The sequence below is a fragment of the Snodgrassella alvi genome (assembly GCF_002777745.1).
GTDB classification, from domain to species: Bacteria; Pseudomonadota; Gammaproteobacteria; order Burkholderiales; family Neisseriaceae; genus Snodgrassella; species Snodgrassella alvi_D.
This window is the reverse complement of sequence record NZ_MEIO01000051.1, coordinates 1-57,671: the sequence shown is the minus strand read 5'-3', so window position 1 is coordinate 57,671 and position 57,671 is coordinate 1. Positions and strand designations below refer to the sequence as shown.

Annotated in this window: 39 protein-coding genes and 2 tRNA genes; 22 read left to right on the top strand and 19 right to left on the bottom strand. The window is 44.6% G+C overall.

Going from position 1 to position 57,671, the window contains the following annotated elements:
* Positions 1–418: 418 nt before the first annotated feature.
* On the top strand, positions 419–664 hold the full coding sequence (locus BHC51_RS06900) for a hypothetical protein (protein ID WP_100153632.1): 246 nt from the start codon (positions 419–421) through the stop codon (positions 662–664).
* A gap of 120 nt (positions 665–784) precedes the next feature.
* Here BHC51_RS06900 and yidC read toward each other — a convergent pair whose 3' ends face one another.
* From yidC to rpmH, 4 genes are read right to left on the bottom strand one after another with little or no spacing between them, the layout of a single operon-like run.
* Positions 785–2,437 carry a membrane protein insertase YidC gene (gene yidC, locus BHC51_RS06895; RefSeq protein WP_100153631.1) on the bottom strand — a complete coding sequence of 551 codons (1,653 nt, stop codon included), beginning with the start codon at positions 2,435–2,437 and terminating at the stop codon, positions 785–787.
* A 21-nt stretch (positions 2,438–2,458) separates the two neighbouring features.
* Positions 2,459–2,668: a membrane protein insertion efficiency factor YidD gene (gene yidD, locus BHC51_RS06890; RefSeq protein ID WP_100099098.1), complete on the bottom strand. Its 210-nt coding sequence runs from the start codon at positions 2,666–2,668 to the stop codon at positions 2,459–2,461.
* Positions 2,665–3,024 carry a ribonuclease P protein component gene (rnpA, locus tag BHC51_RS06885; protein ID WP_100099099.1) on the bottom strand — a complete coding sequence of 120 codons (360 nt, stop codon included), beginning with the start codon at positions 3,022–3,024 and terminating at the stop codon, positions 2,665–2,667. The genes yidD and rnpA overlap by 4 nt, the downstream gene beginning before the upstream one ends.
* Positions 3,025–3,032: 8 nt before the next feature.
* Positions 3,033–3,167: a 50S ribosomal protein L34 gene (rpmH, locus tag BHC51_RS06880; RefSeq protein WP_004283944.1), complete on the bottom strand. Its 135-nt coding sequence runs from the start codon at positions 3,165–3,167 to the stop codon at positions 3,033–3,035.
* Between the two features lie 222 nt (positions 3,168–3,389).
* On the opposite strand from rpmH, the gene dnaA reads away from it, so the two are divergent.
* The 3 genes from dnaA (at position 3,390) to gyrB (ending at position 8,834) form a co-directional block, all read left to right on the top strand.
* Positions 3,390–5,009, top strand: coding sequence for a chromosomal replication initiator protein DnaA (gene dnaA / locus BHC51_RS06875; RefSeq protein WP_100153630.1), 1,620 nt, complete (start codon positions 3,390–3,392; stop codon positions 5,007–5,009).
* A gap of 15 nt (positions 5,010–5,024) precedes the next feature.
* Positions 5,025–6,128, top strand: a complete 1,104-nt coding sequence (gene dnaN / locus BHC51_RS06870) for a DNA polymerase III subunit beta (RefSeq protein ID WP_100099101.1) — start codon at positions 5,025–5,027, stop codon at positions 6,126–6,128.
* A 315-nt stretch (positions 6,129–6,443) separates the two neighbouring features.
* Positions 6,444–8,834, top strand: a complete 2,391-nt coding sequence (gyrB, locus tag BHC51_RS06865; protein ID WP_100153629.1) for a DNA topoisomerase (ATP-hydrolyzing) subunit B — start codon at positions 6,444–6,446, stop codon at positions 8,832–8,834.
* A gap of 787 nt (positions 8,835–9,621) precedes the next feature.
* Here gyrB and BHC51_RS06860 read toward each other — a convergent pair.
* The 8 genes from BHC51_RS06860 to BHC51_RS06825 form a co-directional block, all read right to left on the bottom strand.
* Positions 9,622–12,723, bottom strand: coding sequence for a type I restriction endonuclease subunit R (locus BHC51_RS06860; RefSeq protein ID WP_100153628.1), 3,102 nt, complete (start codon positions 12,721–12,723; stop codon positions 9,622–9,624).
* A gap of 3 nt (positions 12,724–12,726) precedes the next feature.
* Positions 12,727–13,869: an AAA family ATPase gene (locus tag BHC51_RS06855; RefSeq protein WP_100153627.1), complete on the bottom strand. Its 1,143-nt coding sequence runs from the start codon at positions 13,867–13,869 to the stop codon at positions 12,727–12,729.
* 17 nt (positions 13,870–13,886) lie between these two features.
* A complete protein-coding gene (locus BHC51_RS06850; RefSeq protein WP_218966391.1) occupies positions 13,887–15,095 on the bottom strand; it encodes a restriction endonuclease subunit S in 1,209 nt (402 codons plus the stop codon).
* On the bottom strand, positions 15,092–15,295 hold the full coding sequence (locus tag BHC51_RS06845) for a hypothetical protein (RefSeq protein ID WP_100153626.1): 204 nt from the start codon (positions 15,293–15,295) through the stop codon (positions 15,092–15,094). The genes BHC51_RS06850 and BHC51_RS06845 overlap by 4 nt, the downstream gene beginning before the upstream one ends.
* Positions 15,292–16,836, bottom strand: a complete 1,545-nt coding sequence (locus BHC51_RS06840; RefSeq protein WP_100153625.1) for a type I restriction-modification system subunit M — start codon at positions 16,834–16,836, stop codon at positions 15,292–15,294. The genes BHC51_RS06845 and BHC51_RS06840 overlap by 4 nt, the downstream gene beginning before the upstream one ends.
* Positions 16,837–17,504: 668 nt before the next feature.
* Positions 17,505–18,731, bottom strand: a complete 1,227-nt coding sequence (locus BHC51_RS06835) for an RtcB family protein (protein WP_100124115.1) — start codon at positions 18,729–18,731, stop codon at positions 17,505–17,507.
* A gap of 50 nt (positions 18,732–18,781) precedes the next feature.
* Positions 18,782–20,356 (bottom strand): slipin family protein, encoded by a 1,575-nt coding sequence (locus BHC51_RS13070; RefSeq protein WP_257384785.1) that lies wholly within the window; start codon positions 20,354–20,356, stop codon positions 18,782–18,784.
* 278 nt (positions 20,357–20,634) lie between these two features.
* Positions 20,635–20,707: transfer RNA gene (locus tag BHC51_RS06825), tRNA-Trp, on the bottom strand.
* A gap of 321 nt (positions 20,708–21,028) precedes the next feature.
* On the opposite strand from BHC51_RS06825, the gene rtcR reads away from it, so the two are divergent.
* Positions 21,029–22,657, top strand: a complete 1,629-nt coding sequence (gene rtcR / locus BHC51_RS06820; protein WP_100153624.1) for an RNA repair transcriptional activator RtcR — start codon at positions 21,029–21,031, stop codon at positions 22,655–22,657.
* Positions 22,658–22,975: 318 nt separating this feature from the next.
* Here rtcR and galU read toward each other — a convergent pair whose 3' ends face one another.
* The 4 genes from galU to ampD all read right to left on the bottom strand — a co-directional run bounded on the left by galU (position 22,976) and on the right by ampD (position 28,321).
* The gene (gene galU, locus BHC51_RS06815) at positions 22,976–23,848 is read right to left on the bottom strand and encodes a UTP--glucose-1-phosphate uridylyltransferase GalU (protein ID WP_100153623.1); all 873 of its coding nucleotides are present in this window, start codon (positions 23,846–23,848) and stop codon (positions 22,976–22,978) included.
* A gap of 5 nt (positions 23,849–23,853) precedes the next feature.
* Complete coding sequence (ligA, locus tag BHC51_RS06810) at positions 23,854–26,277, bottom strand: NAD-dependent DNA ligase LigA (protein WP_100153622.1); 2,424 nt, start codon at positions 26,275–26,277, stop codon at positions 23,854–23,856.
* A gap of 93 nt (positions 26,278–26,370) precedes the next feature.
* On the bottom strand, positions 26,371–27,630 hold the full coding sequence (locus BHC51_RS06805) for a cell division protein ZipA C-terminal FtsZ-binding domain-containing protein (protein WP_180296456.1): 1,260 nt from the start codon (positions 27,628–27,630) through the stop codon (positions 26,371–26,373).
* Between the two features lie 106 nt (positions 27,631–27,736).
* Positions 27,737–28,321 carry a 1,6-anhydro-N-acetylmuramyl-L-alanine amidase AmpD gene (gene ampD / locus BHC51_RS06800; RefSeq protein WP_100153620.1) on the bottom strand — a complete coding sequence of 195 codons (585 nt, stop codon included), beginning with the start codon at positions 28,319–28,321 and terminating at the stop codon, positions 27,737–27,739.
* A gap of 256 nt (positions 28,322–28,577) precedes the next feature.
* On the opposite strand from ampD, the gene BHC51_RS06795 reads away from it, so the two are divergent.
* The 4 genes from BHC51_RS06795 (at position 28,578) to BHC51_RS06780 (ending at position 32,761) form a co-directional block, all read left to right on the top strand.
* Positions 28,578–28,653 (top strand) — tRNA-Phe (locus tag BHC51_RS06795).
* A gap of 250 nt (positions 28,654–28,903) precedes the next feature.
* Positions 28,904–29,725 (top strand): hypothetical protein, encoded by an 822-nt coding sequence (locus BHC51_RS06790; protein ID WP_100153619.1) that lies wholly within the window; start codon positions 28,904–28,906, stop codon positions 29,723–29,725.
* Positions 29,726–29,973: 248 nt separating this feature from the next.
* Entirely contained in the window at positions 29,974–30,279 is a 306-nt protein-coding gene (locus BHC51_RS06785; RefSeq protein WP_100099113.1) for a helix-turn-helix domain-containing protein, read from the top strand.
* Between the two features lie 601 nt (positions 30,280–30,880).
* Positions 30,881–32,761 (top strand): AMP-binding protein, encoded by a 1,881-nt coding sequence (locus BHC51_RS06780; protein WP_100153618.1) that lies wholly within the window; start codon positions 30,881–30,883, stop codon positions 32,759–32,761.
* A 74-nt stretch (positions 32,762–32,835) separates the two neighbouring features.
* On the opposite strand, the gene BHC51_RS06775 is transcribed toward BHC51_RS06780, so the two are convergent.
* Entirely contained in the window at positions 32,836–34,953 is a 2,118-nt protein-coding gene (locus BHC51_RS06775) for a condensation domain-containing protein (RefSeq protein ID WP_218966390.1), read from the bottom strand.
* Between the two features lie 438 nt (positions 34,954–35,391).
* On the opposite strand from BHC51_RS06775, the gene BHC51_RS06770 reads away from it, so the two are divergent.
* The 5 genes from BHC51_RS06770 (at position 35,392) to BHC51_RS06750 (ending at position 41,402) form a co-directional block, all read left to right on the top strand.
* Positions 35,392–36,333, top strand: coding sequence for an ABC transporter permease (locus tag BHC51_RS06770; RefSeq protein ID WP_100153617.1), 942 nt, complete (start codon positions 35,392–35,394; stop codon positions 36,331–36,333).
* Complete coding sequence (locus BHC51_RS06765; RefSeq protein ID WP_100124124.1) at positions 36,333–37,277, top strand: iron chelate uptake ABC transporter family permease subunit; 945 nt, start codon at positions 36,333–36,335, stop codon at positions 37,275–37,277. The genes BHC51_RS06770 and BHC51_RS06765 overlap by 1 nt, the downstream gene beginning before the upstream one ends.
* Entirely contained in the window at positions 37,274–38,050 is a 777-nt protein-coding gene (locus tag BHC51_RS06760) for an iron ABC transporter ATP-binding protein (RefSeq protein ID WP_100124125.1), read from the top strand. Before BHC51_RS06765 ends, BHC51_RS06760 begins: the two co-directional genes overlap by 4 nt.
* Positions 38,047–39,033: a siderophore ABC transporter substrate-binding protein gene (locus BHC51_RS06755; protein WP_100153616.1), complete on the top strand. Its 987-nt coding sequence runs from the start codon at positions 38,047–38,049 to the stop codon at positions 39,031–39,033. The genes BHC51_RS06760 and BHC51_RS06755 overlap by 4 nt, the downstream gene beginning before the upstream one ends.
* 104 nt (positions 39,034–39,137) lie before the next feature.
* Positions 39,138–41,402 carry a TonB-dependent receptor gene (locus BHC51_RS06750; protein ID WP_180296453.1) on the top strand — a complete coding sequence of 755 codons (2,265 nt, stop codon included), beginning with the start codon at positions 39,138–39,140 and terminating at the stop codon, positions 41,400–41,402.
* 52 nt (positions 41,403–41,454) lie between these two features.
* Here the strand turns inward: BHC51_RS06750 and basC are convergent, their stop codons facing one another.
* Both basC and BHC51_RS06740 read right to left on the bottom strand, forming a co-directional pair.
* On the bottom strand, positions 41,455–42,771 hold the full coding sequence (gene basC, locus BHC51_RS06745) for a putative histamine N-monooxygenase (protein WP_218966389.1): 1,317 nt from the start codon (positions 42,769–42,771) through the stop codon (positions 41,455–41,457).
* 61 nt (positions 42,772–42,832) lie between these two features.
* Positions 42,833–45,703 (bottom strand): condensation domain-containing protein, encoded by a 2,871-nt coding sequence (locus tag BHC51_RS06740; protein WP_218966388.1) that lies wholly within the window; start codon positions 45,701–45,703, stop codon positions 42,833–42,835.
* A gap of 175 nt (positions 45,704–45,878) precedes the next feature.
* On the opposite strand from BHC51_RS06740, the gene BHC51_RS06735 reads away from it, so the two are divergent.
* The 8 genes from BHC51_RS06735 to BHC51_RS06700 form a co-directional block, all read left to right on the top strand.
* Positions 45,879–47,531 carry a (2,3-dihydroxybenzoyl)adenylate synthase gene (locus BHC51_RS06735; protein WP_306807460.1) on the top strand — a complete coding sequence of 551 codons (1,653 nt, stop codon included), beginning with the start codon at positions 45,879–45,881 and terminating at the stop codon, positions 47,529–47,531.
* A gap of 33 nt (positions 47,532–47,564) precedes the next feature.
* Positions 47,565–48,440, top strand: coding sequence for an isochorismatase family protein (locus BHC51_RS06730; protein WP_100153615.1), 876 nt, complete (start codon positions 47,565–47,567; stop codon positions 48,438–48,440).
* Between the two features lie 55 nt (positions 48,441–48,495).
* Complete coding sequence (locus BHC51_RS06725; protein ID WP_100153614.1) at positions 48,496–50,097, top strand: ATP-binding cassette domain-containing protein; 1,602 nt, start codon at positions 48,496–48,498, stop codon at positions 50,095–50,097.
* Positions 50,094–51,677 carry an ATP-binding cassette domain-containing protein gene (locus BHC51_RS06720; RefSeq protein ID WP_100153613.1) on the top strand — a complete coding sequence of 528 codons (1,584 nt, stop codon included), beginning with the start codon at positions 50,094–50,096 and terminating at the stop codon, positions 51,675–51,677. Before BHC51_RS06725 ends, BHC51_RS06720 begins: the two co-directional genes overlap by 4 nt.
* Positions 51,678–51,702: 25 nt before the next feature.
* Positions 51,703–52,491 (top strand): 4'-phosphopantetheinyl transferase family protein, encoded by a 789-nt coding sequence (locus tag BHC51_RS06715; RefSeq protein WP_100153612.1) that lies wholly within the window; start codon positions 51,703–51,705, stop codon positions 52,489–52,491.
* 156 nt (positions 52,492–52,647) lie between these two features.
* Entirely contained in the window at positions 52,648–53,814 is a 1,167-nt protein-coding gene (locus BHC51_RS06710; RefSeq protein WP_100099124.1) for an isochorismate synthase, read from the top strand.
* A gap of 22 nt (positions 53,815–53,836) precedes the next feature.
* A complete protein-coding gene (locus BHC51_RS06705) occupies positions 53,837–54,604 on the top strand; it encodes an SDR family NAD(P)-dependent oxidoreductase (protein WP_100153611.1) in 768 nt (255 codons plus the stop codon).
* Between the two features lie 1,110 nt (positions 54,605–55,714).
* A partial coding sequence (locus BHC51_RS06700) for an ESPR-type extended signal peptide-containing protein (protein WP_257384784.1) occupies positions 55,715–57,671 on the top strand: 1,957 nt, incomplete at its 3' end.

Below are 57,671 nucleotides of genomic sequence, written 5' to 3'. Positions count from 1 at the left end.
AATCATTAGTCACGCAATAACATTAATTTAATTAATGATTTAGTATAGCACTCAGCAATATTTACATTTAATACCAAATTATTTTTAAATGGCTATTACCTTGAATGTTGATAAAGTTACCAATAAGGACTGATTAGGCAGAGACTTCTCCTCATAAACTGGCCGAGAACTGGTCGAGTTTCAAAATTTGCAGATGTCTTACTACGGATGCAGTATAAAAATCTGAGTCCCCCAATGCAATCAAATGGCCACATATCAATATTCCAAACCACTCCTGTTTCAGCCATCGCAGAAATCGGCATCATTAATTACCAAAGCATCTTCAATTAAACCGTCCGTTTTTGTTATTTATAATATAAATACCTGCATTTATATTATAATTTCATGAAACTTCAAAAATATAATCAAGGTTAATAATATGGCTACAAATTCATACAAATACGATAGAGAGTCTTCAGCACAAATAGCTCCGGTTATGTCAACAGTCGACTGGCTAATCAGCCTGGTTATCCTGTCTATTCCTATAATCAATCTAATTATGATGCTAATATGGGCGTTTGGTGAAAATGATAATCCTAACCGCTCCAATTTTTGTAAAGCTTCTCTGGTAATCATCACTGTTTGCATGGGACTAGGTGTGTTGTGTGTCATTGCCTATGACTAGCAAACCATAATGATATCCAAATCTGTATGCTGGTGTGAGTCAATAATCTGCAAAGCACTAATCAGGCTTATCTACAAAAAAAAGCACTTCAAAATGAAGTGCTTTTTACTATCAGCTAATTTATACATCCAGTGAGCGATGTAACTTAGCCCGCTGTTCAATGCGTTTATTGACAAACCATTGTTGTGCCAGAGTCAGAATATTATTCGTCAACCAATACAGCACCAGACCGGCAGGGAAGAAGAAGAACATCACTGAAAACGCTACCGGCATAATTTTCATCATTTTTGCCTGAACGGGGTCTGTTGGTGGCGGATTCATGAATGTTTGCAGATACATGGTTAGCGCCATCAGTACAGGCAGGATGAAATAAGGGTCTTGACGTCCCAGATCGGTAATCCAGCCAATCCATGGTGCACCGCGCAATTCTACTGAGGCAAACAGTGCCCAATATAAACCGATAAATACCGGAATCTGCAACAACATTGGTAAACAACCGCCAACCGGATTAATTTTTTCCTTTTTGTACAACGACATCATTTCCTGCTGCATGCGCATGCGATCGTCACCGTACTGGTCTTTCAGTGCCTGAAGGCGTGGCGCCACGGCACGCATTTTAGCCATGGATTTATACGATGCATGGGTAAGTGGAAATAGAATCGCTTTTACAGTGAGCGTCAGCAGAATAATTGCCCAGCCCCAGTTATGTACCAAACCATACCACCAGTTCAGCAACCAGAATAAAGGCGAAGAGAACAACGATACTTTGCCGTAGTCTTTAATCATCTGCAGATGATCAGCAACTTTGGTAATCATTGAATAAATCTGCGGACCGGCATACAGAGAGATACCAAAGCTGCCGGTAGAATCAGCACCAATATCTTTTAAAGGCACACGCACACCAGCCGAATACAGACCATCACTGCGTTTCCGGATATCAATCTGACAGTCACTGCTGCCACAAACACTGCTGCCATCTTTCGGTTGCAGAATCCATGTAGCCATGAAGTAATGCTGGGTCATGCCAATCCAGCCAGTGTTAGTTTTACGCTGATAATCTGCCTGATCTCGGCCGGAAGCATAATCACTGTCCAGATCTTTAAAGGCTACTTTTTCAAATTTGCCATTTGGCGTATACAACACAGGACCAGTATAGGTATGGTCAAAATAACCGCTGCCTTCCGGTTCCTTATCATCACGCAATACACGATATGCCACATCCATTTGCAGAGGCTGGGCATTGTGATTGGTAATCTCATAACGCAGCCCAATCAAGTAGCTGCCTTTAGTGAAAGTGTAGATTTTGCTAACCTGCACACCATTTTGTTCGGCAGCAGTTAAGCGCACATCCAGCTTTTCACCGTTAAGCGTGTACTGTTTTTGTGCAGCAGTAAACGTCAGGTTTTTAAACTGATAGTCACCCTGACGGTTTAATAACACCGACTGAGCAACATATTGATGGCCATTAGCTCCATTATCCAGCAACACAAAAGGCTTACTGGCATCGCTGGTGGCTTTATATTTATTGAGTGTAAGCTGGCGTAAATCTCCGCTTTTTTCATCAATAATCGCCTTAACGGTATCCGTGGTAACCGTTACCGGCTCAATTTTACTCAATGTACCTTCAGCAACCGCCCCCGAAGAAGTGGCATTGCTAGTGGATGATGTTTGTTGTGTTGCAGGCTGATTTTCAGGTTGAGGGTATAATTTTTCCCAACCCAGCAAAATCGCCATAGTCAGCACAAAAAATATCAGTAATCTTTTGAAATCCATAGTGTATTCCGTGTGTGTTCGCTAAGGAAGTGGGTCATGACCGCAACCACCCCATGGATGACAGCGGCAAATGCGCTTAATCGCCAGCCAGCTACCCCTGAATACCCCGTATTTTTGCAGCGCCAGTACTGCATATTGCGAACAGGTCGGGCTATAACGGCAACGTGGTGGCAGCAGCGGGCTGATGGCATACTGGTAAAACCGAATCAGACCTAGCAACAAATATCTCATTGCGATGTTGCTTTACACCCATCAGCTGCCACAAGCAACTGCTGTAAAGTTCTGACTACGCCAGCATACTCCTGATGCCTGAAGGGCTGGCGTATACGAATGATTATATCTACCGGTGGCAATTCATGCCGGTGCAGGCGGAACCATTCCCGTAACACCCGTTTCATGTAATTGCGCCGGTTGGCACGTCTGGCCACTTTTTTGGCAACTATCAGTCCCAGACGTGGAAAACCCAAGGCATTGCGTGCCTGAAATACCTGAATCCAGGCACGGCTTTTTTGGCAACGTAACGCAAAAACGGATGAAAAATCATCCGTTTTTAATAGGCGATATTTTTTGCCAAAATGATAATCCATTCTTGTTCTTACACAGCCAAACGTTTACGACCCTTGGCACGACGAGCAGCCAATACAGCGCGTCCGCCACGGGTTTTGCTACGAACCAGAAAGCCATGAGTGCGTTTGCGACGGGTAACGGATGGTTGATAAGTACGTTTCATAATTTATTCCCGAATTAACTTTAAATAAAACGTGGCATTACACAACAAGAACAGCACTTTGTCAATCAATATAATCTATAGCAAAGCTTCATGGCAACTGCTTTAACATAAAGTACAAATCATGGTCATGAATCCGTTTATTGCGTATAATTAGCATAATAGGTACTTTTTGTTTTCAGCCTTTAGCCAGTCCCGATTGACAGATAATTTTAAGCTTCACGCATGACCCTGACAGAATTTTGGCCACAGTGCCTATTGCAATTAAAACAGAGCCTACCCTCCCAGCAATACCAGATGTGGATTGCACCGTTAACCGTAGGTGAGGAAAATGGCAATTGGGTAATTTTTGCGCGTAATACATTTACATTTAACCATATCCGCGAACGCTTCTGGCCAGCTGTCGAAAGCGCCAGACAGGCTATATTGCCAGATGGCAGTACACCATTAATTTTAAAAATCGGTCAAGGCCAATCCTTGCCGGCGGCCACACAAGCAGTGCTGCCAATCACTGCTGCTGTGGCCACCACCACGGCACCGGCTGCTGCTGAAACTGCAAATCAGCCTGAAACCAAACCAGAAACCGATGCAGCACTTCCAGAGGCGGCACCCAAAACACGGGCAACACCCAAACGAACTGAGTCTGCTCAAGACATCATCGCCAAACGGCTGCGGCACAGTCAGTCTAAAAGCGACACTAACCCTGCTGACAATGGCGAAAGCAGCAGTATTAAACCGGCTAAAGCAGAAAAAAGCGAAGCGAGTGTGCCAGCTGCCGCGTCAGACTCAGCACATGAAAAAAGTAAAAAATCCCGCTATACCGAAACCAACCTGAATCCCGAGCACACTTTTGCCGCTCTGGTACAAGGTAAAGGTAACCGTCTGGCTCATGCTGCCGCCCTGTCTATTGCAGAAAATCCCGGCAACAGCATGTACAACCCGTTTTTCGTCTACGGCAGCACAGGTCTGGGTAAAACCCATCTGGTACAGGCCATTGGCAATCAACTCTTTGCAGCCGATGCTAAAGTAAAAATACGTTATATTCATGCCGATGAATTTATCCGTGGCATTATGAACGCATTCCATGCCAAATCTTTTGATGCCATGCGCCAGCAGTATCAGCAGGTAGATTTACTGATAATGGACGATGTGCAGTTTATTGCCGGCAAAGACCGCACCATGGAAGAGTTCTTTTACGTCTATAATCATTTAATTGACGAAAAAAAACAGGTTATCCTTACCTGTGATACCCTGCCTACCCATATTGATGGGATGGATGACCGCCTGAAATCACGTTTTTCCTGGGGGCTGAGTCTGGAACTGGAACCGCCAGAGTTGGAAATGCGTGTAGCTATCCTACAGAAAAAAGCTGAGCTGGCGCAGGTAAAACTGGAAGATGAAGCCGCATTTTTTATTGCCAAGCATATCCGTAGCAATGTGCGCGAGCTGGAAGGTGCATTCAAGCGAGTAGTCGCACAGAGCCGTTTTGCCAGCCGCCCGATTGATGTGGGCCTGGCTACAGAAGCATTACAGGATATTCTGGCAGTAAATCACAAGCCCATGACGCTGGAACACATCCAGAACACAGTAGCCAAGTTTTATGGCATTACCATCAGTGACATGGTGGGCAAAAAACGCACCCGTAATCTGGCTCGTCCGCGCCAGATGGCCATGACATTAGCTAAAGAACTTACTCCACTTAGTTTACCCGCTATTGGTAGCGGATTTGGTGGCCGCGACCATACAACGGTCATGCATGCGGTAAAGAGCATCTCCAAACTCCGTAAAGATGATGCCGAAACAACCAAAGCGTATGAAACCTTAATGATGATTTTGCGAGATTAAACCAAGGAACAGAATATGCTGATTTTACAAGCAGAACGCGACAGTTTGCTCAAACCGCTGCAAGCCGTTACCGGCATTGTTGAGCGTCGCCACACCTTACCGATACTGTCTAATGTATTACTGGAAAACCATCAGGGGCAAATCAAAATACTGGCCACCGATCTGGAAATTCAGATTGATACCGTAGGGCCGAAAAGTGAAGCAGAAGATTTTCGCATCACTACCAATGCCAAAAAACTGCAAGACATCCTGCGTGCCCTGCCCGCCGGTGCCATGGTATCACTAGACTGGAATAATAACCGTCTGGTTCTGAAAGCCGGTAAAAGCCGGTTTAATCTGCAAACCCTGCCGGCCGAAGACTTTCCGCTGATGAGTGTTGGCGAAAATGTCGATGCTACCTTTACCCTGCCACAGGAAATGTTCCGCGAAATGCTGTCACAGGTACAGTACAGCATGGCTATTCAGGATATCCGTTACTATCTGAACGGTCTGCTGATGCAAACCGAAGGCAATCAGCTACGCCTGGTGGCCACAGACGGACATCGTCTGGCCTATGCAGCCTGCAATATCGAAGCAGATTTACCCAAAGCTGAAGTGATTCTGCCACGCAAAACCGTACTGGAATTATTCAAGCTGCTTACATTCCCCGAACAGCCAATTACCATTGAGCTGCTGACTAATCAGGTACGTTTCCGCTGTAACGACACCATTATCGTTTCCAAAGTAGTAGATGGTAAATTTCCAGACTACAACAGAGTCATTCCACTGGATAATGACAAAATCTTTTTGGCCAACCGCACCGAGCTGCTGGGAGCACTGGAACGGGCAGCTATTCTGGCCAATGAAAAATTCCGCGGCGCACGTCTGCAAATCCAGCCGGGGCTGCTGAGCGTGACCTGTAATAATAATGAACAGGAAGAAGCACGCGAAGAACTGGAAATAACCTATCAGGGTGATACACTGGAAGTAGGTTTTAACATCAACTATCTGATGGATGTGTTGCGCAATGTGCATGCAGAAGACCTGCAACTGGCATTTGGCGATGCAAACCGTTCTACCCTGTTTACCATCCCCAATAACCCTAATTTCAAATACATTGTCATGCCAATGCGCATTTAAGCATTATTCATACAATAACTTAGCTATTGCCGTAAATCAGCCTGCTGTTTTCATAACAGCACAGTCTGGTTTGCGGCAGTTTACTATTTACATTCAATATAATTATCTCTTAAGAAAAATTAGACAAAACATCATGTTAAATATATCAACCGGCTGAAAAAAAACTGATTTTCTGTTATAATATTTTTTTGGTCAATTGCCCTGAAACAGGCCTGTTATTACTGGCAAACCGGAAGTATGCCTATCATCATATCCCGGCTTCAGGTACTTCATTTAACAGCATGACCACTGCCCCAGATTTAGTAAAGAATTCTTATGACAGATCACAGCTCTGAAGATTACGGTGCCGACAGCATCAAAGTACTAAAAGGCTTAGATGCCGTGCGCAAGCGCCCCGGCATGTATATTGGCGACACCCAAGACGGTACCGGCCTGCATCATATGGTATTTGAAGTTCTGGATAATTCCATTGATGAGGCACTGGGTGGTTATTGTGATCACATCACCGTAGCCGTGAATGCCGACAACTCCATCACCATTGAAGACAATGGCCGCGGTATCCCAACCGACATGCATCCGGAAGAACATCGCTCTGCCGCCGAAGTAATTATGACTATTCTGCATGCCGGCGGTAAGTTTGATAACAACAGTTATAAAATCTCCGGCGGTTTACATGGTGTGGGCGTATCTGTAGTCAATGCCTTGTCCGATTGGCTGCGCCTGACAATTTACCGCAACAACAAAGAACATTTTGTTGAATTCCGCCGTGGTGATGTCGTAGCACCGCTAACAGTAGTAGGCGACACCGACAAACAGGGCACACGGGTACAATTTTTAGCCAGCACCGAAACTTTCGGCGACATCGACTACCATTTCGATATTCTGGCCAAACGTATCCGTGAACTGTCATTCCTGAATAATGGCGTTAGCATTGAGCTTTTCGACAAGCGCGATGGTAAGCATGAAAACTTTGCTTTCAGTGGCGGTATTGCCGGCTTCGTACAATACATGAGCCGCAATAAAACAGCTTTGCATGAGAAGATTTTCTATGCCTCTGGTGAAAAAGATGGCATGAGCGTTGAATGTGCCATGCAATGGAACGACAGCTATCAAGAAAATGTGCAGTGTTTCACTAACAATATTCCCCAGCGTGATGGCGGCTCCCATCTCACAGCCTTGCGTCAGGTAATGACCCGTACCATCAACAACTATATTGAAGCTAACGAAGTAGCCAAAAAAGCCAAAGTAGATACCACTGGCGATGATATGCGTGAAGGACTAACCTGCGTATTATCCGTTAAACTGCCCGATCCCAAATTCTCATCCCAAACCAAAGACAAATTGGTTTCCGGTGAAATCGGTCCAGTGGTTAACGAAGTATTAAGCAAAGCCTTGTCAGAATTTCTGGAAGAAAATCCAACAGAAGCCAAAATCATCACAGGCAAAATCGTTGATGCAGCACGGGCACGTGAAGCAGCACGCAAAGCACGCGAAATTACCCGGCGCAAAGGTGTAATGGATGGCTTGGGACTGCCGGGCAAACTGGCAGATTGTCAGGAAAAAGATCCGGCTTTATCAGAATTATATCTGGTCGAAGGTGATTCAGCCGGTGGTTCCGCCAAACAGGGGCGTGACCGTAAATTTCAGGCCATTCTACCGCTGAAAGGTAAAATCCTGAATGTGGAAAAAGCCCGCTTTGAAAAAATGCTGGCCAGTCAGGAAGTGGCTACCCTGATTACCGCACTTGGTGCAGGCATTGGCAAGGAAGAATTTAATCCTGAAAAACTGCGCTACCATCGTATCATCATCATGACCGATGCCGACGTAGACGGTGCGCACATTCGTACCTTACTGCTTACATTCTTTTACCGGCAAATGCCTGAGCTGGTAGAACGCGGTTATGTTTATATTGCCCAGCCACCGCTTTACAAAGCCAAACATGGCAAGCAAGAACGCTACTTGAAAGACGAGTTTGAAAAAGACCAGTTCCTGCTCAGTCTGGCGCTGGACAAAATACGGCTAATTATTGGTGACAACACCCTTGAGGGTAATGCCTTGGCCGAAATTGCCAAACAATATATTCTGACACAAAGCTTGATTATGCGTGAAAGTCGCATCATTGACAGCGCCGTACTCAATGCCCTGCTCTACTGGAATGAAAATCTGGATTTAAGTACTGTGGCCAGTGCCGAAAAAGCCGTGCAAACATTAACTAAACTTATTAATGACAGCAAACTCAAACTGGAACGCATCGGCGCAGATGATGAAGTGCAAATGATTAAAATTACCCGTCAGTTGCATGGTAATCGAATAGTTAGCTATCTGGAGCAAAAATTTGCCGAAAGCCGCGTTTACCAGATTATGCGCCAGACAGCCGCAACATTAAGCGGTATGATGGATGCACCGATTGAAGTTGTTAAAGGTGACAATACAAACAAAGTTACCGGCTTTGCTCAGGCACTAGACTTACTGATGACTACTGCCCAAAAAGGACTGAGTATTCAGCGCTATAAAGGTCTGGGGGAAATGAATCCAGAACAGTTATGGGAAACCACCATGGATCCCACAGTACGCCGGCTGCTGAAAGTAAGAATTGAAGATGCAATGGCTGCGGACGATGTCTTTGTTACTCTGATGGGTGATGAAGTTGAACCACGACGTGCATTTATCGAAAACAATGCCTTAAATGCGCAGGTAGATATCTAAATCACCTGATCACACCAGAAAGGATGGCACAGCCATCCTTTTTTATTGCTGGTACAAGCAATCAACTGCACAATTATTGCTACATTAAAAAGCGTCACCAATGCTTATATTAAAATATTAATACTGATGTTCATAAAGTGATTATGAAAAATTATCGACACTTATTAAGTAAAGTCGCTGTTAGCTAATCTCATCAAGCATGACAATAGTTAAAATCCACATCGCTTAGAAACATTGAATGCAATAAATGAGTTTAATCGTAACACATTAGGCATTGGAATTACGGTCAGAATGTCCTATAAACAGAATAACGTCATTATCAGGACTGGCTGGCTGAATATGCTGGCTACCAGTCAACAGACAGATAAATAATGAATCAAAACCTACCGGAATAACGGTCATCAACTGGAAAAATTATATGGATATCCACAAACCATATTCAATCCAATGGCATATCCAAACCGGTATATTGCATAATCGTCTCTATCCAACAAAACTACTGAATTGATATCTTTTTAATAATCTGGTACCGGCAAGAAAAATAAGCGAAGAATGACTAATGCTTTATAACACTGTCCGCCCATCATACATTAAATAATATTAATCCAATCAAATATAAGACATTGAAACAGATAGCGTAATTTTCTGCGGGCGTTTTAACTGAGGATGGAATACTGACCATTCAATTGCCGATTGCATGCAAGCATATTAAGCACGCCTGAATTAATCAGTTTTAATCAGGAAGCGGAAACGTTAATTCCCATTTCCTCTTCCTGATAGTTCGCAATTAAATTTCGCCACCTATGCCTTTAAACTTCTCCACTAGCTCAACAATTTTCTGGTATACCTTTTGTTTTTTGGGTAAATATTGCGGATTAAGCGGGCTCATTTTGGGCAAGATTTCGTTCAGCTCCGTGCCGTTGTCAGTAGCATATTCACGCCTTAATGAGGATGCAATATAACGTTTAGCAGCAGCTTCATTTAAATTTTCATCACCAATTAATGTCTTAACCTCAGCCTGTTGCTGCTGTTGGGCATACTGGTAAAAGGCATCAATCATACTGGCTTTATCAGCAATAGCATTTAAATCGGTATGTTGAATAAATTCAATAACCAATTCCTCTTTGGCACGATAGCCTAAACTGGAGCGGATTAAGCGCTGTGCATCTTCAACAATGACTTGTTTATTCTTATCTTGCTTGTTCTGCTCAAAAATTAATTCCAGAATATAATCCAAATTGATTTCTTGCGATTTTAATAAATCCACCTCAAAAACCACATCATCCCAATCAATGGTTAGCTGCTCCTGATTTTCAGCGGCTTTTTGTCTATACAGCCAGTCACGAATATCATGGTAAGTTGAGCGGTAATTCTGGATCGCTCTTTCTGTTGGTATCTTAATCTTTTGCAACCGTTCAAAAGCTTCATCTGAAACATAATACTGCGCTTTAAACTGTTCGACTGCTTGTTTATCTGTAGTATCCAGCTGTTGCAATGCCTTTAAAGCAATATATTCATCATAATTTTGTAATGCATTATCGGCACGTAAATACTGGCCAAATAATTTAATAAACGCTTTTTTATCTTTTTCAGTAATAATCTGATCCGGATGGGGAAAACATTGCTGTAGCTCAGCCACAATAGCTAAATATCCGCTATGGATTTCACCGGAAATCTCATCGGTGTAGCCCTGCATATGTTCCTCATAACTTTTTTCTAATACCACGTCCTGAGTATTTCTTTGGCCAAATAGTTTGATGGCGGCAATAGTAGCTGGTTCTAAATCACGAAATGCCACAATATTACCAAACGCTTTAGTGTCATCGTAGATGCGATTGGTGCGTGAAAAAGCTTGGATTAAGCCATGAAAACGTAAGTTTTTATCGACAAATAGCGTATTGAGAGTTGGCGCATCAAAGCCGGTTAGAAACATACCCACCACGATTAATAAATCAATTTCCTGCTTTTTAACGCGCAAAGATAAATCACGGTAATAATTCTGAAATTGCCCGCTGCTAACATCATAGTTGGATCTGAACATTTGATTATAATCATCAATCACAGAAGCTAAAAATTCTTTGGCACTTTGATTCAACGCATTGGTTTCAAAGCTTTCATCAGCAATACCGCCTGCAGGGTCTTGTTGCTCATTAGCAGCAAAGGAAAAGATAGTAGCAATTTTCAATGGTTTACTGGATGATTGTTGCAGCTTTTTTAACGACTCATAATACAGCTTTGCCGCGTCCACACTGCTCACGGCAAACATAGCATTGAATCCTGTACCGTTACCATTTAAGCGGTGTGTTTTCTGGTTAAATTTGTTCAGAATATATTGGCTGATTTGCTCAATTCGTTTCGGATGCAGTAATGCTTGCTTATTTTCAGCGGCACTAAGTTTCTCCAGATTTTGCTCACATTCAATCGCTTTAAAATGCGGGCGTACATCATTGTAGTCGACTTTAAATTTAAGTACTTTTTCATCGCGAATAGCGTCGGTAATTAAATAGCTATGCAACTCACGCCCGAATACCTTGGCTGTAGTTTGCTCGCCAAACGCATTAGCGTTCAGAATTGGCGTGCCGGTGAAACCAAATTGATAGTATTTTTTAAACTTTTTCTTAATATTTTTTTGTGCTTCGCCAAATTGTGAGCGATGTGCTTCATCAAAAATAAACACGACCTGTTTATTATAGATCGCTAAATCATCCTTAGCTTTTATCAGATTATTGAGTTTTTGAATGGTAGTGACAATAATCTTATTATCCTGTTTTTCAATATTGCGCTCCAGTCCGGCAGTACTATCGGAACCATTGACACTGTCTTTTGAGAATTTCTGATATTCTTTCATGGTTTGATAATCCAGATCCTTACGATCCACCACAAAAAACACTTTATCAATAAATTCCAGCTCGGTGGCCAGACGCGCTGCTTTAAAGCTGGTGAGAGTTTTTCCTGAGCCGGTGGTGTGCCAGATAAAGCCGCCACTATGTAAGCTACTCCAGTTTTTGGCCTGATAAGCACTGATAATCTGCCATAAAATCCGTTCGGTTGCCGCAATCTGGTAAGGGCGCATAATCAATAAAGTATCATTGATATCCAGAACGGAGTAAGTGATTAAAACACTTAACAGCACACGGCTGGCAAAAAAAGTGGCGGTAAAATCTTTTAAGTCTTTAATTGGTTCGTTTTCAACATTCGCCCAGTTTATGGTGAAATCAAAACTGGCCTTATCCCGTTTGGTGGTATTGGCAAAATACCGGGTATCGGTACCGTTTGAAATCACAAATAACTGTAGATATTTAAATAGGGAATTGTCCTGATTAAAACTCTCTTTACTGTAGCGATGAACTTGGCCAAACGCTTCACGAATGGCAAGGCCACGTTTTTTAAGCTCCACATGTACTAAAGGCAGGCCATTAACTAAGATGGTAATATCATAGCGATTAGCATAATTACCGGTTTGCTGAAACTGGCGAATCACCTGTAATTTATTGTTGCTGAGGTTTTTTTTATCGAGCAGATAAATATTCTGAATATGCCCATCATCAAACACAAAATCGTAGATATGATTATGGTGAATTTTACGGCTTTTATCGACCATCGATTCATTCGGTTTATCCAGATACTCTAATACAAATCGCTGCCATTCCTCATCGCTAAACTGCATATTATTGAGCGTTTGCAACTGCACCCGAATATTGGCCAACAATTTCTGCTGATTATTCAGCTCAGGCAGATATTCATATCCTTGACGGCATAAATCCTGAATCAATTCGTTTTCTAATTCATTTTCCGTTTGATACGCTGCCGCCGGCTCTTCAAGCTTGGTGTAGTTATCTAAAATAATATAGTGATCAGTTTCGGCAATCGGGGTTGTGTAATTGACCATCGTCTATTCCTCCTCCTTCTCGTAAAAATTGTAATTTTCGAGTAAATGATTCAGTAAAAAGGCAACTATCTTTTTTTCAGGTTCGGAAGGCTCGGGCACCATTTCATTGGATAAGGTTGAATGACTGGTAAAATTGATTATGCGGGTTAAATATACTTCTCTATCATCAGGTAACAAGTCTGACCAACGCTGATAGCCTAAAAAACAGGCGGTTTTTTCATACAGGTTACGTAATAGAGTAAAATGATATTTTTCAATTTTATTTTCCTTAATCGCTTGTTGCAGCAACTCTTTTAAATACAGATGATAGGAAAAACTGTGGTTTGAATCGCCTTTTTTGTCTTCTAGTGCAAAATAGCCATCTGCTAATCGCCTTAGAATATAACCGTTTGACAACTTCAATTCATTATAAAGTACATTATAAAACAGTGGATTATGGGTAGTGATGATAAATTTAATGTCAGATTCATTGGATTTGATTAATTGGGCAATATCTACTGCCAATTGAATCAAATGATTCTCATCTAATGAGCTAACCGGATCATCAATAAAAATATAGCGTAATTGGTCAAATTCATTAGTGGAACGCTCGCTTTTTTCCGCAATATTGCGCTCGGCAATCACCAAACTAATCAAGGTGAAAAAAATACTCCAAATTAAGTTATTTTCTTCCCCCTTGGAGATTTTAATATTAGCAATACGCTGATCATTACCCGCTGCGAGCGAAAAAGTAACAGCGGAAAAATCCTCATTGAAATGCGGCGTCAGGTTTTGCTGAGTATACGATTGGAAGTAACGAGCAATATTTTGCTCCTGCCCTTGCTCTTTCAGAATCCAGTCCGTAAATGAATTGGGTTGTATGCTTAGCTGATGCTCACCTTGCTGATATTGATCGTTATCCCAGACAAATAAATCCTCGGTAAATGCGTTATAGTAAAGAATCTTATGCCGTGTTAAGGCGCCACTGTTTTCTTTATCCGCTTTATCCTGCGATACAATAAACTCTTTAAACGCTTGCGATAAACGTGTTTTACCGGTGCCATTAAAAGCATAAATCAATTGGGCTTTGTTTCCCTTTTTCCCTTTTTGGGTGCTTTGGGCGTTTCTATCAAGCTGCTCAACAATATTTATCAGTGTATTATTCATATTCTGATTGTCTTGTGTTATTTATCTTCCAACTTAGGAAAGTTCAATAATAAATTACGATAGTACTCGTACTGTTTTTGGCGTAATTCAATCTCACGCGGTAAACCCTCGGTAATGGAATTTGTTAACGCATCAAATTTATCTAATATTTCGACAATTTGAGTTAACTTTGTCAATGAAAGAATAGGGATTTTGATGCTATTTAAATTCTTTTGATTTAATTTAGGTTGTGCAGCACCTGAAATATAAGGTGTTAAATCTATATTATTTAAAAAATACTCAATGAACTTACGTTCACCATAAGTCTTAAATCTCAATACGTGAGCGTGATTATTTACCCAAGTCTTGCCTGTAATACTAAATGCTATAGGAGTATTTCTTGCTAATAAATTTGCGCCATCTTCTGACACAAGCAATAAATCTTCTTCGAAAAGATAGTCTTCTACATAATCAACAATACCAGATGCTCCATAATACGGTATGCTACCTGACTTTCTTAAACCACTTGTTACAGGTTTCCTCATATAATCAAGATTTTCTGCTATTTCTCCTAAGGTCTTCCACTCAACTTCATCCTCTTTAAAGGTCAATAATTTATCACGATAATAATCGTATTGTTTTTTCCGTGCTGTAAGCTCTGCTGTAAGCTCTGCTGTAAGCTCTGTAAATATGTCTAAGATACGGGTAATTTCAGTCTGTATGTGTAGCGGAGGAATAGGGATTTGAATTTTTTTTAATTCACTCATTGGTAAACTAATAACTGGCGAACCAACAATTTTTTTACTATATTCATTTACTATATATTTTGAATTAAATAAATGAGATAAGTATTTTGAAACAACTATTTCTTGAACAGGTTTTATTACATAGACTCCTTCTTTGATATTCCAATTTTTAGGTTTTTCATCAATAACAGCTGTTTTTCCTACCGTCCCTGTCCCCGAAAATAAGATGTCGCCAGCCTCTAAATTCGAGCGGTTGTTTATAAGCTCTAAAGCTTGGTTATTAATTTTATCAGTCTTATCAAGGAATACTATCTTTCCATTCTGAATTTCTCGAACAGTTATATAGAAATTCATAGCATCGGATGTATTCAACTTAAAGTTATTTCGTGGATTTAGCCCCGTTTTCAAAGATTTTATTACTTCCCCTAATGGTTTCCACTCAACCGCTACCCCATCAAGTAATTTAGCGATACTATTGTGCATATTTAAATTGTTACTCATTTCTTGCGACTTTCCTGTTTCGCTTTGTTCGCTAATGCATTGATGGTTTCCAGATAAGATATTTCTACCCCACTAGAAATATTTCGTGAACTATGTTGTTGAACTGTTCGGATTTTCCGAACAGTTGCTTTTTTAAAGTAAGCATCAACACGAACTTTTTGATTATTAACATGATAAATTTGAATGTGATTATTGCTCATGCTTCAATCTCCGCCACAATTGCATCAATTTGGGCGCGTAAGCTATCAATTTTAGCTACAGTGTCTTTTAATTCAGCATTAAGCTGGGTGATATCAATAATTTCGCGGGTATCTTCGGCTTCCACATATGAGCTCACCGATAAATTATAGTCATTGTCGGCAATGGTTTGATTAGCAACCGATTTGGCAAAATATTCGACGTCTTGCTTGCTGGCAAATACTTGCACAATTTCTTCAATATGCTTATCAGTTAGGACATTATTATTGGTTTCTTTTTTAAACAGTTTGCTGGCATCCATAAATTGTGTGGTTCTGACGGTTTTGTTTTTCGCCAGCACCAGAATATTGACCGCAATCGATGTGCCATAAAATAAGTTTGGTGCCAGTGATATCACGGTTTCGACAAAATTATTATCGATTAAATATTTACGGATTTTCTGCTCAGCACCACCTCGATAAAAAATACCCGGAAAGGTAACAATCGCCGCCCGCCCTCGCTCAGACAAGTAACTTAATGAATGCAGAATAAAGGCAAAATCGGCTTTTGATTTTGGCGCAAGTATGCCAGCGGGGGCATATCGTTCATCATTGATTAAGGTTGGGTTATCACTGCCAATCCATTTAATTGAATAAGGGGGATTGGAAACAATGGCATCAAACGGCTTTTCATCACCAAACTTAGGATTAAGTAGTGTATCCCCCAAGACAATTTCAAATTTATCGTAGTTGATGTTGTGTAAAAACATATTCATACGGGCAAGATTATAGGTGGTATGGTTAATTTCCTGACCATAGAATCCGTCCTCAATGATATGCTTATCAAACTGTTTTTTTGCCTGTAATAATAAAGAGCCCGAGCCTGCCGCTGGGTCATAGATTTTATTGATCTTTGTTTGATTATGTAAGGCTAATTGTGAGATTAATTTGGACACATTCGGCGGAGTGAAAAATTCTCCCCCAGATTTACCCGCTTTAGAAGCATAATTAGAGATTAAATATTCATAAGCATCACCAAACACATCAATATGGCTATCTTCAAATTGCCCAAAATCCAGCTCGGCGATGCCATTAAGTACGGCGGCTAAGCGTTTGTTTTTATCTTCAACAGTATTACCTAAGCGGTTGCTGGTGGTGTCAAAATCGGCAAATAATCCTTTAATATCACTTTCAGAAGGATAGCCGATAGCTGAACTTTCAATTGCATTAAAAATATTGGCTAAGTCTGTATTTAAGTTTTCATTTGTATTGGCGTTAACGATTATATTGCAGAATAGTTGACTCGGATAGATAAAATAACCTTTGGATTTAATGGCATCCTGTTTGATTTCATCTGTGATGGCATCTTCGGGAATTGATTTATAATCAATTTCATCATCGCCAGCTTGCATATACTCAGCAAAGTTTTCACTAATAAAGCGATAAAATAAGGTGCCAAGTACATATTGTTTGAAATCCCAGCCATCGACAGCGCCTCTTACCTCGTCGGCAATTTTCCATATTTGGCGTTGTAATTGGTCTCGTTGCTGGATACTGATGGCCATGATTAAATTCCAATAAAAATCTGTGTGTTAAATATTAGGCTTATTGAGATATCTAAGCGGTAATTGTGTATTTTATCAGTATGGCTGCTTATTGGTTCATCAGTGTACAAAATAATATCCGCCACAAGGCAATAATTGCGTTATGAGTTCTTCGATCTCAAGGTTTTAGCCTGAATTCTGTGTATATTGCTTTTACAAGTGGCGATTTATTCTGGCCGCAGATTCTGTAACAGGTCGGCACATTGCATTTTGCCTGTGCCGATTGAGCATGATTTATTTTCTGGTGTTTGCTGTATTGCTCAGTCAATTAATTATTTAATGACAGCATTATTTAAAAAGGGAGTGCCATTGCAAGTATTTATTTTCTACCATAGCGCGATTTTAGCAGTAATGATTGGCATTTAACTTGGTATTTAACCGACTGAGGGAGAGAAAATCGAAGACGCGATGGCTGCGAATGATGTTTTTGTTACCCTGATGGGTAATGAAGCTGAACCACGGCGTGCATTTATCGAAAATAATGTCTTGAATGCGCGGGTTGATATTTAAATATCCTTATTACACTAAAAAGGATGGAACGCGATACCATCCTTTTTTATTACAATGATTATATCCAGTAGCCAGTCTAAACAGGTTAACTATCTGATACAGCAAAAATTACTGCATAATCAGCCTTTAACACAGATAATCTGACGTAACTGATGCCTGATTTCTACCAGTTCCTGCTGTGCCTGCATTACTGCATCAATATCCTTGTACGCCAGTGGAATTTCGTCAATGACTTCTGCATCTTTACGGCATTCTACATGGGCAGTGGCTTGCATCTGGTCGGCAACGGTGAATCTCCTTTTGGCTTCGGCACGGCTCATTACCCGCCCTGCCCCATGTGAGCAGGAATGAAAGCTTTCTGCATTGCCTAAACCGCGCACGATATAACTTTTTGCCCCCATTGAGCCCGGTATAATCCCCAGTTCGCCCTCGCGCGCAGAAACAGCACCCTTACGGGTAACAAATACATTCTTACCAAAGTGCTGTTCTTTCTGCACGTAGTTATGATGGCAGTTTATGGTTTGCAGATGTGTGGTAAACGGCACATCAATTACTTGGCGTAGTGCAGCAATGGTGTTGTGCATCATTATTTCACGGTTCAGGCGGGCAAATTCTTGTGCCCAATGCACAGCCTCCAGATAATCACGACAGTATTCGGTTCCTTCAGCAAAATACGCTAAATCGTTATTGGGCAGATAGGTATCAATAAAATACTTTTTCATTTCTTTTTGAGCGAGCTCACTGAAATATTGACCAATGGCATGACCAATGCCACGGGAACCACTATGCAGCATAATCCATACCTGATCGGTTTCATCCAGACAAACTTCAATAAAATGATTACCGCTGCCCAGTGTTCCCAGATGATGCAAGCTATTGGCTTTTAAAAAGCGCGGATATTTGCTGGTGAGTTTTTCAAACCCTGGCAATAGCTGCTGCCAGTACGCTTGTACAATCGGCGGCGGATTATGCCAGCTACCTTTATCATACTTTTTGTTACCCGGAGTAGAACCGTGCGGTACTGCCTTTTCAATCGCCAGCCGCAATGGCATCAGGTCTTCCGGCAAATCCTGCGCGGTAAGTGATAACTGTACCGCCATCATGCCACAGCCGATATCCACGCCAACCGCAGCAGGTATAACTGCACCAGTAGTAGGAATCACGCTACCTATGGTAGAGCCTCGCCCCAGATGCACATCGGGCATTACGGCAATATGCTTAAAAATAAAGGGCAGTTCTGCGGTTTGCAGCAATTGTGTTTTGGCGATATCTTCTACTGGTACACCTTTAGTCCACATTTTTACCGGACGGGTTTTATCTTCTTTTAATACTTCATATTTTTGCATTTTTGTCTTTCATTATTTTTCTGTTTAATCAATCAGCCTAGGTTAGGCTGCTATTTCGCCTGAATGTTAATCAAACCATGTAATAACTGATCCAGACCGCCCACAACTGAAATTTTGTCGATGCGTTCAGCAATGCGTTCCAGTGTTTCCATTTCTTTCAAGCGTAAAGCCACTGGGTTATTTTCCATTACTCTGGCGGTATTCAGCAGGGAGCGGGTGGCGGAAGTTTCTTCGCGGCGGCGGATTACATTGGCCTGTGCCGCTTTTTCAGCCTCCACTACCTGCGCCAGTATGGTTTTCATGTCGCCCGGCAGAATAATATCTTTCACACCTACGCTAACGGTTTCTATTCCGTAACCAGTCATATTTGCCTGCATATGCGCATTGATAACTTCATCAATCACATCCTTGTTTTCCAGCAATTCATCCAGCGTGCGGGTACCAATTGCTTCGCGTAAGGCAAATTGCAATTGCCGGTACAACAGTTCCACAGGCTGGGCAGCTTTGGCGAAAGCAGTTAACACATCGGTATAGCACCAGTTGGCTACTAGGTTGATACGCAGATTGACTTTGTCGCGGGTTAGTATTTCCTGCCCGGATATTTCTACTGTCTGCAAGCGTGTATCGACGATTTCAACACTGATTTCGCGGTTAAAGCGCCAGTAAGCGGTGATGCCGGCATCCAGTAGCTGTTGCACTTTGCCATTTACTTTTAATACACCAACATGATAAGCCGGCACCTGCGCAATCAGTATGCTGCTGTCTCCAATCACTTCTTTCTTACGTAATTTAGGCTGCAATAACTGCTGCACCATTTGTTCAGATAGCTGATAGCCATCAGCCAGTTCTATGATCTGCATGTGCTGCTTGCTGTTATTCTGCCAATATAATCGTTTTGTTCCCGGCGGCAGGATTTCCACCAGTAAATCATCCTCGAAGCGTAAACCGGCCTGATTGGCGCCTACCTGCATCTGTACACAGTATTGCTGCATCTGTTCTGGTGCATTCTGCTCAATCGTAGCAGCAAGTACGTCATCGATACGGTTATCCTGTAATTTGTATTTACCCAGTACAAGTTTATGTTTGAACTCACACAAACCAATTACGGATTTAGGCGGAATAATCTGTACAAACTGGTTATCCACAAACAGTGTACCAATCTGTTCATCTATAAAATAATGCAGTTTGATATTGTCGATACCGGTAATCAGTCTGGCGGTATTTTTGGCCTGTATCAGTTCCAGTGCTACATCATCCGGTAAACGGTAGCCCTGCTGCAAAGTCACTTTTTTAATCGATTGCGCTTTATAACTCTGCCAGTAAAGTGCTTTGGTGGCCGGCATAATGATCTCTACCAGCATGTCTTCTTCATAACGCAGGGCAATTTCATTATCCGCTACATGGACATAAAGACAGTATTTTTCTACTAGCTGCGGATAAAAATTAAGCAGTTTTTCGGCGATGGCCGGCTCGATTTCAGTATCGGCCAGATCCACCAGATAATAGGTTATGGCAGAAAAGGGATCCCAGAAAGTATGGCGGCCGGCGGTAACAATGGTACTAATTTCATCTCGTTTACCCACAACAGCCAGTTCACCCTTTTTTACATCAATTATTTTCAGCATATTAATTCTCCTGTCTATTGCAGCCAGCAAACAGGATGAACACAATCAAACGGATTAAGTAACGGAATAACAGGGGAAAGATTCATCACCATAACCTAATTATCGCCTGCTTATGGTTAATAAATATTTTGCCTGCTATCCGGTTTTTTTACCCAGACAAAACAGCCATGGCTGAGTTTGCCCGGTTAACCGGTTTTTCCTGTGTCTAAGCTTTTACTACTGTGCTTATTCCCATTTACTGACTGGTATTGCTTAATACGACAAGTATTACTAAGTGATTTTTGAAACAGGAATCGAACCTGTCACAGATTGGTTTGGTGCCAATTGCTCTATCCAGTGAGCTTTTCAAAAATACTCCGTGAAAGGGAGGTGTCTTTCATACTCAGGAATACATGTTGATAATGCAAATGAATTGGCCTTGCGGCGAATCCGGCAGCATTCGCTATGCACCTGACTGCCATATCAGACAGTATGTATTGCAGACATAGGCTTTATTGCAATTACTGTACCAACTGGTAAATTTCTTTAGGAAATTTTTATAAACTATTATTTTTATTAATTAAATAATTAAATTTTAAAATTATTTGCCAGCTATTTATTGCTTAAATCCAACATTATTTTATAAATTTATATATAATTTTATTTATATTTATAAACCAGTAGAACAATCTTATGAGCAGAAAAAATGTTGTATTCGGCTTTTTGGGCAATGTGCTTGACCAGCGCGGTAAAGGCAGAAAACGCTGGGGGCGCTGGCGGCCAACAGTTGATGTCTGTAATCATCCGGAATTGCCGGTATCTCGCTTTGAACTGCTTTATCACGTCAATGATAACGAGTTACTGGCTGAAATTATTCAGGATATTAAAACCATTGCCCCAGATACACGGGTTAATCCGGTTGCAGTACATATACATGACCCATGGGATTTTGAGGAGGTGTATACCTGTTTACTGGATTTAGCAAACAGCTATCAATTTGATTATGAAAATGAAAATTATTATTTAAATATCACTACCGGCACACACGTTATGCAGATTTGCTGGTTTTTGCTGGCAGAATCACGCTTTTATCCGGCCAGACTGCTGCAATTATCGCCGACCAAAGGGGTAGCACAGCCAGAAACGGCGTTAACTGAGCCGGCAGAGCATCAACAGCTATGCAGCCGCGGACAAATCAATATCATTGACCTGAATCTGAACCGCTACGACCAGATTCTGACCCGCTTTCAGCAATACGCCGGCCAAGCTACTGAATTACTCAAATCCGGCATTGCCACCAGAAACCCGCATTACAATCAGCTGATTACTGAAATAGAAAAGGTAGCCAGCCGCTCGCATGCGCCTATCCTGCTATGCGGCCCTACCGGCGCCGGCAAATCATTTCTTGCTCGGCAAATTTACCAGCTTAAGCTGAATCAGCATCAGATAAGCGGCCAGTTTGTGGAAATTAACTGCGCTACTCTTACCGGTGATAATGCCATGTCCACTTTATTTGGTCATATTAAGGGAGCTTATACCGGCGCCAGCATGGCCAGAAGCGGCCTGCTCAAACAAGCTGATAACGGCCTTTTGTTTCTGGATGAAATCGGCGAACTGGGATTAGATGAACAGGCTATCCTGCTCAAAGCCATTGAAGAAAAACATTTTTATCCGTTGGGCTCGGATAAACTGGTTTCCAGCCAGTTCCAGCTTATTGCCAGCACCAATAAAGACTTAAAACAGGCAATTGCCTGTGGCGCCTTCAGGGAAGATTTATACGCACGGATTAATTTATGGAGCTATCAACTGCCCGGACTGGCAGAACGCAAAGAAGATATTGAACCAAATATTGATTTTGAGCTGGCACGCTATGCCAAGGAATATGGCACTATGCCACGCTTTAATCAGCAATCCAGAACCCGCTATGTAAACTTTGCCACTTCGGCTACTGCACGATGGGCGGGCAATTTCCGTGAGCTCACCGCTTCTATTACCCGTATGGCTACGCTGGCCACGCAAGGTAATATTACTTTGACACAGGTTGAAGACGAAATTCAGCGCTTACAGCAACACTGGCAGCAGACAACACCCGCCGATGCACTGATTCCGGTTGAAATTGATGAATTCGACCGCTATCAGCTAGAAAAGGTGATTGAAGTATGCCGCAAAAGCCGAACTTTATCCGAGGCCGGCCGCTATCTGTTTGCGGTATCACGGGCACAGAAACAGCGTGCCAATGATGCCGACAGGCTGAAAAAATATCTGGCCAAGTTTGATTTAAGCTGGGAGCAGATAAAAGATAGTGCCTGTAGCAGCGATTAAAAATCAGTACAATTGATTTATCTATCAATGGTTACCTGATGATATAAGCTTCCGCTGCTTTCGGTAGCCAAAAGCATTAAAAAAAGCATTTGATGGAAGGTGAAAACCAGTTATGGATTACTCACTATCTATTGTCTGGTATGCAATTGAACGCATGATGACTGCTCATCATCTATAACCAAGCTCTATCTGTTACCGACACAGAAAAATCATCCTCCTAGGTAATATTTACCTGCCTGCAAGACCGCAGACAGGTAAATAATACTATTCAGAGGAGACGTGTATAAATGAATTACGGTATCTGCATTGAATACGCTGTTAACACACCATCCGTTGCAACAATTTTTTAAAGTCTTCACCCACTAAAGGATGTTTCATTCCATACGCCACTGTTGCTTCCAGATAACCAAGCTTATCACCACAATCATAACGTCTGCCGGCAAAAGCATAAGCAAGCATTTTTTGTTCGGTAAGCAAGCGGGAAATAGCATCGGTTAACTGGATTTCTCCGCCTGCTCCACGTGGTAAATTAGTTAAAAAATCAAAAATGCGGGCAGATAAAATATAACGCCCTACTACCCCCAGATGTGACGGTGCTTCATCCGGATGCGGTTTTTCCACAATACTTTTGACATAGTCAAAGCCATCTTCGTTGGTTATTTCCACAATACCGTAAGCACCGGTCTGTTGTGGGTCGACATTCTCCACCCCGATTACATTACAACCAGTACGATAATAAGCATCCATCATCTGGCTTAATGCTCCTTGTCCAGCATCAATCAGATCATCTGCCAGCACTACAGCAAAGTTATCTTTACCCACCGCTGCACGGCTGCACAGCACGGCATGCCCCAATCCCAGCGCAGCCGGCTGGCGAATATACAGACAGGTAACATTAGGCGGCAATATATCCTGCACAAAATCCAGCAGTTTATTCTGGTTGCGGTAGGCCAGCTCGGTTTCCAGCTCATACGCTTTATCAAAATGATCCTCTATGCTGCGTTTATTGCGGCCGGTAATAAATACCAGCTCAGTACAGCCGGCAGCCACGGCCTCTTCCACTGCATACTGAATCAGTGGTTTATCCACAATCGGCAGCATCTCTTTCGGACTGGCTTTGGTAGCCGGTAAAAACCGTGTTCCCATGCCTGCTACCGGAAACACACATTTACGGATTGGTTCTGCTTTCATCTGTTCTACTCTTTAATTCCCAACATAGCCATCAACGCAGCCTGATCCAGTATGGTAACACCAAGCGCCTCGGCTTTGGTCAGCTTGCTACCTGCCTCGGCACCTGCTACGACAAAATCGGTTTTTTTCGACACGCTGCCACTCACTTTGCCACCTGCCTCCTCTATATGCTGCTGCGCCACATCCCGTGACCAGTCTGGCAAGGTACCGGTTAACACAAAAGTTTTACCGGCAATGGCTTCATTGGCTGCTGGTGCTCTTTCTTCTTGCTCTCCAGTGAGTAATTGCTCACGTAAAGCAATGGTTTTTTGCAGTAATAAGCGGTTTTCCGGCTGGGCGCACCATTGTTGCCAGCTTTCCGGTAAAGCTTTATCTGTTAATAGCTGCGACCAGTTCATTCCGGCCAGTTGCCAGAGTTTCTGTGCCCGGGTTTCGGTTAAACCTGCACTGGGCAGGCGTGCCAGTATCCGCTCAGGAGCAAAATATTCACGCAGCGGTATCCGGCGGGTTTCTGTCTGTGGTTCTACGCCTGTATCAAGCAATTCCTGCAATTGACCAGTCTGATCTTCCTGACTGAAAAAATACGCTACCGAATGTGCCACAACAGTACCGATATCCGGCAAACAGGCCAGTAATGGCTCAGTAGCCTGAGTTAGCGTGGCCAAATCGCCAAATGCCTGTGCCAGCTGTTTGGCAGTGCGTTCACCAACATGAAAAATACCTAAAGCATAAATAAGATTGGCCAGTGGACGCCGGCGGCTGGCTGCGATGCCAGCCAGAATATTTTCTGCCCATCTGGAAGGTTGCTGTTTGGCGGCTTTACTGGTAGTGGATAATGCCAGCTCATCCGCTGCTGTTTCTGCGCTATCCGCTGCTTCCTGTTTAGCCTGCTGTTTCATAGCCAGTAAATCGGATAATTGCAAACGGTATACATCGGCGAAATGATGCACACGCTTCTGTGCCACTAATAGCTCAATCTGCCGCTCGCCCAGATTTTCAATATCCATCGCCCGGCGTGAGGCAAAGTGTATCAATGTCTGTACCCGCTGTGCCTGACACAGCATACCGCCACTACAGCGTGCCACTGCTTCACCTTCTTCGCGCACAATCTCATGCCCACAAACCGGACAATGTTGCGGCATACGGAATGGCGGATACTTTGGCACTGCCTCTTGCGGTGTAAACAAATCTGCACTCGGTTTTTCCACCATTGGCCGCTGCGCCAGCACTACAGATACTATTTCCGGTATCACATCACCGGCACGCCGCACAATTACTGTATCACCCTCGCGAACATCCTTTCGCTGCGCTTCACCTTCATTATGCAAAGTTGCATTGGTAACGGTTACGCCACCAACAAATACCGGCGTTAAACGCGCAACTGGTGTTATTGCTCCGGTACGTCCAACCTGTACATCAATTGCTTCTACTGTGGTGAGCATTTCCTCTGCCGGAAATTTGTGCGCAATGGCAAAGCGTGGTGCCCGCGCAACATAACCAAGCTGTTGTTGCTGTGCCAAATTATCGACCTTAATCACCACACCATCGATGCCAAAGGGCAAATCTGCACGTATCTGATAAATATGCTCATAAAATGCCAGCACCTTTCTGATATCAGCCTGATAACACAAGGTATCCTGTGGCGGTATGGTCAAACCCAAACGTGCCAGCAACGCCAGCTCCTCACTGTGACTATCCGGTACAGAATTCTCGTCCAGTCTGGCAATTCCGTAAGCATAGAAATGCAGACGCCGGCGTGCAGTAATTTTTGGATCAAGCTGGCGCAGACTGCCAGCCGCCGCATTGCGGGGATTAGCAAATGTTTTCTGATTTTCTGCCTGCTGATGTGCATTCAGCCGCTCGAAATCGGCTTTTAACATTAATACTTCACCGCGTACTTCCAGCACATCGGGCACATTATCCCCATGCAGGCGCAAAGGAATATTCACAATCGTGCGCGCATTTTCAGTTACATCTTCGCCAGTATAACCATCACCACGCGTTGCAGCTTGCACCAGCAAACCATCACGATAAAGCAAGCTGATGGCTAAACCATCAAATTTCGGTTCTACAATATATTCAGGCTCAGTGCCTAGAGCATCACGTACCCGCTTATCAAAGGCATGCATCTCGCTATGGTCAAACTGATTGTTATCGCCCAGCGGTGAGAACGCATTATTTAATGACAGCATCGGAATCTGATGTACTACAGCAGTGAATTTTTGCTGTGCGCTTCCACCCACACGCATACTGGGGCTATCCGGCTGGCGCCATTGCGGATATTGTTCTTCCAGAGATTGTAACTCGCGGAACAGCCGGTCATACTCTGCATCCGGTACAGTAGGCGCATCTAAGTCATAATATTCATGCGCATAACGATTAAGCAGTGCGGTTAAATCGATAATTTGCTGTTCGCTCACTGAATTCATTCCAGTTATTCCTTCAAGCAACTGAAAAAGAAATGGCAACCCCCATTCTGCGGCTTGCCATCTCATCATAATATTAAAAAAACTCAGGCAATATCAGGAAAACAGCCTTTTTGTCAGCTCACTTCCGGGCTTCAGCTCAACCTGTTTCATTTCCTTCTGCCGGTCAACCACATAGCGGCGTACTTCTCGCAACCATTCTGTGGATAATTCTTCCACCTTGTCATTGACCAAATCCAAGCTTAGCTGGCTGGACAGTTTAACTGCCATATCCATAAACTGATCAAAACATTTTTCGCCGTCCGGTATGTGTACTATATCAAATAACATACTGAATCCACGATAATTTTGATTTGCTAACAATGTAGAAGTAAACGGGGTGTTATCCAGCGTTACAATACTGAACAAAGGTTCACCATTACTATCGACATAATAAAATGCACCATCATGCCCCAGTTCGAAACCTTGTTTCTCAATCGCAGCACGCAACTCCGTACCACTGACATTAGTGCGTGATACCAGATGAATAGCAATTGTCTGGTCAACCCGTGCACACAGCTCATCCAATGGCCGCGCCACATTCAGAAAAGTATTAATATCCGTTAACAGTAATTGTCCATCCATTTGCTCGGCAAACCGGTTGGCCTGTTCACCAAAATGCACCAGCTCTTCATATGTAAGCAAACCACTGCGGCTAATCGCCTGCAAGCCAACCACAAATCCCTGATAATAAACACTGGGAATCGGCTCAGCAATTTGATAACGACCATCCATGGTACAGCCCACCAGCCGAAAACGTGAACGGCTACTCAGGCGTGGCATAGCGTGTAATTCTTTCGGTTCATACAAGGCAATATAAGCCAGATAATCAAAGCGTACATCAAACCACGGCAGCGTTTGTCTGGACATATCGCGCACGTCCAGTAAAGTTTTACGTCCTTTTACCGGAACTGTACGTGATAATGGCTCCATATCACTGTGTACAGACAAACTTGCCGGTAGTGCATCTTCATCAGCCTCAGGCATCAGCGGCTCTGCACTATTCTCCTCAGGTTCCTGTATTTGGACATCACTCGCTTCAGGTACGGCTTCCTCACCAATAACCACAGATTCAGCCTGCTCTACAGATGAACCGGCAGCATTATCCGCCTCATTTTCTGGTGGCACAGTTTTCTCATTCAGCACAGACTGTGTCTGAGTGCCATCACGCACTGAGCTCACCTGACTGTCCAGTAAAGCATCCTTATTGGCATGACCAAACTGCTCACGCAATTGTTTGCGGTATTGGCTTTCCTGATAAATATTATAGGCCAGCACTACTAGAATGAACACAGCACCCACCACCAACACAATCAATACAGAATCACTCATTACATTCCTACTAGACAATTTGCGGAAGCCGCAATTTAATTAACTGTTAAATAGAATTATAACCAAAAATAACCCTGCCGGCAGCCTTAAACTATAGTAGCCATTGATATTCTGTTGTTACCGGCAAACCCTGTGCCCGCAGTCTGTCCCACTGAAAAAAATGCCCCGGATCAGATTTTCGCCCCGGCGCCACATGCTGATGCCCCGTGACAGCCTTAATTGGATAGCACTCACACAGTGTCTGCAACAATCCGCCTAACTGCGCATACTGCGATTCAGTGAACGGCTCAAAATCACAGCCCTCCAGCTCAATCCCGATTGAAAACGCATTGCAGCCCTCACGCCCATCAAAACGCGACACTCCTGCCTGAAAAGCCGCATCATCACAGGAAACAAACTGAGTTAATGCTCCGCTACGCTCCAGCAGAAAATGGCTTGATACCCGCAAATTGATAAGCGAGCGCATAAAATCATCCGGTTCATCCGCTCTAATCTGATTGGTAAACAGGCGCTGTACTGCCTGCTGCCCATATTCAAACGGCGGCAGAGAAATATTATGCAAAACCACCAGCGATATTTCAGTGTGCTGTGGTCGCTGGCTGAAGTTTGGTGACGGCACATGAATACACTGCTGTAACCAACCATCTGTCCATAGCGGCTTTTGTTCGCCCGGCATTCGCTTTGCCTCTTGTAATAAAAATGTTTACCTTAATACAGCTCTGATTAGGCGTCTACTTTTAGCACATAATCAAGCAAAAAGCCGAAAATTGACCAGTTACTGCCCATAAGCAGACCAGGCCAAAACAACACTTGGGGCACAAGCAGGCAAAGTCAGATTATTTCTGTTAAATAAACAGACACATATACAATCATCCATATAAAACACTTGCCAAACCAGATTATATCTGGTTTAATGCGCACTCTTCCCCGCTGGCCAGATAGCTCAGTCGGTAGAGCAACGGACTGAAAATCCGTGTGTCGGCAGTTCGATCCTGCCTCTGGCCACCATTAATAACCGCTAAATGCGGTTATTTTTTTGTCTGTTGAAAGCATAAATATGAATCAGACAATTTCATTATGTCTAAGGTTTCCAATACCAGCTGATACAAAAAAAAATAATTATTAAATATCTTCCAAAAATCAAACTACAATACGCTACTCTACAATTATTCTGAAATCTGCAAAGTAAATATTGTGAAATTTAAAATCATTTTTTTAATTACCTATCGGTTTGATGTAATTAATTAAGGAATAAAAAATGAATCGTAAAGAACAATTGGAACCGCTTGATTTTCTGTCTGAAGATGGTCATTTCTATTCAATTCTTAAACTTGAAAATTATTTAAAAACAAATGAAGATGAAAATAATAAAATTATTAGTTTCTGCAAAGATACAACTAAGAAGATAAAATCGGCACCAAAATTTGTATCATTAGCGACTTTGCTTAAGAATTATAATTCAATATTTCAGTATAGCCATAAAATAAATAAAAGAATAAAAAGATTGAGATTATGGCTTAAACCATTAATGGAGCAGAACGAGCAACTCACAAAAGAATTAGATGCAGCAAAAATTAAAATTCAGGAGTTGGAGAAACAAAAAGATAATCCAGCACAGGCTGCAATCATTTATACTCAAATACGTTACAATAAACAATTAGTACAACAAATTCAAAACTTAGAGCAAGAATTAAGGATATTAAAAGCAAACAAACCTATTGTGGTAGAAAAAAATGCTCGGACTAAAAAAAAATTAAAGTGGCTGAATAATGCTTCTATTGAATTAGAAAATGCAAAAAAAGAAGTTGCTAATACACTCACAGCAAGAGCGCGCAAAGCAGGCAAAGCCAAAAAAAGTCCATACGAAAAAGCTGGTACAAAAGAGAAAGTAAAAGAATATTGGTTAATGGCAAGAAAAGAATTTACAAATCGAGGAGCAAAGCAGAATTTTATAAACGATATGCTTGAAAAAGCGGTGACAAATATTTTACCTATGCCGAATAATAGTAATTTTTCAGAGAAAACCATTAGAAACTGGATAAAAGAATTTGAGCATGAAATAGGGAAATCATCAAGCTAATTCCGGAAATCAACATGCTGCTTCATTTAACAGATTCTTATCTGCAATTAATCTTTTGCCTGTTTTGAACAGCTCCCAATCGAGGCAAAAAATATGACCAATAACCTTATACAACCAATAGTAATTTTCAGTGTTATTTCTGAATTTCCTGAATCGGGTAATTTACGCTTGGTCGGTCAAAGTTTTTCATTGCAGCATCAGCATCCGGTTTTAGCAGATAAGCTGTCAATAAATGCGGAGGGCAGATAATGAATAATATCCCTACTGCTGATATTTCAGCCAAAAAACACAGTGATGCAGCTGCTCAGCCACTGCAAAGTACCAGCTACGCCACTCAGCGCAGCTTTATTCTGCAACGCTTACGTGAACATCCGCACAGCACTCTGGAACTGCGCGCATTGGGTATCTGTAGTCCGGCTCCACGTATTAATGAATTACGTAATCAGGGCTATGTGATTGAAACGACGCGACGGCATGAATATGATTCCGCCGGTGTGGTACACAGTATCGCTGTGTATACGCTGTTAACTGATACCCACAAGCACAACGATTAATTACTACTCTGAATAAAATAATAAGAACACAGCAATAGAGGAAGCCGTATTTTGTGTTTTATGCTTTCTCTATTGCTACTGTATCTGGTAAACAGTTTAAAGACTGGCTTCTGCACTTAAAACACTTTCGCCAGCGCTGTGGATTAAATCCAGACAGGGATTGCTGGTTGGCTGTATCAGCTATATTGTATATTAGTTCTCAATTTGCCAGATTGGTTTGATGCAGGCGCTGAGGAAGAAGCAGAATTATTTTTAATCCTGTAACAGAGTTAATAGTGTTTTTTGAATAATTTTTTATCCTTACCGGAAACTGCAAAAACTGTTGGTCGATTCGTTCTACTAAAGATACAGTTAATATATTCCTTTTTGATATTTTCTATTATTTGACTGATCATTGGCTAGCCAGAAAGATACCTGCTATTGTAAGCATCTGCTGGCTGCAATGGATGTGATAAAAATTTCTTCTAATCATACTGTTCATACTGTTGCATATAAATGAAAATAATTATTATTATCTTTTAAAAATGGTTAAGCATGTATAGAATGTTGTTTCTGATGGGGAGTAATCAGTTTCAGTCTATATTTTTGGGAGAAAGCTTACATGCACTCTGATACTTCTAAGTTACAGCAACAGCAGGATTTTCAATCTGGTGTGAATGATGTGTCTGCACGGAGTTCAACAAGTGAAGCGACAGCAGCAGATGCTTTTCGTTTTCTGGAATATATTCAGCACAATCTATTTGACGCGGTGCCGGATAAAACTGCGCTGTTTTATGCTGGTGAAGCCATTAGTTATCCACTGCTTGGACAGAATGTGGCCAAAATAATGTTTGCTTTGCAGCAAAAGGATTTACAGGCTGGCGCAGTGGTGGCGGTATGTCTGCCCAAAAGTGCTGAACATGTTTATGCTGTTTTAGCCTGTGCGCTGCTGGGTATTATCTGGTTACCGGTTGATATGGATGCACCTGAGGCCAGACGCGACTATTTGCTGTCTAACAGTAAAGTTGATGTGGTTATCGCTAAGGCACAGCCAGACGGCTGGCAATGTGTTTTGATTGATGACGTTCTGGCTACGCCAGTACCAGAAAGACCTGAGTGTTCTTATGCACTGAATAAGCGTGCGGCCTATTACTTGTATACTTCTGGCAGTACGGGGATTCCAAAGTGTGTGGTACTGAATAATCTGGCTACAGCCAATGTACTCGGGCAAACGATTGGCCGATGGAATATGCATCGTGACGATGTGCTGATGGCAGTAACGCCCTTTCATCATGATATGTCTGTATTCGATGTTTTTGCAGCAATGGCACTTGGTGCTTCTCTGGTGATTCCAACGCCGGCACAGGTGAAGGATGCCTGTGCATGGGCGCAGTTGGTGGCGACGCATAATGTTACGATCTGGGTGAGTGTGCCGGCGATTGTGGATATGTTGTGCAGTGTGGCTCGGGTAGAACAATTGCAATCGCTGCGGCTGGTTGCGCAGGGCGGCGATTATGTTAAGCCGGCGTTGATTCAATATTTACGCCAGCATCTGCCGCACGCGCGTTTGTTTTCTCTGGGCGGCCCTACGGAAACCACTATCTGGAGTATCTGGCATGAAATTACTGCTGAGGATGTGGATGTGATTCCTTATGGCCGGGCTTTGGCGCACAATCAATATTATATTCTGAATGAACAGTTGCAGCCGTGTGCGGTGGGTGAAGTTGGCCAGATGTATATGGCGGGAGTGAATTTATCCAATGGCTATTTGCTTGATGGGCAGTTACTCACCGGCGATTTTGTATCGCTGCAATGCGCTGCGGGAAAAACTGCTTTGCGCATGAGTGATCTGGGCTATGTGCGTACGGATGGCAATATTATTTTTGCAGGGCGGGCTGAAGGCTATCTGAAAATCAAGGGGGTGCGGATTTCGGCAGCAGAAGTAGAAGTTGTGCTGGCTAAATCTGGCTGTTTACAGGACGGTGTGGTGGTGTGCTGTACTCATCCGGTAACGTCTATGCATGAATTGGTGGCGGTGTATACGCTGCCTGCGGGCAGGCAGAATGTGGATATTAATGCGTTAAAGCAATATTTATTAGCCAGCCTGCCTAAGTCGCATATTCCCACCAGATGGCTGGCTATTGACCAGATTCCGCTTACGCATAATGTGAAAGTAGACCGGAAACGTATACAGCAGATGGCGCAGGAGCGTCTGTATCAGGCTGTGCCAGCTCAGGCTGCGGCCGCAGCGGAGCAAAATCAGGCAGTGGCAGATAGTGTTGTGGCTATTTTTCGTGACTGCCGCCCGCAACAGGCAGACGATGCAGGTGATATTTCTGTGCAATCTGAAATTCTGGTCATGGGTTTGCGCCTGAAACAATTAATGATGGTGGCCAGCAGGATTACTGAACGGTTTAATATTCAACTGGATGCGCCGGCTCTGGTGCGTTGTAAAACGGTACAGGATGTGGTGTATCAGGTGCAGCAGAAGCTGCTGAATTAGGTTTTGATGCTGTTGGCGCAAATAAAGTACTTAATTTGAATTTTAAGTACTTTATTTGTTTTATGCGGGTAGTTTTACTGGCCGCCGCTCTGTGCTGAAGTCTGTGCGGTCAGTTTGCTCAAGAGTTGCTTCACCTCCCGGGCAATGCGTTCGACTACTGCGGTTGGATAGCGGTGTGCCTGATAGGTAATTATCATGCTCAGGCTATGCTGGTTGTTAATCTGGTTTTCCATGATTTCAAAGTGCAGGCCGAACATGGATTCGTTACGTTCAGGCAGTATTTGCCGGTATGGGATGGCGCCTTGCGGGGTGTTTAGCTGGCCATTTAAAGCGTTGTTTGTGTGGATATGAATGTAAACATCAAACATTAAGCCCTGGTTGTCGGGGATGCCTAAAGCCTGCTGGATATGATTAATCGGGATATCGGCATACTCTATGGACTCGTTGATTTGTTTGCTGGTGTCGACCAGTAGTGAGGTGAATGGTTGCTGCGGATTAAAGCGGATACGGTGCGCTACCATGGTGGTAAAGTAACCAACGGTATCGAAATAGTTGGGGTCGGTACGGCCTGAAGCAGAGGTACCGATTACGATTTCGGTTAAATTACCCTCTTTTTGCAGTACGGTGGCAATGGCGGTATAAAACACGCTGAATATAGAGGCATGGTGTTTTTTGGCAAAGGCTGAGATGTTGCGATGGAAGGCTGAATCGAATTTGATTTCCAGCCATTCAATCTGTGGAGCGGTATTTTGCGATGCTGTAGCGACTGTCGAATTTAAAGTCAGTCCTCTTACAGCTCCTTGCAGACGTTTGCACCAGTAATCGAGATGTTGCTGGTTAATGCCGTTTTGCTGCTGCATGCGGGCAAATTCGTGAATGCTGGGAACGCTGTTCGGCCAGACGGGTGCTTTGCCTTGCAGCCGCGCTGCATAGGCTATATTTAAATCGGCCATGATGGTGTTTAAAGACCACTCATCTATTACCATGTGATGCACCAGAAACGATAAAATCGTGTTGCCATTGTGTGCTTTTAACAGGCGGATTCGGAGCGGCAGTTCGCGTGTGAGATCGAATTTATAGGCTGCTTCAGTAGCTAAGGTGGCATCTTTGCTGTCGCTGCTCGGCCAGAACCATTGATGCTGTTTAAGCTCGGTAATGGGTACGGTATATTGCAAGGTTTGTTGGTGTGAGGTTTTAAACAGGGTGCGTAATCCAACGTGGCGGATAATTAAATCATTAAATGCCTGATGTAAGGCTTCTTCATTAACCGGCTGCTGAAATTCTATAGCGAACGGTAGGTTATAAACGGGGCTGAAATCAAAAGCGCTGTAAGCCTGCCATAAAAAATCCTGCGCCAGTGTTAAGGGTGCCTGTTGTTCAGGCTGTATCTGGGTTACGGAAGCAACTGGCTGCTCTTGCTGCGCAATATTGGCCAGTGCACGGGCGGATGGTGATTTAAAGAAATCATTGAAGTTGAGTTTAATGCCATGGTTGTTCTGTAAGTTGCCAATAACGCGGGTGGCCAGCAGTGAATGGCCGCCAAAATCAAAAAAGTCATCGTCAAGGGTCATATTCGGTTCAGCCAGTGTGTTTCTGAACTCTGCCAGTATGATGCTGGCCAGTGCTGCTACGTTGGTATGCTGTGTTTTCTTGGCTGGTGCCGGATTTAAACTGCTTAAGTCTACTGGCGTGAGCTCGAGCTGATGTTCTGAACCGCTGTAGTTGATGTAGCTGGTGTGGATTTCTTTGATTAATTCATCCAGTGTGAATTGTTCCTCGAGTATGGGATGCAAGCGAAGTGCCAGAATTACGCTGTTTTCTGTGCTGATTACTGTTGCCAGAAAAGGCGGGGTGATTTCGGGCTGCCAGTGTTGCTGTGCCAATGTAGATAATAGTGCAGTAACCTGCCCTTGCGCTGCTTGCTCATTCTGTACGCAGGTTGTCCAATCTGTATCGGGGTATTTGTATAAATCACCGTCTTCGGTGAATTCATAGCGGGTATTCAATTCTGTATGCGTTGCCAGCAGGCTGTGGATACTTTTATGCAGGATGGCTGAATCGGGATATGGATTCAGCAGCCATGCTGCAAGCTGATATTTCACTTGTTCTGGTTCTTGTAACTGTTGCATCCAGATATATTCTTCACGCTCATTGGCTAAAGATGGTGCTGTTGCTGTATTTGTATCTGACATGTTTTTTAATCCTCTCTTGTTCCGTTGAAGACGAGTAAGTAGCTAATTAATGAATGGCCGGATGTTGATGAAACACGATGAATGCTGAAGTTTTATTAACAATCGGCTGGATTCGGGCTGTTTTGCGGCGGTAGCTGCTCCTGAGTATTTTTTATTTTATTTATATTACTTTACACTTTATTTAAAAATATAATACAATTGATTCTCATTTTCATCAATAATAATTGTTCTTAATTTTATTTAATATTTTTGTTTGTGCTAATGGATCTGGTATGAGCGTTGTGTTGTAAGAATATACGGAGCATAAGGAGAAACAATGCGAGGTATGTACGAGCAAATGCAGGGGCAGAAGTCCTCTTGCATACTCCGGTGTTTGCTTACTGAAAATTCAATGTTGCCGGTATTAAGCTGCTGTGCCGGTGTGAAGGTGTATCTCTGATGTATCTAGGTATGATAGGTGCATTTATTGTTTTATGCATACTCTCTTTGCTGATAGGTTCTGATCCGATTTCATGGACAGGTTTACTGGTCGGTTCAGATGCTGACTGGCTAACTTTAAAAGCCAGCCGGTTCCCGCGCCTGCTGGCGATTATTCTTACTGGTATGGGGCTTTCTATTAGCGGGGTAATTCTACAACATATTGTCCGCAATAAGTTTGTTGAGCCGGAAACGGCCGGCGGGCTAGATGCAGCTAAGCTGGGGATTCTGGTGTCACTGGTACTGCTGCCTTCGGTTGGGGTATTAAGTAAGATGCTGGTGGCTCTGGCGTTCTGTTTTGTGGCTGAGCTGATTTATATCCTGATTATTGCCAGAATCCGCTATCAGCAAATTGTGCTGATTCCGGTAATTGGGCTGATGTATGGCGGTGTGTTAAGTGCCGGCGCTGAATTTTATGCTTATAAAAATAATCTTTTGCAAAATGTTCAGGGCTGGCTGCTGGGTGATTTTTCGCGTGTGGTACAGGGGCATTATGAGTTGCTGTATGTTCTGATACCGGTGATTGTGCTGAGTTATGTGTTTGCACAGCGGTTTACGGTGGCAGGTATGGGGCAGGAAGTGGCTACCAGTCTGGGTGTGGGCTATAAAAGCACGGTGGTGCTGGGGCTAATGCTTGTGTCTGTTACTGTTGCGGCAACGGTGATTACGGTGGGCTCCATTCCTTTTATCGGGCTGGTGATTCCGAATCTGGTGGCACTTAAGTATGGTGAACATTTAGCCAAAACTTTACCGATGGTGGCTCTGGGCGGGGCATGTCTGCTGCTCGTATGTGATATTAGCGGCCGTTTAATCATTTATCCTTTTGAAGTCCCTATTGGTCTTACTGCCGGTGCTGTTGGCGGTATTGTCTTTCTGCTGCTGATTTTGCGGGGGCTTCGCTAATGAATCGCAGATTCTGGCTGTTTTGTGGCTGCATCATTGCTCTGGCTGTGTTTTTTATGCTGTTTGATTCTGGCTTTGATGTTGATTATGTGCTGCCCAAACGTCTGTTACGGCTGGCTACTATTTTGCTGGCCGGTATCTGTATTGCGGTGTCGTCGGTGGTGTTTCAAACGTTGGTAACTAACCGGATTTTAACGCCGGCAATTATGGGCTACGAGGCGGTTTATCTGTTCTGGCAGGTACTGCTGTTGTTCTTTCTGGGGCAAAGTGGTCTGGGATTACTGGGGCTTAATGGCAATTTCTTTGCCTCGGTAGGCTTAATGCTGCTGTATTCGTGGATGATTCATCATTTTTTACTGCCGCGTGCACGCCATAATCTGTGGCTGTTGTTGTTATTTGGTCTGGTACTGACCATGGTAATCACTACTTTAACCCAGTTTATCCAGCTCAAAATCAGTCCGGGGGAGTTTTCGGTATTTCAAGGCATTAATTATGCTTCTTTTAATCATTCAGAAACGCTGACGCTGGTATATGCTGCTATAGCGATGCTGGTAGTGGGCTGGGTGGCCTACCCGTATCTGCCTATGCTGGATGTGATGGCTCTAGGTGAAGAACAGGCCATTTCGCTGGGCGTGGATTATGCCCGCTATGTGCGCTGGGGGTTTGGTCTAATTGCGGTGCTGGTGGCGGTATCCACCAGTCTGGTTGGACCCACGGCATTTATGGGGGTATTTATTGCCAATATGGCTTACGCCTTTGCCGGCCACTTTCAACATAAACGCATTCTGTTATTTGCCAGTGCTGTGGCTGTTGCGGTGTTTCTGGTGGCGCAGATTCTGGTGGAACATGTGTTTAATTACAGGACTACGGTAAGTATTTTAATCAATCTGATTTGTGGGATGTATTTTCTGCTGCTTATTGTCTGTCGTCGAGGAATGACATGATTCATATTCAGAATATTTGCAAAATTTATGGTCATAAGCCGGTACTGAATAATATTAATCTGGCGCTGCCGCTGCATCAGGTGACGGCGCTGATTGGACCCAATGGCGCGGGTAAATCTACTTTGCTGATGATACTGGCACGGTTACTGGCACCCACTACAGGCAGTATTCTGTTTGAGCAGCAGGATATTGCCAGTATCCGCATTGCTGATTATGCCCGTCTGGTGGCCACGCTGCGGCAATCACCCTATTTCGGCCTGCGTCTGACTGTAAAGGAGCTGGTGTCTTTCGGCCGTTTTCCGTACGGGCATGGATTGTTGTCTGCTAAAGATCATCAGGTAATAGACGAGGCAATAGATTTTGTAGATTTAAGTGCGCTGCGTGATGCATATATTGATGAATTAAGTGGCGGGCTGCGGCAAATGGCTTTTCTGGCCATGACTATTGCTCAGGAAACACGGGTTCTTCTGCTGGACGAACCTTTAAACAATCTGGATATGAATCATGCGGTACAAATTATGGCTGCTATCCGGCGTTTGTGTGAGGAACAGCGGAAAACTGTGATTATGGTGGTGCATGATATTAATTTCACGGCCAATTATGCAGATTATATTGTGGCTTTAAAACACGGACAGTTAAGTTTTTGTGGCGCTACGCGGGAAGTGATTACTGAAGAGCGTCTGAGTGAGCTGTATGGGCTGAATTTTGAAATCAGCCACACTAAGCATGGTTATGTCTGTCAGTATTTTCATTCGTTGAAAGGTGAAACATGAACGGAAAACTCAAAAAATGTGCTGTCAGTCTGTTGGGGCTGATGGCGGTGATGACTATGGTTTCTGTGTCTGGCTGCGATAAAAAATCGGCACCAGACAGCAGTCCTACTGTGCAAAAGCGCGCGGAACCACTGATTATTCAACATCAGTTGGGCACTACCAGAATTGATGCGGTGCCACAACGCGTGGCGGTGCTGGATATGAATGAAGCAGATTTTCTTGATCAGTTAAATGTGCCGATTGCCGGTATGCCGAAAGATTTTATTCCGCATTTTCTGGCTAAATACCAGCAGAGTCATGATGACATTGCTGATTTAGGTGGCATTGTCCAGCCGAATATGGAACGTGTCCATACTCTGAAGCCGGATCTGATTTTGATGACGCCGATTCAGAAAGACCACTATCAGGAACTGACACAGATAGCGCCCACGCTTTATTATGAAATCAACTTTAATAACAGTGAACACGGTCATCTGGCTACTGTTAAAAATCACCTGCTGACGCTGGGCAAAATTTTTAACCGTGAAGATTTGGCTCGTACTAAGGTGGCTGAGCTGGATGCACAAGTGAATAAGGTGCGTGCCATCACTAAAGACCGGCCGGAAAAGGCATTGGTGGTGCTGTACAACAATGGTGCTTTCAGCAATTACGGGGTGGATTCTCGTTATGGCTTTGTTTTCAGTGATCTGGGGGTAAGGTCAGCCAGTAATGATGCAAGTACCAGTTTGCATGGGCAGCCGATTTCCAGTGAATTTATCAAACGGGCAGACCCAGACATTCTGTACATTATCGACCGCACATCGGTTATGCAACATCAGCCTGTCATTACTGCTGCTCAGGTAACTAATCCTTTATTGCGCGCCACCAAAGCATGGAAAAATAACCGGGTAATTTTTGTGGATGCAGATGCTTGGTACACCACCGGTGCCAGCCCTACTTCGATGTACTTGCTCATGCAGGATGTGATGAAGGGCTATCAGTAATTGTATTGTTAATTATAAAAGAATAATAAGTAACATCAGTGAATTCAATCCTGCCAATAAGCTTTTAAATATGTTGCATAAATTTGGTTAACAAGGAGATATCTATGGGTAAACACGAACATTATCTGAGGCAGGATGGTCTGCACAGGATTAGAAAACGGAGTAACAGTGTCGTAAGCTCTGTCAGCTCCTCCCCCAAAGCGCTGATATTGAGTCTGGCCAGTGCTATGCTGGTTTATGCACCGGTACTGTATGCTAAAGCAGCGGATGATGAGGCTAAGCCAGAGATTAACAAGGCAGCAGATAAAACTATGCAATCTGCTGGCAAGGCCAATTTACCAGATGTGGTGGTAGAGGCAAATCAAAACACTACCTACACCGGTGGTTTTGTGTCCAGAAACAGCCGTATCGGTTTTCTTGGCAACAAAAATGCCATGGAAACACCTTTTAATACCGTTAGTTATACTGATAAATTTGTTGAAGATACTCAGGCCAGAAATGTGACTGATGTGATTGCCGCTACTGACCCGTCAGTATTTACTAATGGCACTATTGGTGGCTGGAGTGAGAATTACTATATTCGAGGTTTTCAGTCTAATACCAATGATATGTCGATGAATGGTTTATTTGGTATTGCTCCTTACTACAGGACTGCACCTGCGATGTTTTCGCGCATTGAGGTGCTGAAAGGACCTTCAGCACTGCTGAATGGTATGCCGCCTGCCGGTTCTGTGGCAGGCACGGTTAATTTGGTATCCAAGCGCGCAGGTGATGCACCACTGCTACGGGTAACACCTACCTACATGTCTGATTCACAATGGGGCGGTACTATCGATGCCGGCCGCCGCTTCGGGCAAAATAAGCAATTCGGGATTCGGGTTAATGGCGTTTATCAGGATGGTTCCGGCCCGGTAAGAAAACAGGATCTGAAAACTCAGCTTGGTTCGGCAGGCATGGACTGGCGCGGCTACCGGGCGCGTATTTCCGCCGATTTTTACATGGCTGATGACAAGGTAGACGGTGTAGTGCGCGGTATCAATCTGGGTAAAAATACGGAAGTTCCTACGCCGCCCAACCCGAAAACCTTAATCAATCCAGACTGGTCTTATGTCAGTAATAAAGACCGTGGCGCGATGATGCGTGCTGAATATGATATTAGCGACAATATGACTGCCTATGCTGCTTTCGGACGCAGTAAAACCAAGTACAAATACAATGGTGCCACTTCTGCAATTCTGCTGGATAATCACGGCACCATACAGACGGTGATGGCACAACTGGCGTTTGATGTGGATAAAAAATCGGCTGATGTGGGATTAAGGGGGCAGTTTGATACCGGTTTGGTTAATCATCAATGGGTAATCAATACTACCTACTACAAGCATAACCAGCATGATTATGGGGTGAGAAGTATTCCCTCGGCCACATGGATAACCAATATGTATCATCCGGTATGGGGTAAATCGGTACCGTTTGATGTGCCGCCGATTTCTGAAAGCTCGCTGCAACTTAAAAGCTATGGGATAGCGGATATGTTGTCATTGATGCAGGACAGGCTGCAACTAACTTTAGGCCTGCGCTATCAGGAAGTGAAAAGTGATAATCTGAGCCTGATGGGCAAACCGGTTCTAACTGAATATAAAAAACATGCCTTAACGCCGGGTGCAGCGATTTTGTTTAAAGCCACCGAACATGTATCACTTTATGGCAATTATATTCAGGGCTTAACCAAAGGCGATTCAGCTCCTATTACTGCGGCCAATTATCCCAAGGTGTTTGCGCCGTATAAAACCAAGCAAACTGAGCTGGGCATAAAATGGGATTATGGCACGCTGTCTCACTCATTAAGTGTGTTTAATATTAAAAAACCCAGTAGTTATACTGATGTGACTACCAATATCTTTACTTCCGGCGGTGAGCAGCGTAACCGTGGTATTGAGTGGAGTTTTATTGCCTCGCCGCTTGAAACAGTTCGTCTGATGGGCGGTGCCAGCTACATTAAACCGGAACTAACCAAACTGGCCAAGCATGGTAATGAGGGTAATATTGCTACGGGTGTGGCCAAAGTACAGGGCAAGCTGGGTGCTGAATGGGATATTGCTGCTGCTGTGGGTATAGTCACCCTGTCTGCCAATGCCACAGCTGTATCCAAACAATACCTCAATCAGGAAAACAGTTTATCTGTACCCGGCCATACTGTGTTTGATATTGGTGCTCGTTATAATGCCAAAGTATCTGGCCATCCCTTTACACTACGGGCAGAGATTAAGAATGTTACCAACAAAAGCTATTGGGGCATGCCACGCTTGTCTAACCTGTCTTTAGGCGCACCACGGACTTTTCTGCTGTCCGGTTCCTATGATTTCTGATGTGTAGCCATTAAAAAATCGCCCATCGGGCGATTTTTTAATGGCAGCCTGCTTACTCGGGTAATCCATACTGCTGAAATGCAGAGTATTCCGGTACCTGATAATACTGCTTACCTAGTAACTGGTTGATAATCACCCCGTTTCTGGTTGCGCCCATACCTAAATCCGGCGAACCAACGCCCTGTTTGGCAATTTCGGCATTCTGGATAAAAATCCGCCCTTTGCCACCATCACAGCGCACAGCAGTAAAATCCTGATTAATCATATAGTCATGCTGATCATCGGTTTGCAGTACAGTGCCCTTCAGCTCTTCAAACCAGCTCGGCCACTGATGGTGGTAGCCGGTAGCAGCAACAATCGCATTGCTCTGAATAGTTTGTTGCTGATTAAGCTGAGTATGCAGGCAGGTCATATTGATAACGCCTGAAGGCAGCACTTCTATCGACTGCACATCACAATTTGAAAACAGCGTCAGTCCGGCCGGTGCTCCGGCGATGGTGCGTTCGTACAGCAAATCATAAATATCGCCGATGGTAGCAAAACTGATGCCTTTGTATAGTTGTCCTTGGCTGGCACTGATTTCTCGTCTTTTCTGTGGTGGCAAAGTCTGGAAATAACGCATATAAACCGGCGTAAAACACTCCTGTCCCAATTTGGAAAATTCCATCGGATGAAAACCGGCAGAACGGGTAATCCAGCGAATAGAGGCGCCGGCTCTGATTTGCTCCGGCTGCAAGGCTTGGTAAAGTGCCAGCACACATTCAGCAGCACTCTGCCCTGCACCAACCACAGTAACCTGCCTGCATTGCTGTAGCTGTTCCTGCATATGGGTAAACTGAGCAGAGTGCAGAATGAGCGGATGGCTGGTATTTTTCAGCCATTCAGGATAGTAGGGGACGGTGCCAATGCCAATCGCAATATCCTGACTGCAATAAGCCTGTTTTTTTCCGGCAGAAGATTCACTTTCAATAATAAATTTTTCCTGCTGGCGGTCATAGCTTACTGCCTGCACACAAGAATCAAAATGGCAGGAGGGTAACTGACGCACAGCCCAGCGACAGTAGTCATCATATTCCTGACGCGGTATCAGGAAACGGTCGTAGTAGCAAAACTGGTACAGACGCTGATGCTGATGCAGGTAATTCAGATAGCTTAAAGGATGGCATGGATTGGCCATGGTAACCAGATCGGCCAGAAACGGTACTTGCAGAGTGGTGCCGGGTAATAATAAACCCGCGTGCCAGTGAAAAGTGGGCGTTTTATCCAGAAACACTGCATTAACTTCCGGATGGCTCGACAACAATGCCGCCAGCCCCAGATTGAAAGGGCCAAGCCCTATACCGGCCAAATCAGTTTGTTTCATATCCATATTTATTTCATCCCTATATCTAAGCAGTTAAATATTTAAGTGTTTACAGCAGCTGATAACTTTATGCCATAGACATCATTGATTGAATCAGGTGTTCAACTTCCTCAATATTGCGACAGCCAATCAACTGCCGTGGCTTCAGAGCCAGCCCGAACATCTGGTTAATCTGGCTGGTAACTTCTTTTACGTGCACAGGACGCAAACCCAGATTACTCAATGATTGCGAGGTTTGGATAATTGTTGCTGGCTTAATATTCAGCACTTTGCAGTAAATCAGCATTAATTGCTGGCGCTGCCAGTCTGCTGCTGCCACGGGCTGCTGCTCATCAGGATTTGGTGCACTGCCGGATGGTGTCTGTAGCAGCACTGAATCAATATTTTCCAGTCCGCTATCAGCCACCTGCTGGCACACATTCACCAGTGCAGCTAAAAAATCGTGGATGATGGCATCGCTAACAGCAGCCTGAGCATAGTCAACGTTAAACAGCAAAGCACTATCATTCCCAAGCATAAAGCGGATATCCATTGCTACCTGTGGTGTCTGAGTCAGCCCGCTCACATAGCGAACCGGGCTATCTGCCGGCAGAGCTGGCCACGATAGCCCATTGGTAACAACAACTGGTAAAACCGGCGCATGGCCATGCTGTTCAAACAGCAAGCGCGCCAAATCAACACCAGAAAAGGCCAAATGCTGTAATCCTTCCAGCGTGTCGGTTTGTAATTTTCTGGCCTGTTCGATAAATGCTGCCGTTGGCGCCCAAGTAGTGACAATAAAAGTAGACTGATTGGACAATTCACCCTCATACAGCGGTAACACTGGCACCGCCACAGACAATAAGGCTGGTGTCTGCTGCCAGCGATTCAATACCGCCAGAATCAGCGCCATTAGTAAAGAATTTTTGAACAATCCCTGACGACAACCGAACTGACATAATGTTTGCAACGTTTGCTTGGGCAACATCGCACTTTGACGGGTATAAACGGAAGTCATCAGTGTTGCCAACGGCTGTTTCCAAGGTAACTGCGGTATGGAAGTAACTTCCTGCAACCGCTGTTTCCAGTAGACAACCGCCAAGTTATAACACTGGCTATCCTGCTGCTGTCTGTTTTCAGGCTGAGGTGACGCGGTCATAAGGGGCGTATCGGTGAATAATTCACACATCAGCGCGGCAATCGCACGCCCATCCAAAATCAGCGCATCAAAACGAGCAAACACAATAAACTGTTGCGGCGTTAACTGAAAAAGGGTGATGTCCCACGGAGATTCCTGTAAATCAAATAGCGCCTGCTGATAATTCTGCCGCAGAGTATTTATTTTTTCTGCGGCCACTGATGGTTCCTCACCACACAAATTAATTTCGGTTAAATTAATGATTGCCTGCGGGTTTACCCATTGCACACAACGTCTGGCATCAATATAAGTCCTCAAACTGGCATGGTGCTGCACCATATCGGCCAGACGCTGCCGGAATACAGGTAAATCCAGCGTGCCGGCATATTCGCGAAATTCCTGCATAGCCACACCACCAAGAGCAAATGCAGTGCTGCGACCAGATAAATAGGCCTTTTGCAGCGCATTCAGCGGTGTAGTTCCCACATCAGGGTCGGTGATATTCAGGTACTGATTCAATACCGCCAGCGGCTGCGTAAAACGCTCCGGCTGAACAATCAACACATTCATCAGCGCAAGACAACGTTCAAACAGAGCATTTACCCATGTATCCGGCAATGCATCCAGACGGATATCCCAATTAACGAGCAAATGATTGTCCAGCTGCACAAACTGTGCATCCAGTGCTACCTGCGCCCCCTGAGAAATACACCAGTCCATGCTGCCAAAATACTGCTGCACCTGTGACGAAAATAAACTTTTCTCCGCTAAATCCAGCGCAGCAGTAAAAACAACCGGCGCAATTTGCGCCATAGCATGATGGCGTGACAAACACCGCATCACATTTACGCCACTAAACTGCCGATGGTTCAGACAGCGCTGCCATTCGGCTGCCACGCGCTGGCAAAAAGCATTTAGAGTAGCCGCATCAGACATATCAATATTTAACAGCACCATATCGGCAAAATCACCAATGGTCTTATCAATATCGGGTACAAGTGGTTCGCGCCAGAAAAACGGCACGTTCAGCCGGTAAGCGGCATCATGGGTCACTTTACCCAGACTGTAGGCAAATAACCCCAGTATCAGAGCAGAAAAAGTCAACTCATGCTGACGGGCAAGTTGGCGTAACTGCTTTGCCTGCTCAGGACTGAAAGTCGTACTCAGCCGTGTGCTTTGTGCCCCCGCCACGGCACAGTTGGTTAAAGGCAAAGCAGGAGCCGGAGCAATCGCTGCTATACGGGACAGCCACCACTGGCGTGCACGTTGCTGCTGTTGCTGCTCATGCTTATCCTGCCGTAGGGTGTTGCGCCATACATAAAAAGACGGTGCCGGCGGTAGAGACTTAGTGCTGTCTGCATAAAACTGCGCCAACTCTTCCATCAAAATACGAAAGCTGGAAGGATCAACAGCTATCATATCGGCATCAATATGCAACCGAAATGCCTGATTATCCAGAAGACTGATAGAAACACGTATAGTCTGCCCCTCCTCCAACTTCAGTTGTTGATGCGTCCATTGCTGGCGTTTTTCTTCGAGCTTCTGTTGCTGCTGCGCCTCACTCAAATGTAAAAAATCATCTATTTCCAGCGTATTCTGTGGCAGAGAATCCCTGATACTGACTTCCCCCGCTGCACTAAGTTGCAGGCGTAACAGCTCATGGCGCCGGTACAGACATTCTATTGCCTGCCTGAGTCTGGTTACATCAATATGGCTGCCATTAAATTCTGTATAAAGATGTGCGGCCACACCACCGAGCATTGCTGCATGCGCACGCCCAAACCAGCATGCCGACTGCATTGAAGTAAGTTCACGCATCATTTCATTACTCTGTTGACAAATTTACTATTTTTGACGATGATACCTTTAAATAAAAATGATTACTAGTTTCATTTAATAAATTTGAAACAACAGTTAACCTACTAATGAGCCCCACTGAACAGACAGACACAAAAACGATGTTGCAAATTCAGTATTACTTATAAATCAACATTATTTGTCTGATTCAACCGGTTTAGCAGAAAAGGCTGATGAAATGATTACCTATACACACTGGCCAGAAGATTTAGCCCGCAAATACCGGCAAAAAGGTTATTGGCTGGATCAGCCGTTAACCCGAGTCCTGACAGACACAGCCAAACAGTCACCACACTCAACCGCCATTATCTGCGGTGACCGGCGCATCAGTTATCAGGAACTCAACCAGTTTTCCGACAATCTGGCCGCCAGACTGGCGGAGCAGAACTTTGGCATTGGTGATACAGCACTGGTGCAACTACCGAATATTGCCGAGTTTTATATTGTATTTTTTGCCCTGCTCAAGGCTGGTATCGTGCCGCTGAACGCCCTGTACAACCATCGCCAACATGAATTAAAGAGCTTCTTCAGCCAGATTAAACCCCGGTTGCTAATAGCATCGCGCAACCATGAAGTATTCATGCACAATCATTTTCTCGACCAGCTGGACAGCCTGCAACTGGCACCAGCCCTCACCCTGATGCTGCATGCCACAGACGGTGATAGAAACTTAAAAAACTGGTACACCAGCCCTCCCGCCACCAGCAGCAATTATGCCTGCACTCAGGCTGATGAAGTGGCTTTTTTCCAGCTTTCCGGCGGTAGCACCGGCACACCTAAGCTGATTCCGCGCACCCATAATGATTATGAATACAGCGTGCGTGCCAGTGCCGAAATATGCGGTCTGAACCAGAATACACGTTTATTGTGTGCCATGCCGGCGCCGCATAACTATATGCTGAGTTCGCCCGGTGCACTGGGCGTATTTCACGCCGGCGGCTGTGTGGTCATGGCGGCCAGTCCCGAACCATCAAGCTGCTTTGCTCTGATTGAACAACACCAGCTTACCATGGCCTCACTTGTACCCAGTGCAGTATCCATGTGGATGCAGCAGCCACCGGAACAGTTAGAAAAAATCCGGTCGTTACAACTGATTCAGGTAGGCGGTGCCAGTTTTCCAGAATCCATGGCGCGGCAGGTATTAAATGTTTTCGGCTGCCAGTTACAGCAAGTATTCGGCATGGCTGAAGGGCTGGTGAACTATACACGGCTAGATGACAGCGAAGAAGTGATTGTCACTACACAAGGACGTCCCATCAGCCCAGATGATGAAGTAAAAATAGTGGATGAAAACGGCAACGATGTACCTGATGGAGAAACAGGCATGCTAAAAACACGCGGGCCTTACACCTTTCGCGGCTATTATCAAAGCCCAGAACATAATGCACAGAGTTTTGATGCAGAAGGATTTTATTACTCAGGTGATTTAGTGCAGCGCAGCAGCAACGGCTACTTAAAAGTAGTTGGCCGTATTAAAGACCAGATTAACCGTGGCGGCGAAAAAATTGCTGCCGAAGAAATTGAAAAACTGATTATCACCCATCCCGATGTCACCGCAGCAGCATTAGTAGCCATCAGCGATGAGCGTTTTGGCGAAAAAAGCTGTGCCTTTATCGTATCACCAAACCAGAACCTAACTGCCCTCAGCTTAAAGCGCCACCTGCTCAATCTGGGAATTGCCCATTACAAACTGCCGGATCAGATTTACATCGTTGAAAGCCTGCCACTCACCGCCGTGGGCAAAACTGATAAAAAACGCCTGCGCCAGACATTACAGCAAACCCCTGCCTGAATTATTCATCACAGAGAGAAAAAGAGAACCAGCATGACTATCAAACAGATTGCCGATTACCCAATGCCCACACCGGCACAGATGCCACAAAATAAAACCGCATGGAAGCTGGATACTGCCCGCGCCGTATTACTAATCCATGACATGCAGAATTATTTTCTGAACTTTTATCAGCCAAACAGCCCATTAATCCAGACCCTGATTCAGAATTTACAAGCCTTGCGCAACTGGGCAACACAGCAGCAGATTCCAGTAGTATATACCGCACAGCCACATCAGCAGAACCCTCAGCAACGCGCACTGCTAAATGACGTATGGGGTTCCGGAATCACTACCGCACCGGCGGAAGAACAGAAAATCGTAGCTGCATTGACTCCGCGTCCAGCAGACATCGTACTGACCAAATGGCGTTATAGCGCCTTCCAGCGTACAGATTTACACACATATATGCACAACTGGCAGCGCAATCAGCTAATAATCGGCGGCGTCTATGCGCACATCGGCTGTATGCTCACCGCAGCAGAGGCATTTATGCAGGATATACAAACATTTTTCATTGCCGATGCACTGGCCGATTTTTCTGCACAGCAACACCAGAACGCTTTAAATTATGTTGCCAGCTGCTGCGGACAAGTCACCACCACAGCAGCATTAGTGCCGGAAACCAATACCCTTACCCGCTCATGGCTAACACAAAGAGTTCAGACACTACTGGAAATGCCGGCACAACCCATAGATCCCGAAGAAAACCTGATTCTGTATGGGCTGGATTCCCTGCGCATCATGCAGTTTGCGGCAGAACTGAAACAGCGTGACATCACCCTAGGCTTTGAGGCACTAGGACAGCAACCTTCACTAAATAACTGGTGGCGCCTGATTGAAGCGCAACTAACGGCCAGCGTAGCCTGATAATCATCAGCAATAGATAGCCAGAGCTTGTAAACAAGCATTTGGGAAACAAAACATGAATGATTTAAACGTCTCCAGCCAGAACACCCAGCCGAATCTGAAGCATCAATGGCGTGTGGCCTTACCCGGACTTACAGGCGGCACACTGGCGGCGGTGTTTGCCGGCATTGCCATGCTGGCAGCACTGTGGTTTATAGTTAAGTTTATCGGTCACAGCACATGGCACTGGCTAGCATATGCACTGCTTTGCTGGCTTGTAGCCGCCGTGTTTACCGCATGGTCTTCCTGGCTGGCACATCAGGCAGAAAGTCGCTTTGCAGCGACACTGCGCCGCAGCGTGGCACAGCATTTAATCCGTCTGCCCATGAATACACTTGCCAGACAAAATGAGCAGACACTCAAACAGCTAATGACCGATGACATCGGCAGCCTGCACCATATGCTGGCACACTTACCCGCTGAAATAGCCGTCTTCACAGTCATCCCGCTGTTATCCACCGGCATCCTGATTTATTTTATTGGACTGGCAGCACTATGGGTTCTACTGCCGGGCTTCATTGCCTCCCTGTATTACCTCCTTATCATCCCATATATGACCCGGCGCGATGGCACTGCACGCATGCAAGTAATGCTCGATATCATCAACAAAGCCGATGAATATGTACGTGGCATTCCTGTATATCGCATCTATGGCCAGCATTCCAGTGCACTTACCACCTATACACAGGCTACTGAGCGGTTTACCCGCGATATGGTGGGCTGGGTAGCCAAAGTGGCCACCCCTGCATCCATTGCCGTTGCCCTGCTACAGGCAGTTGCCACCTTCGCCATTGCCTACTGGGTCAGCTATTCCCATGACACCACCACACTGGCTGCTACCCTGTTATTCAGTCTGGCCATTGTCACACCAACATTACGTCTGGGTCATGGCATTGACTACATCCGAGCCGGACGTGCTGCCGCCAAACGTCTGGCCGAATTTTTACAGCAGCCCCTGCTGCCCTCTGGCAACATCCGACAAATCAAACAGCCGCCGACCCTTGCCATTCACAATATCAGCCTGATTCAGGAAGAGAAACCAGTCTGGCATCAGCTCAGCTTCACCTTTCCCGCCAATGCCCTTACCGCCATCACCGGTTCCAGTGGCGCAGGCAAAACCACCTTATTAAATGCTCTAGCCGGACTAACATCCCCAACCTCAGGCAATATCGAGCTAGGACATACTGAAGTGGCTGCACTACATGAAGACACACGCCAGCAGCTGATACTACTTATCCCACAAGGCTACGATGTTCTCGACAGCAGCGTGCGCAGCAATCTGGCGCTTACTGCCCCTGAAGCCAGCGATGAGACCATGCAGCAGGCACTGGCCAAAGCACAACTGAACGTAGACTTATCCACACCGGCTACAACCCTGTCCGGTGGCGAAAAACAGCGTATCAACATTGCCCGTGCCTTTCTTAGCGAAGCCAGAATAATCTTACTGGATGAACCAACCAGTGCCCTTGATAACCAGCATGCACTGGCCATTTTTCAGACACTGAGTGAACTGGCCAGAACTGCGCATAAAACCATCATCGTGGTTACCCACCAGCAGGCACTGGCCGACAAGGCCGATACACAACTGGTATTACATAATTTAAGGAGCGAAGCATGAATGCAGCCAGTCCCCCAAATCGCCCCCTATTTGAAGCCATACCGACAGCCGCCAGACCACGCCTGATTGGCGTAAGCATTGGCTGGGTACTGGTTGCCGCACTGGAAGCCTGTGCCTATACCATACTCGCTCTAGCCATAGTGCATCAGCAGCAGCCCGTATGGGTACTCACCATCGCACTTATCACCATCCTCATCACCGTACTGGTTACCCGCAACGGCTTTCTTACCGGCGTACGGCTGGCCGGTGATTTATTTGCTGCACTAGGGCGCTCCCTGTCCAGCGCCAAACTTTCCTGGTTTAACGATCAACGCCGTGCCATCATCAGCAAAACCGCCGGACAGGAAATTCCCAACTTCATGAGCATTCCGGCGCATCAGCTACAAACCTTTCTACATGCCCCCTGCCTGCCTCTGTTTATCTGCATCGGGCTGGCCTTTGTCGCTGACACAAGCATGATGCTGGTGGCAATAACACTAATTTTATTATCATTAATCATGCAGCTATGGGCACAGTATGCCCTAAACAAAACCGATGCCCAGCGCCATCAGGCCGAGCTGGACAGCACCACCGCCACAATCGAACTGGTAGAGCACCTCTCCCTATTGCGTACAGCGGCCGGCCCCATACGTGCGCTCAATTCCATCCAGCAAAACTGGACACAACAAGAAAGCCTGTTAAACAAAATTAATCGCAGTGCCGCATGGGCTACCCTGATTGCAACCCTAGCCAATATATTGCCCATGGCTGGTATAGCGATGTACAGCATCCTGTCCGGTCAGAACAATAACCGCCTGATATTGGCTGCACTCCTACTAATGGGACGTGCCGGCGCACCATTAAGCGCATTGGCCACAGCGGGCTTAAACATTAACGACTTAATCAGCTCCCTGCGCCATTTCCAACAGCTCACTCACCCGCCAGTTTTGCCGCAAGCTGGCAGAACACGCATCCCACAGCAACCACACCTGTCATTGCATAACCTAGTATATATTCCCGATTCAACAGCGGTGACTCTGGATATTCCTATTGGTGCCCGCGTACATGTGGCCGGAGAAAGTGGCTGCGGCAAAAGCACATTGCTGCAACTGTGCATGCGTTTTGATGATCCAGTACAAGGAGCAATCCAGCTAGATGGCATCGCCCTGCCACAACTGTCCCCACAGACACTGACAGCAAATATGGCCTATGTAGCCCAGAATCCGATTATTTTTACCGGCACACTGGCAGACAATATCCGCATTGGCCGTTTCGATGCCAGCGATGCCGAAATCGAAGCCATCGCCCGCCAATGCGCGCTGGGACAAATTATTGACCGCGCAGACGAAGGCATTCACCAAAGCGTTGGCCAGCAAGGTTCAGCCCTTTCCGGTGGCGAACAACAGCGCGTAGCCATTGCCCGTGCCCTGATTAAACATGCGCCCATACTCATTCTGGACGAAGCCACCTCAGCATTGGATGAAAGCACCGAGCAACAACTGATTCAAACCATCCTTGCACAATCCCAGACCCTGATTTTTGTATCCCATCGCAGCGCCGCCCCGTGGCAGCCTACCCATACTCTGGATTTATCCAGATAACGGCCGCATAAAAACAAGGCTATTTATGACATTAATATCTAAGCCAAGCATAGCACTGCATCCACATGACCACCCTGTCAGCAGAGTTAAAACAATTACAGCAGATATTCAACAGCCAACATTATTCAGCCATCACAAACTGAGCATCGGCTACAGCACCATACATCAGATACGCATGCAGCCTATTAGCATCTCAGCCCTGCATAAACTTTGCCGGACATTCAGCATACATCTGCCAGAAACCATACAACACAGCAAGCACAAGCGCCAGCTCGAATTTGTAGCGGGCAGACTGGCTGCACAATATGCCTTGCAGCCTTATGGCTACAGCAGCTTTACCCTTGAATCAGGGGCACAGGGGCAGCCGCTTTTCCCAGAACCACTGCAAGGCAGCCTCAGCCACAGCAGTAACAAACACCAATGTCTGGCCATCGCCTGCGCCCACAAAAAACAACCAGCACATCGCTATCTAGGTATTGATATCGAACATCAGCAGCATCAGCACATCATCCACAACAATAAAACCATACTGGCACTATTTCTTCAGCCACAAGAATTACAACACCTCACAACACACAACATCAGCCTGCCACAACAAGCATTACTGCTTTTTTCCGCCAAAGAAAGCATCATCAAAGCCTATTTTCATAAACATCAAACCCTGATTAACTTCACCGCCATCACTTACCAGCCCAGCAGCAGCCAGTACCTGCATTTTCACATTCATACATCCGAGCAGCACAAAATACCGCAAACAGCAAAAGTATTTTTCAACAGCACAAAAAAACAAATAATCACAATTGCATATATTTAAGTCAGACCTGTAGCAAATTTTTCCCAATTCAGACAAAACATATTTATACACAACATAATAATTGATAATGATAACTATTTGCATTAATATAAAAGAACTACATAGCCTGACCCATCTACATCTTATTGACCGCACCCATGTCCACAGGAAACAAAAATGACAACCAAAGAATACAGCAGCACATCTCAACATCTCCGCTCAAACCATCAGAATCAGATTGCCTGTTTTGCCAGCAGGCATCACCACATCAGCGCCCGACATCTTATCCACAAAATCCACATGCCCGTCACCCCCCATAGCGCTTGCAATCAGCAAATTGCCGACTGCTTTAACTACATCAAAGCACAAGGCCATCCCAACCCCATTCTCATCGCCGCCATTCCATTTGACACCACCCAGAAAGGCACATTGAACTTTTACAGCGATTTTGACAAAACCCCACCAACCATCCCCCATAACCACACTTCCCACATACCCGCAACACCTACCACTCTCATACACAAAAAAGCACTGGTAGAACGGCAGACATTTGAGCACAGCGTACAGCTAGCCTTAAACGCCATAGAAAACGATAAAATACAGAAAATCGTCCTGTCGCAGGCAACAGAATTTGAATTCAACCAGCAGCACAATCCAGAACACTTATTCAACACACTGGTGAAACAAAATCCCGAGGCCTATAATTTTCTCATTCCAATAGAAGAAAACCAGTATATTTTTGGCGCCAGCCCCGAATTACTACTATCACGCCAGCACCAACAGATACGCAGCAACCCACTGGCCGGTTCGCGACCACGTTCCGGCTGCACTGAACAAAACAGCCAAAGCAAAACCGATCTTTATCAGTCTGCCAAAGACCGGCACGAACACCAGCTTGTCATAGACAATATCCGGCAAAAGCTCAGCAGCTATTGCAGCCAGTTCAGCACATCGGAAACACCCGACATCCTCACCACCTCCACCATGTTTCACCTATCTTCCGTCTTTCAAGGACAGTTGAAAAACAACGCCCCCAATGCCCTGAATCTGGCCTTACATCTGCACCCCACCCCCGCCGTATGCGGTACCCCCACCGCAACAGCCAGACAGTTTATCCTTACCCATGAAGGCTACAACCGCCACTACTACAGCGGCCTGAATGGCTGGATGGACGCCAGCGGCAATGGCGAATGGGTAGTTACCATCCGCAATGGTCTGCTAAATCACAACAAAATCCGCCTGTATGCCGGTGCCGGCATCGTTAAAGGCTCCGAGGCAGCAACAGAATGGCAAGAAACCGAAGCCAAAATGCAAACCATGCTCAACGTCTTTCAGCAGCAATAACCCCGACTTAGGAAAAACCAAAATGCAATCCGCCACCATCGTTACCGGCGCAGCACAAGGCATCGGCGCCGCCGTAGTCAGCAAACTACTTCAACAAAACTACCATGTTATCGGCATCGACAAACAGCCAGCCCCGGCAAACTGGCCAGTACAGCAAATGATAGCGCCCCAATATCAGCACCACTGGCTTGGCGTTAGTCAGAACATAACCGACTTCGAAGAAACCCAAATCCTGCTCAATACCCTTATCGCCCAACACCACATTACCGGTTTAGTCAACGTTGCCGGCATACTCATACTTACCCCCCTGCTCAATGCCACAGAAACACAATGGCAAAGCAGCCTGAACGTAAACCTGCTAGCACCCATCTTCATCAGCCAGCATTTAGCTCGACATTTCCATCAGCAACAACACGGCAGCATCGTTACCGTCAGCTCCAACAGCGCCCGTATGCCCCGCACCCAGCTAGGCCTGTATGCCACCACCAAAGCCGCCCTCAGCCACTTCTGCCGCAATCTGGCATTAGAAGTAGCCCCATACGTACGCGTCAACATCGTTTCCCCCGGCTCCACACACACCGCCATGCAGCAACAACTGTGGCCAGACAACCAGCCACCAGCCAGCATAATCAATGGCGACCTAAACCAGTACCGCCTCGGCATTCCCCTCAGAAAACTGGCACAGCCCGCAGACATAGCCAATACCGTTTCCTTCCTGCTCTCCGAACAGGCTGCCCAGATAACCATGCAGGAAATCGTCGTCGATGGCGGCGCCACACTGGGGGTTTAATCATGAATCTGAGCGCAGTATCCATCGATGCTTTTACCATCCCATCACTGCCTGGCAAACCAATTAAACCTTCCTTCTAACCATTATTTAAATATTTAAATCAACAAGCTAATCACAAAAATTCTACTGTGCAGGTTAATTTGAGCTTATCTCAAGTCAAAATAAATAACCGCCGAATACAGATATTGTTTAAAAAAATTATTTAAGCCAAAAAAAATTTATCAGATTAATATATTATTCATTTGGAATATTAAACTAATAAACAACTTTCCGATATACATTAGTAACTATCCAAACACGACATTTTAGCGTCAACTAATTTTATAGAATATATTTTTCAAACAAAATAAACTATTCAAAAAATCCAAACATTTAAACACCTTATCAGGAACAAAAAATTCATTAACTATGCATTTCCAGACAATAGCCATAAAAGCAACCAATAAATACCTATGTCATCCTATGTCTTTTTAATACCAGTCTAATATTATTTTAACTTCAGCCTGCATAGCTACCGGTATAAATAAAAAATTAATCACGTACCTTTAACTTCAATTAGCATCATGATTTAATTCAAAAATATAAATTCATGGTTAGTCAAACCGATAAGTAACCCAACAAACACAATGATTATACTTTTTTGCATTCAGTCATTTTTTATTCTGTAAGATACTTTTGTCATTAGTTAATTCCCTTTTCTTTATTAATATTTATATTAATTATTATTAAGTTTACTTAAATATATTACAAATATAAATATATTTTCATTCGTTAAAATTTTAATTTTAATATTAAGATTTAATTTAAAAATATACGTTTACATCAAAAGGTTACAACAAAAGGTTAATTATTTCGCCAATATGAAAATATTAATAATTAATAATTAATATTTTATAAGATTTTATTTTTCAAGCGTAATCTTTAAAAGTAACTGCGTTTAATGATGTGTAAATGGTTTGAAAATATATACAGATAGTTTTAATCCTTATTAAGTATCTGTTTATGTATCTGCCAGTTTGCTCAAACAACCAGCAGATGTAATGAATACACACAGTTATTTGTAAAAGAGGTTGAGTTTGTTAGTTATGTAACTTTAATCAGGAGAAACCAATGAACAAGGTTTACCGTAATGTCTGGAATGAAAATACACAAACGTGGGTAGCTGCATCAGAATTAGCAAACAGTAAAACTAAGTCGAATACTGTTTGTGAACTGCCACTTGTCAAACATGTATTAAATATATTTGGGCTGAAAAAAATTGTCAGCCTCACACTTACGACACTAGCACTGCAATTGCAGGCAGTTTCCCCAGCCTATGCTGCCAATCTGGCTATCACCGGTACTTCTAATATAAGTACCAATGGCACAGGCGTCAGCTATGCTTCCGGCAGCCACGGCAGTATTGCTCTGGCTGGTGATGATGACTTTTGTGGTGCAGACAAAGTTAACGGACGCAGAAATATCACAACAGGTGGTATCAGTGCCATGGAAGAATACCTGCGTTTTGCTCAGAATCGTTCGTTTAATGGCCGCAACCCATATGGCACCAGCAACGGTCAGCAAGTATGGACTGGAGACGGTACTACTGGCGGAAATACCAGTGGTTCATCCGGCTACATGGGCACCCCAACTGGCGGAGATATAAACAAACTTCCCGTAGCCTATGGTGTGTATTCCTTTGCATCCGGTTGCGGCTCATATGCCACAGGTAACTATTCAACAGCCTTCGGTAATAATGCAACTGCCACCGCTGGCGGTGCTCAGGCTTTCGGCGTAGCAGCACTGGCCTCCGGCGCAACTGCCGTTGCAATCGGAGTAGGTGCTCAGGCTACCAACACTGCAAGTTTAGCGCTTGGTTCCGTGGCTACTTCCGATGGTGCAGGGAGTGTGGCCGTTGGTTTCAATAGTGCCGCCCAGCAAGATAACACCACTGCTTTGGGAGCTAATGCCATTGCCACAGTAGAAAAGGCAGTGGCACTGGGTAGCGATTCTCTGGCTAATACCAGTGCCGGTATTCAAGGCTATGACCCGGCAGGCACCAATACAGCTACAGAAAATCAGTCTGCAACATGGAAAAGTACCGCCGCAGCAGTGTCCATTGGCAATGCAAATACCCAGATTACCCGCCAAATAACTGGTCTGGCCGCCGGTACCGCCGATACTGATGCCGTTAACGTGGCACAATTAAAAAATCTGGCCAGCTCCACTTCAACCGGTTTATCCAATTTATCTACGGCAATAAACAGCAATCTTAATGGCTTAAATAACAATGTAGCCAACTTACAGAAAGATGCTCTGCAATGGAACGGCTCTGCTTACGATGCCAGCCATGGTACCGCTAATGCACAGAGAATTACCAATGTTGCCGCTGGGCAGATTGGCGAAAACTCCACCGATGCGATTAACGCCGGACAGCTTTTCAGCGTTTCAACATCTACCGCCGCCAGCCTCAGTACTTTATCTTCTACATTGAATCAGGCCGGTGATTTAAGTAACGTCAATGCCAATATCAGTACCATTAACAGCAACATTAATGGCTTAAATAACAATGTAGCCAACTTGCAGAAAGACGCATTGCAATGGAATGGCTCTGCTTACGATGCCAGCCATGGTACCGCTAATGCACAGAGAATTACCAATGTTGCCGCTGGGCAGATTGGCGAAAACTCCACCGATGCGATTAACGCCGGACAGCTTTTCAGCGTTTCAACATCTACCGCCGCCAGCCTCAGTACTTTGTCCTCCACATTGAATCAGGCCGGTGATTTAAGTAACGTCAATGCCAATATCAATACCATTAACAGCAACATTAATGGCTTAAATAACAATGTAGCTAACTTGCAGAAAGACGCTCTGCAATGGAACGGCACTGCTTACGATGCCAGTCATGGTACCGCTAATGCACAGAGAATTACTAATGTAGCTGCGGGGCATATTGGCGAAAACTCTACCGATGCGATTAACGCCGGACAGCTTTTCAGCGTTTCAACATCTACTGCCGCCAGCCTCAGTACTTTGTCCTCCACATTGAATCAGGCCGGTGATTTAAGTAACGTCAATGCCAATA

Coding starts and splice junctions, on each gene's coding strand:
- BHC51_RS06900 (WP_100153632.1), top strand. CDS start 419: ATGGCTACAAATTCATACAAATACGATAGAGAGTCTTCAGCACAAATA.
- yidC (WP_100153631.1), bottom strand. CDS start 2,437: ATGGATTTCAAAAGATTACTGATATTTTTTGTGCTGACTATGGCGATT.
- yidD (WP_100099098.1), bottom strand. CDS start 2,668: ATGAGATATTTGTTGCTAGGTCTGATTCGGTTTTACCAGTATGCCATC.
- rnpA (WP_100099099.1), bottom strand. CDS start 3,024: ATGGATTATCATTTTGGCAAAAAATATCGCCTATTAAAAACGGATGAT.
- rpmH (WP_004283944.1), bottom strand. CDS start 3,167: ATGAAACGTACTTATCAACCATCCGTTACCCGTCGCAAACGCACTCAT.
- dnaA (WP_100153630.1), top strand. CDS start 3,390: ATGACCCTGACAGAATTTTGGCCACAGTGCCTATTGCAATTAAAACAG.
- dnaN (WP_100099101.1), top strand. CDS start 5,025: ATGCTGATTTTACAAGCAGAACGCGACAGTTTGCTCAAACCGCTGCAA.
- gyrB (WP_100153629.1), top strand. CDS start 6,444: ATGACAGATCACAGCTCTGAAGATTACGGTGCCGACAGCATCAAAGTA.
- BHC51_RS06860 (WP_100153628.1), bottom strand. CDS start 12,723: ATGGTCAATTACACAACCCCGATTGCCGAAACTGATCACTATATTATT.
- BHC51_RS06855 (WP_100153627.1), bottom strand. CDS start 13,869: ATGAATAATACACTGATAAATATTGTTGAGCAGCTTGATAGAAACGCC.
- BHC51_RS06850 (WP_218966391.1), bottom strand. CDS start 15,095: ATGAGTAACAATTTAAATATGCACAATAGTATCGCTAAATTACTTGAT.
- BHC51_RS06845 (WP_100153626.1), bottom strand. CDS start 15,295: ATGAGCAATAATCACATTCAAATTTATCATGTTAATAATCAAAAAGTT.
- BHC51_RS06840 (WP_100153625.1), bottom strand. CDS start 16,836: ATGGCCATCAGTATCCAGCAACGAGACCAATTACAACGCCAAATATGG.
- BHC51_RS06835 (WP_100124115.1), bottom strand. CDS start 18,731: ATGCAAAAATATGAAGTATTAAAAGAAGATAAAACCCGTCCGGTAAAA.
- BHC51_RS13070 (WP_257384785.1), bottom strand. CDS start 20,356: ATGCTGAAAATAATTGATGTAAAAAAGGGTGAACTGGCTGTTGTGGGT.
- rtcR (WP_100153624.1), top strand. CDS start 21,029: ATGAGCAGAAAAAATGTTGTATTCGGCTTTTTGGGCAATGTGCTTGAC.
- galU (WP_100153623.1), bottom strand. CDS start 23,848: ATGAAAGCAGAACCAATCCGTAAATGTGTGTTTCCGGTAGCAGGCATG.
- ligA (WP_100153622.1), bottom strand. CDS start 26,277: ATGAATTCAGTGAGCGAACAGCAAATTATCGATTTAACCGCACTGCTT.
- ampD (WP_100153620.1), bottom strand. CDS start 28,321: ATGCCGGGCGAACAAAAGCCGCTATGGACAGATGGTTGGTTACAGCAG.
- BHC51_RS06790 (WP_100153619.1), top strand. CDS start 28,904: ATGAATCGTAAAGAACAATTGGAACCGCTTGATTTTCTGTCTGAAGAT.
- BHC51_RS06785 (WP_100099113.1), top strand. CDS start 29,974: ATGAATAATATCCCTACTGCTGATATTTCAGCCAAAAAACACAGTGAT.
- BHC51_RS06780 (WP_100153618.1), top strand. CDS start 30,881: ATGCACTCTGATACTTCTAAGTTACAGCAACAGCAGGATTTTCAATCT.
- BHC51_RS06775 (WP_218966390.1), bottom strand. CDS start 34,953: ATGTCAGATACAAATACAGCAACAGCACCATCTTTAGCCAATGAGCGT.
- BHC51_RS06770 (WP_100153617.1), top strand. CDS start 35,392: ATGTATCTAGGTATGATAGGTGCATTTATTGTTTTATGCATACTCTCT.
- BHC51_RS06765 (WP_100124124.1), top strand. CDS start 36,333: ATGAATCGCAGATTCTGGCTGTTTTGTGGCTGCATCATTGCTCTGGCT.
- BHC51_RS06760 (WP_100124125.1), top strand. CDS start 37,274: ATGATTCATATTCAGAATATTTGCAAAATTTATGGTCATAAGCCGGTA.
- BHC51_RS06755 (WP_100153616.1), top strand. CDS start 38,047: ATGAACGGAAAACTCAAAAAATGTGCTGTCAGTCTGTTGGGGCTGATG.
- BHC51_RS06750 (WP_180296453.1), top strand. CDS start 39,138: ATGGGTAAACACGAACATTATCTGAGGCAGGATGGTCTGCACAGGATT.
- basC (WP_218966389.1), bottom strand. CDS start 42,771: ATGGATATGAAACAAACTGATTTGGCCGGTATAGGGCTTGGCCCTTTC.
- BHC51_RS06740 (WP_218966388.1), bottom strand. CDS start 45,703: ATGATGCGTGAACTTACTTCAATGCAGTCGGCATGCTGGTTTGGGCGT.
- BHC51_RS06730 (WP_100153615.1), top strand. CDS start 47,565: ATGACTATCAAACAGATTGCCGATTACCCAATGCCCACACCGGCACAG.
- BHC51_RS06725 (WP_100153614.1), top strand. CDS start 48,496: ATGAATGATTTAAACGTCTCCAGCCAGAACACCCAGCCGAATCTGAAG.
- BHC51_RS06720 (WP_100153613.1), top strand. CDS start 50,094: ATGAATGCAGCCAGTCCCCCAAATCGCCCCCTATTTGAAGCCATACCG.
- BHC51_RS06715 (WP_100153612.1), top strand. CDS start 51,703: ATGACATTAATATCTAAGCCAAGCATAGCACTGCATCCACATGACCAC.
- BHC51_RS06710 (WP_100099124.1), top strand. CDS start 52,648: ATGACAACCAAAGAATACAGCAGCACATCTCAACATCTCCGCTCAAAC.
- BHC51_RS06705 (WP_100153611.1), top strand. CDS start 53,837: ATGCAATCCGCCACCATCGTTACCGGCGCAGCACAAGGCATCGGCGCC.